This window comes from Bradyrhizobium sp. RP6 (genome assembly GCF_003837805.1).
GTDB lineage: Bacteria > Pseudomonadota > Alphaproteobacteria > Rhizobiales > Xanthobacteraceae > Bradyrhizobium.
Genome location: NZ_RQIT01000009.1, coordinates 1 through 52,474, shown reverse-complemented (window position 1 = coordinate 52,474; position 52,474 = coordinate 1). Strand labels below are relative to the sequence as shown.

At 61.7% G+C, this 52,474-nt stretch carries 61 protein-coding genes, 2 tRNA genes and 1 pseudogene; 32 read left to right on the top strand and 32 right to left on the bottom strand.

The window, feature by feature from the left end:
* Window positions 1–52: 52 nt before the first annotated feature.
* Window positions 53–298 (bottom strand): pentapeptide MXKDX repeat protein, encoded by a 246-nt coding sequence (locus EHH60_RS18430; protein ID WP_124160874.1) that lies wholly within the window; start codon window positions 296–298, stop codon window positions 53–55.
* A gap of 319 nt (window positions 299–617) precedes the next feature.
* On the opposite strand from EHH60_RS18430, the gene EHH60_RS18425 reads away from it, so the two are divergent.
* Genes EHH60_RS18425 through EHH60_RS18415 form a run of 3 tightly spaced genes read left to right on the top strand, consistent with a single transcriptional unit; the run spans window position 618 to window position 3,546 of the window.
* On the top strand, window positions 618–1,640 hold the full coding sequence (locus tag EHH60_RS18425; protein WP_124160873.1) for a TRAP transporter substrate-binding protein: 1,023 nt from the start codon (window positions 618–620) through the stop codon (window positions 1,638–1,640).
* Entirely contained in the window at window positions 1,637–2,191 is a 555-nt protein-coding gene (locus tag EHH60_RS18420) for a TRAP transporter small permease (RefSeq protein WP_124160872.1), read from the top strand. The genes EHH60_RS18425 and EHH60_RS18420 overlap by 4 nt, the downstream gene beginning before the upstream one ends.
* A complete protein-coding gene (locus tag EHH60_RS18415; protein WP_124160871.1) occupies window positions 2,188–3,546 on the top strand; it encodes a TRAP transporter large permease in 1,359 nt (452 codons plus the stop codon). The genes EHH60_RS18420 and EHH60_RS18415 overlap by 4 nt, the downstream gene beginning before the upstream one ends.
* Window positions 3,547–3,656: 110 nt before the next feature.
* Here the strand turns inward: EHH60_RS18415 and EHH60_RS18410 are convergent, their stop codons facing one another.
* Window positions 3,657–4,340, bottom strand: coding sequence for a GntR family transcriptional regulator (locus EHH60_RS18410; protein ID WP_124160870.1), 684 nt, complete (start codon window positions 4,338–4,340; stop codon window positions 3,657–3,659).
* Between the two features lie 230 nt (window positions 4,341–4,570).
* On the opposite strand from EHH60_RS18410, the gene EHH60_RS18405 reads away from it, so the two are divergent.
* The 4 genes from EHH60_RS18405 to EHH60_RS18390 all read left to right on the top strand — a co-directional run bounded on the left by EHH60_RS18405 (window position 4,571) and on the right by EHH60_RS18390 (window position 8,452).
* Window positions 4,571–5,179, top strand: a complete 609-nt coding sequence (locus EHH60_RS18405; protein WP_124161025.1) for a TRAP transporter small permease — start codon at window positions 4,571–4,573, stop codon at window positions 5,177–5,179.
* Window positions 5,179–6,444, top strand: coding sequence for a TRAP transporter large permease (locus EHH60_RS18400; protein WP_124160869.1), 1,266 nt, complete (start codon window positions 5,179–5,181; stop codon window positions 6,442–6,444). Before EHH60_RS18405 ends, EHH60_RS18400 begins: the two co-directional genes overlap by 1 nt.
* A 22-nt stretch (window positions 6,445–6,466) precedes the next feature.
* A complete protein-coding gene (locus EHH60_RS18395; protein WP_124160868.1) occupies window positions 6,467–7,450 on the top strand; it encodes a TRAP transporter substrate-binding protein in 984 nt (327 codons plus the stop codon).
* Between the two features lie 75 nt (window positions 7,451–7,525).
* The gene (locus EHH60_RS18390; RefSeq protein ID WP_124160867.1) at window positions 7,526–8,452 is read left to right on the top strand and encodes a dihydrodipicolinate synthase family protein; all 927 of its coding nucleotides are present in this window, start codon (window positions 7,526–7,528) and stop codon (window positions 8,450–8,452) included.
* Between the two features lie 104 nt (window positions 8,453–8,556).
* Here EHH60_RS18390 and EHH60_RS18385 read toward each other — a convergent pair whose 3' ends face one another.
* The 4 genes from EHH60_RS18385 to EHH60_RS18370 are packed head-to-tail and all read right to left on the bottom strand — an operon-like array spanning window position 8,557 to window position 14,233.
* Window positions 8,557–9,468: a hydroxymethylglutaryl-CoA lyase gene (locus EHH60_RS18385; RefSeq protein WP_124160866.1), complete on the bottom strand. Its 912-nt coding sequence runs from the start codon at window positions 9,466–9,468 to the stop codon at window positions 8,557–8,559.
* Window position 9,469: 1 nt separating this feature from the next.
* Complete coding sequence (locus EHH60_RS18380) at window positions 9,470–11,473, bottom strand: acetyl/propionyl/methylcrotonyl-CoA carboxylase subunit alpha (protein ID WP_199751549.1); 2,004 nt, start codon at window positions 11,471–11,473, stop codon at window positions 9,470–9,472.
* Between the two features lie 4 nt (window positions 11,474–11,477).
* The gene (locus EHH60_RS18375) at window positions 11,478–13,082 is read right to left on the bottom strand and encodes a carboxyl transferase domain-containing protein (protein ID WP_124160864.1); all 1,605 of its coding nucleotides are present in this window, start codon (window positions 13,080–13,082) and stop codon (window positions 11,478–11,480) included.
* Between the two features lie 23 nt (window positions 13,083–13,105).
* On the bottom strand, window positions 13,106–14,233 hold the full coding sequence (locus EHH60_RS18370) for an isovaleryl-CoA dehydrogenase (protein ID WP_124161024.1): 1,128 nt from the start codon (window positions 14,231–14,233) through the stop codon (window positions 13,106–13,108).
* Window positions 14,234–14,388: 155 nt separating this feature from the next.
* On the opposite strand from EHH60_RS18370, the gene EHH60_RS18365 reads away from it, so the two are divergent.
* Window positions 14,389–15,417 carry an AraC family transcriptional regulator gene (locus EHH60_RS18365; RefSeq protein ID WP_124160863.1) on the top strand — a complete coding sequence of 343 codons (1,029 nt, stop codon included), beginning with the start codon at window positions 14,389–14,391 and terminating at the stop codon, window positions 15,415–15,417.
* A 93-nt stretch (window positions 15,418–15,510) separates the two neighbouring features.
* On the opposite strand, the gene EHH60_RS18360 is transcribed toward EHH60_RS18365, so the two are convergent.
* The 3 genes from EHH60_RS18360 to EHH60_RS18350 all read right to left on the bottom strand — a co-directional run bounded on the left by EHH60_RS18360 (window position 15,511) and on the right by EHH60_RS18350 (window position 17,133).
* Window positions 15,511–15,807, bottom strand: coding sequence for a DUF3551 domain-containing protein (locus tag EHH60_RS18360; protein ID WP_124160862.1), 297 nt, complete (start codon window positions 15,805–15,807; stop codon window positions 15,511–15,513).
* Window positions 15,808–16,026: 219 nt separating this feature from the next.
* Window positions 16,027–16,521: an Lrp/AsnC family transcriptional regulator gene (locus EHH60_RS18355; protein WP_124161023.1), complete on the bottom strand. Its 495-nt coding sequence runs from the start codon at window positions 16,519–16,521 to the stop codon at window positions 16,027–16,029.
* Between the two features lie 306 nt (window positions 16,522–16,827).
* Entirely contained in the window at window positions 16,828–17,133 is a 306-nt protein-coding gene (locus EHH60_RS18350) for an ETC complex I subunit (RefSeq protein WP_124160861.1), read from the bottom strand.
* Between the two features lie 248 nt (window positions 17,134–17,381).
* Between EHH60_RS18350 and EHH60_RS18345 the strand changes: the two genes are divergently transcribed.
* Together EHH60_RS18345 and EHH60_RS18340 are read left to right on the top strand one after the other, a co-directional pair.
* Window positions 17,382–18,548 carry an OpgC domain-containing protein gene (locus EHH60_RS18345; protein ID WP_124160860.1) on the top strand — a complete coding sequence of 389 codons (1,167 nt, stop codon included), beginning with the start codon at window positions 17,382–17,384 and terminating at the stop codon, window positions 18,546–18,548.
* 164 nt (window positions 18,549–18,712) lie between these two features.
* Window positions 18,713–19,138, top strand: a complete 426-nt coding sequence (locus EHH60_RS18340) for a translational machinery protein (protein WP_124160859.1) — start codon at window positions 18,713–18,715, stop codon at window positions 19,136–19,138.
* A gap of 73 nt (window positions 19,139–19,211) precedes the next feature.
* Here the strand turns inward: EHH60_RS18340 and EHH60_RS18335 are convergent, their stop codons facing one another.
* Window positions 19,212–19,406, bottom strand: a complete 195-nt coding sequence (locus EHH60_RS18335; protein WP_124160858.1) for a hypothetical protein — start codon at window positions 19,404–19,406, stop codon at window positions 19,212–19,214.
* 825 nt (window positions 19,407–20,231) lie between these two features.
* On the opposite strand from EHH60_RS18335, the gene EHH60_RS18330 reads away from it, so the two are divergent.
* Window positions 20,232–20,393 (top strand): RNA-binding protein, encoded by a 162-nt coding sequence (locus EHH60_RS18330; RefSeq protein ID WP_245454518.1) that lies wholly within the window; start codon window positions 20,232–20,234, stop codon window positions 20,391–20,393.
* A gap of 55 nt (window positions 20,394–20,448) precedes the next feature.
* Here the strand turns inward: EHH60_RS18330 and EHH60_RS18325 are convergent.
* The 4 genes from EHH60_RS18325 to EHH60_RS18310 all read right to left on the bottom strand — a co-directional run bounded on the left by EHH60_RS18325 (window position 20,449) and on the right by EHH60_RS18310 (window position 22,856).
* Window positions 20,449–20,525, bottom strand: a tRNA-Pro gene (locus EHH60_RS18325).
* Between the two features lie 105 nt (window positions 20,526–20,630).
* A complete protein-coding gene (locus tag EHH60_RS18320; RefSeq protein ID WP_124160857.1) occupies window positions 20,631–21,116 on the bottom strand; it encodes a DUF192 domain-containing protein in 486 nt (161 codons plus the stop codon).
* Window positions 21,117–21,230: 114 nt separating this feature from the next.
* The gene (locus EHH60_RS18315; protein WP_199751547.1) at window positions 21,231–21,893 is read right to left on the bottom strand and encodes a cold-shock protein; all 663 of its coding nucleotides are present in this window, start codon (window positions 21,891–21,893) and stop codon (window positions 21,231–21,233) included.
* Between the two features lie 201 nt (window positions 21,894–22,094).
* Entirely contained in the window at window positions 22,095–22,856 is a 762-nt protein-coding gene (locus EHH60_RS18310; protein WP_199751546.1) for an SIR2 family NAD-dependent protein deacylase, read from the bottom strand.
* A gap of 253 nt (window positions 22,857–23,109) precedes the next feature.
* Between EHH60_RS18310 and EHH60_RS37575 the strand changes: the two genes are divergently transcribed.
* A complete protein-coding gene (locus EHH60_RS37575) occupies window positions 23,110–23,274 on the top strand; it encodes a hypothetical protein (RefSeq protein ID WP_162832225.1) in 165 nt (54 codons plus the stop codon).
* Window positions 23,275–23,352: 78 nt separating this feature from the next.
* Here EHH60_RS37575 and EHH60_RS18305 read toward each other — a convergent pair whose 3' ends face one another.
* Window positions 23,353–23,640 carry a hypothetical protein gene (locus EHH60_RS18305; RefSeq protein WP_124160854.1) on the bottom strand — a complete coding sequence of 96 codons (288 nt, stop codon included), beginning with the start codon at window positions 23,638–23,640 and terminating at the stop codon, window positions 23,353–23,355.
* Window positions 23,641–23,857: 217 nt separating this feature from the next.
* On the opposite strand from EHH60_RS18305, the gene EHH60_RS18300 reads away from it, so the two are divergent.
* Entirely contained in the window at window positions 23,858–24,175 is a 318-nt protein-coding gene (locus tag EHH60_RS18300) for a hypothetical protein (protein WP_245454517.1), read from the top strand.
* Window positions 24,176–24,260: 85 nt separating this feature from the next.
* A complete protein-coding gene (locus EHH60_RS38570) occupies window positions 24,261–24,386 on the top strand; it encodes a hypothetical protein (protein WP_124160853.1) in 126 nt (41 codons plus the stop codon).
* Here the strand turns inward: EHH60_RS38570 and EHH60_RS18290 are convergent.
* The 3 genes from EHH60_RS18290 to EHH60_RS18280 all read right to left on the bottom strand — a co-directional run bounded on the left by EHH60_RS18290 (window position 24,383) and on the right by EHH60_RS18280 (window position 26,143).
* Window positions 24,383–24,580, bottom strand: coding sequence for a hypothetical protein (locus tag EHH60_RS18290; protein ID WP_124160852.1), 198 nt, complete (start codon window positions 24,578–24,580; stop codon window positions 24,383–24,385). The two genes, EHH60_RS38570 and EHH60_RS18290, sit on opposite strands and share 4 nt — an antisense overlap.
* Window positions 24,581–25,320: 740 nt before the next feature.
* Window positions 25,321–25,584: a hypothetical protein gene (locus tag EHH60_RS18285; protein ID WP_124160851.1), complete on the bottom strand. Its 264-nt coding sequence runs from the start codon at window positions 25,582–25,584 to the stop codon at window positions 25,321–25,323.
* 262 nt (window positions 25,585–25,846) lie between these two features.
* Entirely contained in the window at window positions 25,847–26,143 is a 297-nt protein-coding gene (locus EHH60_RS18280; RefSeq protein WP_018323108.1) for an HU family DNA-binding protein, read from the bottom strand.
* Window positions 26,144–26,547: 404 nt separating this feature from the next.
* On the opposite strand from EHH60_RS18280, the gene EHH60_RS18275 reads away from it, so the two are divergent.
* Both EHH60_RS18275 and EHH60_RS18270 read left to right on the top strand, forming a co-directional pair.
* Entirely contained in the window at window positions 26,548–26,850 is a 303-nt protein-coding gene (locus EHH60_RS18275) for a hypothetical protein (RefSeq protein WP_124160850.1), read from the top strand.
* A 277-nt stretch (window positions 26,851–27,127) separates the two neighbouring features.
* Entirely contained in the window at window positions 27,128–27,400 is a 273-nt protein-coding gene (locus EHH60_RS18270) for a hypothetical protein (protein WP_124160849.1), read from the top strand.
* Window positions 27,401–27,644: 244 nt separating this feature from the next.
* On the opposite strand, the gene EHH60_RS37145 is transcribed toward EHH60_RS18270, so the two are convergent.
* On the bottom strand, window positions 27,645–27,809 hold the full coding sequence (locus EHH60_RS37145; protein ID WP_158626745.1) for a hypothetical protein: 165 nt from the start codon (window positions 27,807–27,809) through the stop codon (window positions 27,645–27,647).
* A gap of 579 nt (window positions 27,810–28,388) precedes the next feature.
* Here EHH60_RS37145 and EHH60_RS37140 point away from each other — a divergent pair.
* Window positions 28,389–28,535 carry a hypothetical protein gene (locus tag EHH60_RS37140; RefSeq protein ID WP_158626744.1) on the top strand — a complete coding sequence of 49 codons (147 nt, stop codon included), beginning with the start codon at window positions 28,389–28,391 and terminating at the stop codon, window positions 28,533–28,535.
* Window positions 28,536–28,590: 55 nt separating this feature from the next.
* Here EHH60_RS37140 and EHH60_RS18265 read toward each other — a convergent pair whose 3' ends face one another.
* Window positions 28,591–28,818 (bottom strand): hypothetical protein, encoded by a 228-nt coding sequence (locus tag EHH60_RS18265; RefSeq protein ID WP_124160848.1) that lies wholly within the window; start codon window positions 28,816–28,818, stop codon window positions 28,591–28,593.
* Window positions 28,812–29,045, bottom strand: a complete 234-nt coding sequence (locus EHH60_RS18260) for a hypothetical protein (RefSeq protein ID WP_124160847.1) — start codon at window positions 29,043–29,045, stop codon at window positions 28,812–28,814. The genes EHH60_RS18265 and EHH60_RS18260 overlap by 7 nt, the downstream gene beginning before the upstream one ends.
* An 89-nt stretch (window positions 29,046–29,134) precedes the next feature.
* Between EHH60_RS18260 and EHH60_RS18255 the strand changes: the two genes are divergently transcribed.
* The 4 genes and pseudogenes from EHH60_RS18255 (at window position 29,135) to EHH60_RS38085 (ending at window position 30,416) form a co-directional block, all read left to right on the top strand.
* On the top strand, window positions 29,135–29,326 hold the full coding sequence (locus EHH60_RS18255; RefSeq protein WP_124160846.1) for a DUF3072 domain-containing protein: 192 nt from the start codon (window positions 29,135–29,137) through the stop codon (window positions 29,324–29,326).
* A gap of 57 nt (window positions 29,327–29,383) precedes the next feature.
* On the top strand, window positions 29,384–29,536 hold the full coding sequence (locus tag EHH60_RS37135; protein WP_158626743.1) for a hypothetical protein: 153 nt from the start codon (window positions 29,384–29,386) through the stop codon (window positions 29,534–29,536).
* Between the two features lie 283 nt (window positions 29,537–29,819).
* Complete coding sequence (locus tag EHH60_RS18250; protein WP_124160845.1) at window positions 29,820–30,128, top strand: type II toxin-antitoxin system RelB/DinJ family antitoxin; 309 nt, start codon at window positions 29,820–29,822, stop codon at window positions 30,126–30,128.
* Window positions 30,125–30,416 (top strand): annotated as a pseudogene (locus EHH60_RS38085) (type II toxin-antitoxin system RelE/ParE family toxin). The gene EHH60_RS18250 and the pseudogene EHH60_RS38085 overlap by 4 nt, the downstream one beginning before the upstream one ends.
* Before the next feature lie 150 nt (window positions 30,417–30,566).
* Here EHH60_RS38085 and EHH60_RS18240 read toward each other — a convergent pair.
* Window positions 30,567–31,187, bottom strand: a complete 621-nt coding sequence (locus tag EHH60_RS18240) for an ImmA/IrrE family metallo-endopeptidase (protein WP_124160844.1) — start codon at window positions 31,185–31,187, stop codon at window positions 30,567–30,569.
* A gap of 185 nt (window positions 31,188–31,372) precedes the next feature.
* On the bottom strand, window positions 31,373–32,023 hold the full coding sequence (locus tag EHH60_RS18235) for a transposase (RefSeq protein ID WP_124160843.1): 651 nt from the start codon (window positions 32,021–32,023) through the stop codon (window positions 31,373–31,375).
* A 192-nt stretch (window positions 32,024–32,215) separates the two neighbouring features.
* Here EHH60_RS18235 and EHH60_RS18230 point away from each other — a divergent pair, with 192 nt between their 5' ends.
* From EHH60_RS18230 to EHH60_RS18215, 4 genes are all read left to right on the top strand, one after another.
* Window positions 32,216–33,127 carry a DUF4238 domain-containing protein gene (locus tag EHH60_RS18230; protein ID WP_158626742.1) on the top strand — a complete coding sequence of 304 codons (912 nt, stop codon included), beginning with the start codon at window positions 32,216–32,218 and terminating at the stop codon, window positions 33,125–33,127.
* A gap of 1,241 nt (window positions 33,128–34,368) precedes the next feature.
* The gene (locus EHH60_RS18225; protein WP_124160841.1) at window positions 34,369–35,028 is read left to right on the top strand and encodes an oxidoreductase; all 660 of its coding nucleotides are present in this window, start codon (window positions 34,369–34,371) and stop codon (window positions 35,026–35,028) included.
* A 137-nt stretch (window positions 35,029–35,165) separates the two neighbouring features.
* A complete protein-coding gene (locus tag EHH60_RS18220) occupies window positions 35,166–35,618 on the top strand; it encodes a VOC family protein (protein ID WP_025036157.1) in 453 nt (150 codons plus the stop codon).
* 287 nt (window positions 35,619–35,905) lie between these two features.
* A complete protein-coding gene (locus EHH60_RS18215) occupies window positions 35,906–36,544 on the top strand; it encodes a glutathione S-transferase family protein (RefSeq protein ID WP_124160840.1) in 639 nt (212 codons plus the stop codon).
* Between the two features lie 123 nt (window positions 36,545–36,667).
* On the opposite strand, the gene EHH60_RS18210 is transcribed toward EHH60_RS18215, so the two are convergent.
* The 3 genes from EHH60_RS18210 to EHH60_RS18200 are packed head-to-tail and all read right to left on the bottom strand — an operon-like array spanning window position 36,668 to window position 37,406.
* A complete protein-coding gene (locus EHH60_RS18210) occupies window positions 36,668–36,835 on the bottom strand; it encodes a hypothetical protein (protein ID WP_124160839.1) in 168 nt (55 codons plus the stop codon).
* Between the two features lie 5 nt (window positions 36,836–36,840).
* Complete coding sequence (locus tag EHH60_RS18205; RefSeq protein ID WP_124160838.1) at window positions 36,841–37,101, bottom strand: hypothetical protein; 261 nt, start codon at window positions 37,099–37,101, stop codon at window positions 36,841–36,843.
* 50 nt (window positions 37,102–37,151) lie between these two features.
* Entirely contained in the window at window positions 37,152–37,406 is a 255-nt protein-coding gene (locus EHH60_RS18200; protein WP_124160837.1) for a PilZ domain-containing protein, read from the bottom strand.
* 222 nt (window positions 37,407–37,628) lie between these two features.
* Here EHH60_RS18200 and EHH60_RS18195 point away from each other — a divergent pair.
* Window positions 37,629–37,703 (top strand) — tRNA-Glu (locus tag EHH60_RS18195).
* Between the two features lie 9 nt (window positions 37,704–37,712).
* On the opposite strand, the gene EHH60_RS18190 is transcribed toward EHH60_RS18195, so the two are convergent.
* Window positions 37,713–38,804, bottom strand: a complete 1,092-nt coding sequence (locus EHH60_RS18190; protein ID WP_124160836.1) for a tyrosine-type recombinase/integrase — start codon at window positions 38,802–38,804, stop codon at window positions 37,713–37,715.
* A gap of 1,504 nt (window positions 38,805–40,308) precedes the next feature.
* On the opposite strand from EHH60_RS18190, the gene EHH60_RS18180 reads away from it, so the two are divergent.
* The 3 genes from EHH60_RS18180 (at window position 40,309) to EHH60_RS18170 (ending at window position 44,828) form a co-directional block, all read left to right on the top strand.
* Window positions 40,309–41,451 (top strand): AAA family ATPase, encoded by a 1,143-nt coding sequence (locus EHH60_RS18180; protein ID WP_245454516.1) that lies wholly within the window; start codon window positions 40,309–40,311, stop codon window positions 41,449–41,451.
* Window positions 41,399–44,002, top strand: a complete 2,604-nt coding sequence (locus tag EHH60_RS18175) for a S8 family peptidase (protein ID WP_124160834.1) — start codon at window positions 41,399–41,401, stop codon at window positions 44,000–44,002. Before EHH60_RS18180 ends, EHH60_RS18175 begins: the two co-directional genes overlap by 53 nt.
* Window positions 44,003–44,144: 142 nt before the next feature.
* Window positions 44,145–44,828: a recombinase family protein gene (locus EHH60_RS18170; RefSeq protein WP_124160833.1), complete on the top strand. Its 684-nt coding sequence runs from the start codon at window positions 44,145–44,147 to the stop codon at window positions 44,826–44,828.
* Window positions 44,829–45,127: 299 nt separating this feature from the next.
* Here the strand turns inward: EHH60_RS18170 and EHH60_RS18165 are convergent, their stop codons facing one another.
* Entirely contained in the window at window positions 45,128–45,856 is a 729-nt protein-coding gene (locus tag EHH60_RS18165) for an outer membrane protein (protein WP_124160832.1), read from the bottom strand.
* A 190-nt stretch (window positions 45,857–46,046) separates the two neighbouring features.
* On the opposite strand from EHH60_RS18165, the gene EHH60_RS18160 reads away from it, so the two are divergent.
* Window positions 46,047–46,277 carry a hypothetical protein gene (locus EHH60_RS18160; RefSeq protein WP_124160831.1) on the top strand — a complete coding sequence of 77 codons (231 nt, stop codon included), beginning with the start codon at window positions 46,047–46,049 and terminating at the stop codon, window positions 46,275–46,277.
* Window positions 46,278–46,468: 191 nt separating this feature from the next.
* Here the strand turns inward: EHH60_RS18160 and EHH60_RS18155 are convergent, their stop codons facing one another.
* From EHH60_RS18155 to EHH60_RS37130, 4 genes are all read right to left on the bottom strand, one after another.
* Window positions 46,469–47,155 (bottom strand): sensor histidine kinase, encoded by a 687-nt coding sequence (locus tag EHH60_RS18155; protein WP_124160830.1) that lies wholly within the window; start codon window positions 47,153–47,155, stop codon window positions 46,469–46,471.
* 874 nt (window positions 47,156–48,029) lie between these two features.
* Complete coding sequence (locus tag EHH60_RS18150; RefSeq protein ID WP_124160829.1) at window positions 48,030–48,803, bottom strand: bestrophin-like domain; 774 nt, start codon at window positions 48,801–48,803, stop codon at window positions 48,030–48,032.
* Window positions 48,804–49,506: 703 nt separating this feature from the next.
* The gene (locus EHH60_RS18140; RefSeq protein WP_124160827.1) at window positions 49,507–50,181 is read right to left on the bottom strand and encodes a helix-turn-helix domain-containing protein; all 675 of its coding nucleotides are present in this window, start codon (window positions 50,179–50,181) and stop codon (window positions 49,507–49,509) included.
* 332 nt (window positions 50,182–50,513) lie between these two features.
* Complete coding sequence (locus EHH60_RS37130; protein ID WP_158626741.1) at window positions 50,514–50,678, bottom strand: hypothetical protein; 165 nt, start codon at window positions 50,676–50,678, stop codon at window positions 50,514–50,516.
* Between the two features lie 355 nt (window positions 50,679–51,033).
* Between EHH60_RS37130 and EHH60_RS18135 the strand changes: the two genes are divergently transcribed.
* Complete coding sequence (locus tag EHH60_RS18135) at window positions 51,034–51,537, top strand: Spy/CpxP family protein refolding chaperone (RefSeq protein ID WP_124160826.1); 504 nt, start codon at window positions 51,034–51,036, stop codon at window positions 51,535–51,537.
* A 135-nt stretch (window positions 51,538–51,672) separates the two neighbouring features.
* Window positions 51,673–52,474 (top strand): DUF3300 domain-containing protein (locus EHH60_RS18130; RefSeq protein WP_148090215.1); only part of this gene is annotated, 802 nt, incomplete at its 3' end.

The window sequence follows — 52,474 nt, the reverse complement described above, 5'->3', positions numbered from 1 at the left end:
TTCGAGAGTGCGCTGCCCGCCCAAGGCAGGCGCTGCGCGATGACGCCGGTGATCAATTCTTCTTCATCATCCCGTCGTCTTTCTTCATGCCGTCCTTCGACATGTGATCCTTCTTCATCATTCCGTCCTTGGACATAGTGTCCTTCTTCATCATGCCGTCCTTGGACATCGTGTCTTTCTTCATCATGCCGTCATCCTTGCCCATCTTGTCCTGAGCGAAGGCGGCCGGGGCAAACGCGAGGCCAAGCGAGAGAGCGGCAGCCGAGACGCCGAGCACGATGCGGGTGCGAATGGTCATGGTTCAACTTCCCTTCGAGATGGTGTTTGTCAGCGACGGACGCCGCTATTCAATCTCGACGGATCGCCAGTCGGCGTTGTTACGCCCCCGCCGGTAAATTTTGACGAGCCTGGTGCTATCCGGCGTTCGGCGTGGTCCCGCTCGCAACAGGGATTGGGAGTGTGCAGCGCAGCACGGCCGGCACTTGCCCGGACATTCGGTCTCGAACTATCAGATGAGAGAATATCGGGTGAAAGACCGGCTAGGATGGGCCCACGTGCCGGTCTCAAGGACTAAGTCCAAATCGCACAAACAAGAATCGTCCAAGGAAACCATAACCATGCTCACGCGCCGCCATCTGCTCGCGACCGCCGTCGCCGCGCCCGCCATCCTCCGCTTCGGCACCGGTACGGCGCAGGCAGCCACCACGCTGAAGATCTCGCACCAGTTCCCGGGCGGCACCATCGACAAGGGCGATTTCCGCGACCGGCTCTGCCGCATGTTCGCCGCCGAAGTCAGTAAGCGCAGCAATGGCGACATCGCCGCCGAGATCTATCCAAACTCCTCGCTGATCAAGACCAACGCGCAGTTCTCCGCGATGCGCAAGGGCGCGCTCGACATCAGCCTCTATCCGATGCCCTATGCCGGCGGCGAGGTGCCGGAAACCAATATCGGCCTGATGCCGGGCCTCGTGACCACCTACGACCAGGGCCTGCGCTGGAAGAAGGAGCCGGTCGGCAAGGCGCTGACCGATTTCCTCGCCGACAAGGGCATCATCCTGCTCACCTGGGTCTGGCAGGCCGGCGGCGTTGCCAGCCGCTCCAAGCCGATCGTCGCGCCTGAAGATGCCAAGGGCATGAAGGTGCGCGGCGGCTCGCGCGAAATGGACATGGTGCTTCAGACCGCCGGGGCCTCGGTGCTGTCGGTCCCCTCCAACGAAATCTACGCGGCGATGCAGACCGGCGCCTGCGATGCCGGCATCACCTCCTCGACGAGCCTGATCTCGTTCCGCCTGGAAGAGGTCGCGAAGTCGCTGACCTCGGGCGCGGGCGCCTCCTACTGGTTCATGCTCGAGCCGCTGATGATGTCGAAGGCGATCTTCGACAAGCTGCCGAAGAACCATCAGGATATCCTGCTCGCGGTCGGCACCGAGCTCGAAGCCTTCGGACGCAAGGGCGCACAGGATGACGACGTCGAGGTCGCCAAGGTCTACGAGAAGGCCGGCGCCAAGGTCTCGGTGCTCGATGCCGCCACGGTCGGCAAGTGGCGCGACATCGCCCGTGACACCGCTTGGAAGGACTACAGCGCCAAGACCGCGACCGCCGCAAACCTGCTCAAGCTCGCCATCGACGTCGCAGCATGAGCCACGGTCCGCTTCCGGATCGTGACGACCATGCAATCGCTGCCGCAGGCACAGGCCCTGCGGCGGCGATCGATCGCGGTCTTGCCATCCTCAACAGCATCATCGTCGTGTTCGCCGCGATCGCACTGGTCGCGGCCTGCGCCATCCTGAGTTACAGCGTGCTCAGCCGCGCGCTGTACAAGGCTGCCAATTACTGGCAGGACGAGGCCGCCGTGTTCCTGCTGGTCGGCGCGACCTTCATGACGGCCGCCTATGTTCAGCAGAACCGCGGTCACATCGGCATCGAAGCCTTCGTGGGCCTGCTGTCACCGCTGGCGAACCGGATCAGGCTCTGGCTGGTCGACGCAGCTACCTTCCTGTTCTGCGCCTTCTTCACCTGGAAATCCTGGACACTGGCCCATGAGGCCTATGTCGACGGCCAGGTCTCCAATTCGATGTGGTCGCCGCCGCTCGCCATCCCCTACTCGCTGATGGCGCTCGGGATGAGCCTGCTCTGCCTCCAGATCCTCGTGCAGCTTGCGCTGCCCTTTACCGGAGCCAAGCGGCCATGAGCGTTTTCGGCATTGGCCTCGCCTACGGCATTGCGACGCTGCTGGTGATGTTCTCAGGGATGCCGATCGCGTTCGCGCTCGGCGCGGTCGCGGTCGTGTTCATGGGCATCTACATGCCCTCGGCCTCGCTCGATACGGTCACGCAGAACGTCTACGAGGAAATGGCCTCGATCACGCTGTTGTCGATCCCCCTCTTCATCCTGAAGGGTGCGGCGATCGGCAAGTCGCGCGCCGGCCAGGATCTCTATTCGGCGCTGCACGCCTGGCTGCATCGGGTGCCCGGCGGCCTCGGCGTCGCCAACGTGTTCGCCTGCGCGCTGTTTGCGGCAATGGCGGGCTCCTCGCCCGCGACCTGCTCGGCGATCGGCTCGGCCGGCATCCCCGAGATGCGCAAGCGCGGCTATTCCGGCGGCTTTGCCGCAGGGATCATTGCCGCCGGCGGCACGCTCGGCATCCTGCTGCCGCCGTCGATCACCATGATCCTGTTCGCGGTCGCCGCCGAAAAGTCGTTGGGGCGGCTGTTCCTGGCCGGCATCGGGCCTGGCCTGCTGCTGGTCACGCTGTTCGGCGCCTACGCCGTGATCCGCTTCCGGCAGGAATATGCCGCGGCCGAGGCGGTCTACAAGAATGGTGGCCCCGAGGCCGCGATCCTGACCCGCGACGAGTACACGCTGGCCGAGCGCTTCAGCGTGCTGCCGCGGGTGATCCCGTTCGTGCTGCTGCTCACCGGCGTCATGATCGCCCTCTATGGCGGCTACGCCACGCCGTCGGAGACGGCGGGCCTCGGCGGCCTCCTCGCGCTGGCGCTGATCGCCGTGATCTACAGCGTGTGGCGGCCGAGCGACCTTGCCCCCATCATGAAATCGACGATCCGGGAATCGACCATGCTGATGATGATCATCGGCATGTCGCTGCTCTATTCCTATGTGATGAGCTATCTGCACATCTCGCAATCGGTCGCCGAATCCATCGTCGCGATGCACCTGCCGCGCTGGGAGCTGCTGTTCGCGATCCTCGTCATGGTGGTCGTGCTCGGGTTCTTCCTGCCGCCGGTGTCGATCATTCTCATGACCGCGCCGATCATCCTGCCGCCCCTGCGCGCCGCGAATTTCGACATCATCTGGTTCGGCGTGGTCATGACCATCGTGATGGAGATGGGGCTGATCCATCCGCCCGTCGGCCTCAACATCTTCGTCATCCGCAACGTCGCGCCGGATATTCCCTTGCGCGAGGTGATCTGGGGCACCCTGCCCTTCGTGCTGCTGATGATGCTCGCGGTGCTGCTCCTGTGCTTCGTGCCGGGGATCTCGACCTGGCTGCCGGATCTCGTGATGGGGCCGGACGGGAGCAGGTAGAAGCTATCACCGGTGCTGTAGGGTGGATTAGCCGAAGGCGTAATCCACCTCTTCTGCCGCTGCGGAGACAAACAGCGGTGGGTTACGCTTTCGGCTAACCCACCTACGAGCTACGAATTGTCCTTCCGACGCCCCTTCGGCGCGTTCGCCACGACCTGCAGCAGATCCTTGCGCACGGCTTCGATGTGCCGCTCCAGGAAGCGGCAGGCCTCCTCCACCTTCTGCGCGCGGCAGAGTGCGATCAGATGGGCGTGTTCCTTCTCCGCAATGCCCATCGCCTTGGTGTTAGAGAGCTGCAGACGCGTATAGCGGTCGCTGGTCTGGAGCAGCGACAGCACGATCGCGCGGGTGCGCGGCTGCGGCGCGTGCACGTAGAGCGCCATATGGAAGTCGGCGTTAAGCTGGCCCCATTCACTGACGTTCCTCGCCTTGATCGCCTTCTCGAAGCTCCGGTGGATGTCGTCGAGCCCGTCGAAATCGTCTGGCGTGAAGCGAGGCGCCGACTGCGCCAGCAATCGCGGCTCCAGGATGCGGCGCAGGTCGAAGACGTCGTTGATCTCGTCCAGTGACAGCTCGGAGACGATGGCGCCTTTCTGCGGCACGATCCGCACCAGGCCTTCGGCCTCGAGCTGAAACAGCGCCTCGCGCACCGGGATGCGGCTGACGCCGTAAGCATCTCCGAGCGCATCCTGGCGCAGTTGCGATCCGGCCGGATAGGTGCCGTCGAGGATCGCCTGGCGGAGCTGGTCGACGATCGCAGCCGAAAGGGTGCGATGCTTCAGAGGCTGTTTCATCTGACCTTCTGTTGTCCTTCCCGACTCGTTCGGCCGACGCGGTCCCTGTCTTGCATGTCGAGGTGCCCGGCAAAAGCCGGGCGCTCCAAAGCAAAGTGCCCAGCAAAGGCGCGCCCTGCCGCAGAAATGACCGCAAACTTCGTTTGACTCCCAAAATGTATAAATTATACATTTGGTAATCGCACGACAATTCTTCGGGAGTTGGGGCCTCTTTCATGATCGAGCAGACCATGCCGGCCACGCGCGCGCTCAGCCTCCGACGCATGATCGTCCGGATGTCGAGCGCCCTGCTCGCCTGCGAGCGGCTCGCGCTGATGGGGCTGATGTACCTGCTTACCGGCCTGATCCTGGTGAACGTCGTCACCCGCTACTCGCACTTCCCGATCTACTGGATCGATGAATCCGCCGTTTATTGCGTGGTCTGGCTGACCTTCATCGGGGCGTCCGCGATGACGCGGCTGCGGCTCGACTTCGCGGTGACCATGCTGACGGAGCGACTTTCCGCTCAGCACCAGAAATGTGCAAAAGTGATCTCGACCGGCCTCGTCGTCATGTTCGGTGTCGCCCTGATCGTCACCTGTGTGCTCTGGATGGACCCGGTTGGTCTCGCCCGCGCCGGCTTCGACGGGCGCAAGCTCGCCGCCGAGACATTCAATTTCCTCTACACCGAGCGCACCCAGACGCTGAACTGGCCAACCTGGGTGCTCTATCTGACGCTGCCGATCTTCGCGGTGTCGATGACCATTCACGGTCTCGCCAATCTGCTCGAAGATCTCGAGCTGGTTCCGCGCACCGCACCGAAAGGCTTTCAGCTCTCCGAGCTGGACGGGGTCAACTGATGATCACATCGGCAGCCTTCATGGCGTTCATGCTGGTCGGCGTGCCGATCGGCCTCTGCCTGTGCCTCGCCGGCCTCGTCTACATCGCGGCATCCGGCAATCCGGTGCTGTTCCAGTCCTATCCGCTCCAGCTGTTCGGCGGCGTCGACAGCTACGGCCTGATCGCCATCCCGCTCTTCATCTTGATTGGCGAGATCATGAATGGCGGCGGCATCACGCGGCGCATCGTCGACATGGCGATGGCCTTCGTCGGCTCGCTCAAGGGTGGGCTCGCCTACGTCAACATCCTCGCCAATATGTTCATCTCCTCCATCCTGGGATCCGCGACCGCGCAGGTCGCGATCATGGCCCAGATCATGGTCCCGGAGATGGAGAAGAAGGGCTACGACAAGACCTTCGCCGCAGGCCTCACCGCCTATGGCGGCATGCTTGGCCCGATCATCCCTCCTTCCGTGATGTTCGTGGTCTACAGCGTGCTCGCTCAGGTGTCGGTCAGCGACATGCTGATCGCCGGCATCGTGCCGGGCGTCATTCTCACCGTGATGTTCTGCCTCGTCATCGCGCTGATGGGATACGTCTACAACTATCCCCGCGCGGAGTACCAGACGCCGCGCCAGCGCATCATGACGATCCTGCGGACCTCGCCGACGCTGCTGATCCCGATCGTCATCGTCGGCACCATTCTCGGCGGGCTCGCCAACGCCACGGAATCGGCGGCGGTCGGCGCGGTCGCTGCGGCATTGGTCGGAAAATACTGGACCAGGGAGTTCAAGTTCTCCCAGCTGCCGCAGATGATGCTGCGCAGCGCGATCTACTCGGCGATCGTGCTGTTCCTGGTCGCAGCCGCCGCCGTGTTCTCCTGGGTCCTGATCTTCGGAAAGGTGCCGCAGGAGACCGCCGCCTGGATCCAGACCGTCGCCAAGGATCCCGTCAGCTTCATGCTGATCTGCAACGCGATCCTGCTGGTGATCGGCACGGTGATCGACGGCATTCCCGGCCTGATCATGACCGTGCCGATCCTGCTGCCGGTGGCAACCGAAATCTATCACATCGACCCCCGGCAGTTCGGCGTCGTGGTGGTGATCAACCTCGTGCTTGGCCTTTTGTCGCCGCCGGTCGGACTCTGCTTCTTCGTCGCGGCCGCCGTCACCGGCGCCAAGCCCGGCAAGATGTTCATGGTGACGCTGCCCTTCTTCGTCATCTCCTGCGTCCTCCTGGTGCTGCTCTCGCTCTATCCCTCGCTCTCGCTGATCCTGGTCAAATAGGCCATCCAATAGGAGCCCGATCATGTCGCTTACACGCCGCCGCTTTCTCGCCGCCAGCGCCGCCGCCTCGGTGTTCGCACCGGCGCTGGCGCTCGCCCAGGCCAAGGAATTCCGCCTCGGCCTGATCACGCCTAATGGCCATTCCTGGAACAAGGCCGCGCTCAAATTCGGCGAGGATCTCAAATCCGCGACCAACGGCCGCCTGACATTGACCGTGTTCCATTCCGGCCAGCTCGGCAACGAGACCGCGATGATGCAGCAATTGCAGTCCGGCGCGCTCGACATGGGCTTCATCCAGGCCGCCGAGCTCGGCTCACGCGTGCCGCACATCGCCGCGATCAACGCGCCCTACATCGTCCGCTCGACGCCTTCGGTCGCGAAATTCGTGCGTCATCCAGCGGCGGTGAAACTGTTCGACGTGCTGCCGCAGGAAACCGGAACGATCGGGCTCGGCTGGGGCATCACCGGGATGCGCGCCGTGTTCTCGTCCAAGGATCTGCACTCGCTCGCCGACATCAAGGGCATGAAGCTGCGCATCAACCCGACCCCGGTCTATCGCGATTTCTATTCCTCGCTGGGCGCGGCACCGACGCCGATCCCGACGCCGCAGGTGTTCGACGCCATGGCCAACGGCCAGGTCGACGGGCTCGAAGCCGACCTCGAATTCTCATGGAACCAGCGCTTCGACAAGGTGTCCAAGGTCATCCTGCAGATGAACGCCGTCTTCATGCCGATGGCGGCGGTCGTCTCCGGCCGGGTCTGGCAATCTCTCTCCGCAGCCGATCGCGAGCTGATCACCAAGACGATCAAGACGACGCTGGACGCGCAGATCGACGAGCTCGCCGGCAACGAGCCCGCGCTGATCGAGAACTTCAAGAACGCCCCGATCCCGATCCGCCAGGTCGACGCCAAGGACACCGAGGCCGTCATCGCGGAGTTCGACAAGGTCTGGCTGCCGAAAGCCCCCGTCCTCGCCGAGTTGCGCAAGGTCGGCGCGACCCTCTGATCCCACCCATCGCCGTCACGTCAACGCCCGGCGGATCGAACGATCCGCCGGCACAATTCCAATCGGAGCCAAACAATGACCCCACGCATCTCCTGGGAAGGCGTCTTCCCGGCCGTCACCACGCAATTCAACGACGACCTGTCGCTCAATATCGACGCGACCGCCAAGGTCATGGACGGGTTGATCCGAGACGGCGTTTCCGGCCTGATCGTCTGCGGCTCGGTCGGCGAGAACACCTCGCTCGAGCGCAAGGAAAAGGTCGCGATCATGGAGGCCGCGAAGTCGGTCGCGGCCGGCCGCGTGCCCGTGCTGTGCGGCATCGCCGAATTCACCACAGCCTTTGCGGTCGAGACCGCCAAGGAAGCCGCGCGCATCGGCATCGACGGCGTGATGGTGATGCCGGCGCTGGTCTATTCCTCCAAGCCGCACGAGACCGCCGCGCATTTCCGCGCCGTCGCCAGCGCCACGGATCTTCCCGTGATGCTCTACAACAATCCGCCGATCTACAAGAACGACGTCACGCCGGACATTCTGGCCTCGCTCGCCGATGTCGAGACCGTCGTCTGCTTCAAGGATTCCTCGGGCGACACCCGGCGCTTCATCGACACCAGGAATATGGTCGGTGACCGCTTCGTGCTGTTCGCCGGCCTCGACGACGTCATCGTCGAGAGCGTTGCCATGGGCGCGGTCGGCTGGGTCTCCGGCATGTCGAACGCCTTCCCGCGCGAGGGCGAGACGCTGTTTCGCCTCGCCAAGGCGGGGCGCTTCGCCGAAGCTATGCCGCTCTACGAATGGTTCATGCCGCTGCTGCACCTCGATGCCCGCCCGGACCTCGTTCAGTGCATCAAGCTGTGCGAGCACATCATGGGCCGCGGCACCGCCCTGACCCGCCCGCCGCGCCTTGCGCTGCTGCCGCAGGAAAAGGCCGAGGTCGAAGCCATGATGGCCAAGGCGCTGAAGAACCGGCCGCGCCTGCCTGATGTCGGCCTGAAGGCGGCTTGAAGACTCTCTCAGTCGTCATTGCGAGGAGCCTTCGACGAAGCAAATCCAGACCGTCTCAACGGAGGGACTCTGGATTGCTTCGCTTCGCTCGCAATGACGGAAAATTAGGAAACGACTCGCTTCTTCTTCGCGTTCAGCGCGGACGCCACGCGGCTGACGGGCGGCTTGCCAAGCACGCCGCTCATCGCGTTGGTGGCCGCGAGCAGCTTCTCCATATCCACGTCCGTCTTCACGCCCATGCCTTCGAGCATGTAGACGACATCCTCGGTCGCGACGTTCCCAGTCGCGCCCGGCGCGTAAGGACAGCCGCCGAGGCCGCCCGCGGCGGCGTCAATGACGCGGACGCCCTGCTCCATCCCCGCATAGAGGTTGGCCAGCGCCTGGCCATAGGTGTCATGGAAATGCATCGCGAGTCTGGCGGGCGGGACGTTCGCACTGACCGCGCGCAACATCTCCTTCGCCTTGTCGGGCGTGCCGACGCCGATGGTGTCGCCGAGCGATATCTCGTAGCAGCCGAGCTCGAACAGCGTGCGCGCAAGATCAGCCACCGCCTTCGGCTTGATCTCGCCGTCGAAGGGGCAACCGAGCACGCAGGAGATATAGCCGCGCACGGGCACACCGTCGGCCTTCGCGCGCGCCAGCACCGGCTTGAACCGCTCGATGGACTCCGCGACCGTGCAGTTGATGTTCGCCCGCGAAAAACCTTCGGAAGCCGCCGCAAACACCGAGACCACTTTGGCGCCCGCGGCACGCGCGGCGTCGTAGCCTTTCTCGTTCGGCACCAGCACGTGGAATTCGGCGCCCTTCACATGAGCGACGCCCCGCAAAACGGCATCCGAACTCGCCATCTGCGGGATCGCCTTCGGCGACACGAAGGCGCCGACCTCGACCGTCTTGAGGCCGGCCGCGACCAGCGCCTCGACGAAGGCGATGCGGGCCTCGACGCTGACGGGCGTCTTCTCGTTCTGGAGACCGTCGCGCGGCCCCATTTCGATGATGCGGACGGAATCGCTCATGTCACTCTCCGGAAGGCTCGACCACGGCGAGCTCGACGCCCTCCTGGACGATGTCGCCGACCCTGCACTTGATCGACTGCAGCACGCCGGCAAAGGGCGCGCGCAGCGTCTGCTCCATCTTCATCACTTCCAGGGTCAGGATCGGCGCGCCCTTCTCGAGCCTCGCCCCTTCCTCGGCGAGCACGGCGACGACGGTGCCCGGCAGGGGCGCCGCGATCTTGTCCTCGCCGGCCTGCTCCTCGCTTTCGCCGCCGAACGGATCGACCCAGTGCAGGTCGAAGCGGCCATTGCGCGTGCGCAAGTAGAGCTCATGGCCATCGATCACGGCCGCGACTGCCGATTTGACGCCGTCGAGCGTCAAGTCGAAGCCGCCTTCCTTCGCCGCGGTCGTGAACGCCAGCTCGCGGTCGCCGATCACCAGCGTCGCGGGGCCACTCCCGTAGTTCAGCGTGATCTTCTGCTCCGGCCCGTGCCCGACGCGGAAGACAAAGCTGCGCTGGCGGCGGCCGACCGGTTGCCAGCCGAACGTCTGCCAGGGCGAACCCGCCTGCACATGGGCGGCCTTTTGCTCGTCACCGAGGATCGCGGCCACCGCGGCACAAAGCTCGAGCTCCCCGGGTGCCGGTGCAGCCTGTGTGAGGACCGCCAGCTCGCGCTCGATGAAGCCGGTGTCGATCGCATTCGTGCGCACCTTGGGATGCGTCATCAGCGCCGACAGGAATGGGATGTTCGTCACGATGCCGCGGACGTCGGACTCTTCCAGTCCCCGATTGAGCCGCTCGATCGCGACGTCCCGCGTCGGCGCCCAGGCGATCATCTTGGCCAGCATGGCGTCGTAGTACGGCGACACGCTGTCGCCCTCGCGATATCCGGCGTCGATGCGTAAGCCTCCGGCTTCTGCCGGCAACCGCCAGGTGGAGATCCGGCCCACCGACGGCATGAAGTTCTTGGTGGGATTCTCCGCATAGACGCGCGCCTCGACGGCATGGCCGTTGAGCCGGATCTCGTCCTGCTTCAGCGGCAACGCCTCGCCGAAGGCGACGCGCAGCTGCCACTCGACGAGGTCGATGCCCGATATCAGCTCGGTCACGGGATGCTCGACCTGGAGACGCGTGTTCATCTCGATGAAGAACACGTCCTTGCCGTCGGAGACGAATTCGATCGTGCCGGCCCCGACATAGTTCACCGCTCCGGCGGCCTTTCGCGCGGCGGCGCAGACCGTCTCGCGCTGCGCGGCATTGAGGGTCGGCGACGGCGCCTCCTCGATCACCTTCTGGTGCCGGCGCTGCAGCGTGCATTCGCGCTCGAACAGCGAGAGCAGATTGCCGTGGCTGTCGCCGATCACCTGCACCTCGATGTGCCGGGGATTGTCGACATATTTTTCGATCAGCATGCGATCATCGCCGAACGCCGCCAGAGCTTCGCGCTTGGCGCTGACGATGGCGGGCCCAAGCTCGGCCGCCGAACGCACGATGCGCATGCCGCGGCCACCGCCGCCGGCTGACGCTTTCACCAGGATGGGGAATCCGATCTTGTCCGCCGCCTTCGCAAGCGTCGTCTCGTCCTGGGCCTCGCCGTGATAGCCGGGCACCAGCGGCACGCCGGCCTTCTCCATCAACTCTTTCGAGCCGGATTTCGAGCCCATCGCCGTCATCATCCCGGCAGTCGGGCCGACGAACACCAGCCCGGCGTCGAAGCAGGCCCGCGCAAACTCGGCATTTTCCGACAGGAAGCCGTAGCCGGGATGCACGGCCTCCGCCCCCGTCTTCCGTGCGGCCTCGATCAGCCGCTCGACATTGAGATAGCTGTCGCGGGCCCGCGCCGGCCCGAGCAGCACGGCTTCATCGGCGAGCGCGACATGCATCGCGTCGCGGTCGGCCTCGGAATAGACGGCGACCGTGCGCAAGCCCATGGCGCGGGCGGTGCGGATGACACGGCAGGCGATCTCGCCGCGGTTGGCGATCAGGAGGGTGCGAAAACGGCGGTAGAGCTTTGAGCGGTCCATCGCATCACATCCTGAACAGGCCGAATCTCGTCGGCTCGATCGGCGCATTCGACGCCGCCGAGAGCCCGAGCCCGAGCACAAGCCGCGTGTCGGCGGGGTCGATCACCCCGTCGTCCCAGAGCCGCGCGGTCGCGTAATAGGGGTGCCCCTGGCTCTCATATTGCGCGCGAATGGGCTCGCGGAACTTGTCTTCCTCTTCCCTGGACCAGCTGTCGCCCTTGGCCTCGATATTGTCGCGGCGCACCTGGCTCAGCACCATCGAGGCCTGCTCGCCGCCCATCACCGAGATGCGCGCGTTCGGCCACATCCAGAGGAAACGCGGCGAGTAGGCGCGGCCGCACATGCCGTAATTGCCGGCGCCGTAGGAGCCGCCGATCACGACGGTGAATTTCGGCACCGAGGCCGTCGCAACTGCCGTCACCAGCTTGGCGCCGTCCCGCGCGATGCCGCCGGCCTCGTACTTCTTGCCGACCATGAAGCCGGTGATGTTCTGCAGGAACACCAAGGGAATGCCGCGCTGGCAGCACAGCTCGATGAAATGCGCGCCCTTCAGCGAGCTTTCACTGAAGAGAATGCCGTTGTTGGCGATGATGCCGACCGGATAGCCCCAGATATGGGCGAAGCCGCAGACCAGCGTCGTGCCGTAGAGCTTCTTGAACTCGTCGAATTCGGAGCCATCGACGACGCGGGCGATGATGTCGCGCACGTCGAACGGTTTCCTGCCATCGACCGGCACCACGCCGTAAATCTCCTCCGCCGCGAACAGCGGATCGCGCGGCTTGTGCATGTTGAGGTTCGGCCGCGCCGATGGCTTCAGCGTGCCGATGATGCGCCGGGCGATCCCGATCGCATGAGCATCATTCTGCGCGTAATGATCGGTCACGCCGGATTGCCGCGAATGCACGTCGGCGCCGCCGAGTTCCTCGGCGCTCACGACCTCGCCGGTCGCAGCCTTCACCAGCGGCGGGCCGCCGAGGAAGATCGTGCCCTGGTTGCGCACGATGATGCTCTCGTCCGACATCGCGGGGACATAGGCGCCGCCAGCGGTGCAAGAGCCCATCACGATCGCGATCTGCGGAATGCCTTGGGAGGACATCTGCGCCTGATTGTAGAAGATCCGGCCGAAGTGCCGCTCGTCCGGAAAGATCTCGTCCTGCAGCGGCAGGAAGGCGCCTCCGGAATCGACCATGTAGACACAAGGCAGATTGTTCTGCCGCGCGACGTCCTGCGCCCGCAGATGCTTCTTCACAGTCATCGGATAATAGGTGCCGCCCTTGATGGTGGCGTCATTGGCGACGATCACGCATTCGCGCCCTGAAATGCGCCCGACCCCCGTGATGACGCTCGCCGAGTGCACGTCGCCGCCATAGAGGCCATAGGCTGCCAGCGGCGACAGCTCCAGGAACGAGGTGCCGGGATCGACCAGCAGATCGACGCGCTGGCGCGCCAGCATCTTGCCGCGCGCGGTGTGGCGGTTGCGCGATACCTCGCCGCCGCCGCCGGCGACCTGGCTGAGCTTTTCGCGCAAGTCCGCGACGAGGCCGCGCATGGCCTCGGAATTGCGCGCAAAGTCGGATGAAGACGGATCGATGCTGGAATGGAGCGGCATGATGATTCCAATGAGGTGAACGTTTAAGCCGTCTCGGCCATCAGCTCGCGGCCGATCAGCATGCGTCGAACCTCCGAGGTGCCGGCCCCGATCTCGTAGAGCTTTGCATCACGCCACAGGCGCCCGACCGGGAATTCGGACGTGTAGCCGACCCCGCCCAGCGCCTGGATCGCCTCGCCCGCCATCCACGTCGCCTTCTCCGCGGAATAAAGGATCGCCGCGGCGGCGTCCTTGCGTAAGCTGCGCGCATGATCGGCGCGATCACAGGCGCGCCCCACCGCATAGACATAGGCACGCGTGGCCTGCCAGGTCGAATACATGTCGGCGAGCTTGCCCTGCATCAGCTGGAAATCGCCGATCGGCTGCCCGAACTGCTTGCGCTCGTGCATGTAGGGCACGACGGCGTCCATGCAGGCCGCCATGATCCCGAGCGGACCGCCCGAGAGCACCGCGCGCTCATAATCGAGGCCGGACATCAGCACCTTGACGCCCTCGCCCACCTTGCCGAGCACGTTCTCCTCCGGCACCTCGCACTCGTCGAAGAACAAGGGATAGGTGTTGGAGCCGCGCATGCCCAGCTTGTCGAGATGCTGGCCGTGGGTGAAGCCCTTGAAACCCTTCTCGATCAGGAAGGCCGTCATGCCGCGCGGGCCGGCGTCCGGATCGGTCTTGGCGTAGACGACCAGCACATCGGCATCGCCGCCATTGGTGATCCACATCTTGGAGCCGTTGAGCACGTAACGGTCGCCGCGCTTGTCGGCGCGCAGCTTCATCGAGACGACGTCGGATCCGGCGCCGGGCTCGGACATCGCGAGCGCGCCGACATGCTCGCCGGAAATCAGCTTTGGCAGATAGCGCTGCCGCTGCGCGTCGTTGCCGTTGCGGCGGATCTGGTTGACGCAGAGGTTGGAATGGGCGCCATAGGACAGCCCCACGGCCGCGGAGCCGCGCGAAATCTCTTCCATCGCGACGATGTGGGCGAGATAGCCCATGTTGGAGCCGCCATATTGCTCCGGCGCGGTCATGCCGAGCAGGCCGAGATCGCCGAAGCGCTTCCACAGGTCCGCCGGGAACAGATTGGCCTCCTCGATATCGGCCGCACGCGGGGTGATCTCTGCCTCGACGAAGGCGCGAAGCGTGTCGCGCAGCATGCCGATGTCTTCGCCCAGATCGAAATCGATACTCGGGATGTTCACGGCGATTCCTCCCTATTTTGGGCTCCGAACCTAGCCCGGTCCCGGCCTTCTTGCAGTCGAAAAGGTTGCATTTTCCGCCAAACTTCGCGAGGATTTCCTGAGGAGATCCGATGCCTTTTCAAGCCGCCACGGCCCTTCCGCGCCGCGCCGTCACGCCCGCCGCCTTCGTCCGCGGCGTGGTGGCCGCTTATGAGCGGTACGGCCGGGATCCCGCCGAGGCCTTGAGCCGCGGCCAGGTCGCGCCGGAGCTTCTGAACGCTCCGGATGGGCGGGTCACTGCCGCCCAATTCGAGGCGCTGGCGGGCCATGCCATGCGCGAGCTCGACGACGAGGCGCTCGGCTGGTTCTCGCGGCGACTGCCCTGGGGCACCTATGGCATGCTGTGCCGCGCCTCGATCACCGCGCCGACGCTGGAGGTCGCGCTCAAGCGCTGGTGCCGGCACCACCGTCTGGTCACCGAGGATGTGCTGCTCGATCTCGAGGTTGGCGAAGAGACCGCCGTCGTGTCGATCAATGAGCGACGCGACCTCGGGCCCTGCCGCGAGTTCTGCCTGGTCACCTTGTTCCGCTACGTGCTCGGCTTCTCGTGTTGGGCCGTCGATTCCCGGATCGCGCTCCGTGCAGCTGAATTCCCCTACCCGCAGCCCGAACATGTTTCGGTCTATCCGACCATCTTCTGCCGGGCCGTCCGATTCGATGCGGACCGCGCCGGCATCGTCTTCGACAAGCACTATCTCTCGCTGCCGCTCACGCGCAGCGCGGCCGATCTCGACAACATGCTCGAGGGCGCGTTGCGGCTGACCGTGCTGCCGTACCGGCGCGACCGGCTGCTGGTCGAGCGCGTGCGCCGCGTGCTCCGCAATGCGCGCGGCCGCCTTCTCGGCGCCGAGGACGTCGCGAGCGAGTTGGCGCTGTCCACCCGCACCATGCACCGCCGCCTGCGCGAGGAGGCCACCTCGCTACGCGATCTCAAGGAAGAGGCAAAATTCGAGCTCGCCAAGCAGGAGCTGATGCGCGGCCGCACCCCGATCAAGCGCATCGCGGAGATCGCCGGCTTCCGCAACGAGAAGAGCTTTTCGCGCGCCTTCCGCAGCTGGACAGGGGCCTCCCCGCGCGAGTTTCGCGGCCGGTACCGGTGAGCGAGCGCGTCCGCTGCGTGGTCATCATGAATTGCGGCCCCCGAGATGGATCTCGGAGGCCGTAACATCTCTGAACCGGTCTCGATTGCAGCGTCAGTTCGAGTTGGTCTGGCCACCCGGCCGGAGCTTGCGCGAGTGAGTCTGCTTCGGCTGCTGGGCGAACGCGTCATTCGAGGTCTTCGCACCGCCGCTCTGCGAGCAGGTGCCGCCGATGCCGCCGGCGGCCTGGCGGCAGGCCTCCATCGTCGGATAGCCGCAGCCGTGAGCGGCCTGCGCGCCGTTGGTGATGCAGAAGTCATCGGCCTTGGCAGCCGGTGCGGTCATCATGAGAAACGCGGATGCAAACAGCGTCGCAGCGGATGCGACGAACGTCTTCGAATTCGATGTCATGGTGTCTTTTCCTGCTTCAGGGTCTCACAAAAGAGGCCTCGGCATGCCAACACGCGGAGGGTTCGCACTTCGCATTTAGGCGGCGCCGCGGAACCGGCAATCACGGCTCAGTGCATTGCAGGGCTTCGCAAATCACATGTCATAGTTAGGTGAATGACTCATGTATTGAATTCGGACTGCGTGAAATTCTTATTTGGCTGCACGGGAGCAGTTCCGATCCTATCCTGCCGGCGCCGCCACGGAGACCTCCTGCAACGGCAGCGGGACATCCTTGGCGACACCGAGCACGGGGAAGCTGCGGACGTTCTTCACATCAGGCATCGCCGCGAAATGCAGGAGCTGCTGGCGCATGCTCTCGACGCTCGGCGCCACGCATTTCAGCAAATAGTCGGTGTCGCCCGAAATCCGCCAGCACTGCTGGATGCGCGGAATCGCTGATATCGAGCTCTCGAACGCCTCCAGCACCGGCTGGGCCTGGCTGCCGAGCTGGATCGAGACGAACGACACCACTTCAAAGCCGAGCCGCCGCTCGTCGATGACGGCGCGCACCGCCCGGATCACGCCGCGGCTGAACAGCGATTTCAGCCGCCGCAGGCAGTTGGGCGCGGACACGCCGACGCGCAGCGCCAGCTCGTTGTTGCGCACCCGCCCGTCCTGCTGCAGCTCGGACAGTATCTTCAGATCAACGCCGTCGAGCTGGTCACGCCCCGCCATACCCCACCTCGCCATGAGCCCATCATGCGAGGCAGCGAAGCATGTGGCGGAATTGGTGCCAACCACCTTAACCGTCCCCCAGGCTGGAAAAGCGTGGCGCGAAGCTTGCCTGCGGCCCATCCTTCGAGACGCCCGCCTCCGGCGGGCCCTCAGGATGAGGTAACGCTTCGCGGCACGATATCAGACCTCATGGTGAGGAGCCCGCCAAGGCGGGCGTCTCGAGCCATGCAGGCCGAGCTCATGCGGCGAAAACGTGGATGCCCGGGACAAGTCCGGGCACGACGTGCCGATAGAGCTTGCCGAGACTCAATGCGTCCAGGGCTCGCCGCGGCGGAACGAGAAATTATCCGCATAGGCGACCGGCCGGCGAATCGATTCCTGCGGCTCGATGACCTGGTAGGCGATGCCCTTGCGCTCGCAATAGGCGACCGCCTCTTCCTTGCTGTGGAAATGCAGCGTGATCTGCTGCTTCATGTCGCCGGAGGAGGTCCAGCCCATCAGCGGCTCGACCGAGCGCGGCTGCTCCGGCTCGTAGTCGAGCTGCCATTCCTTGGTCTTGGACCGGCCGGATTGCATCGCGTTCTTGGCAGGCTTGAAAATGCGTGCGGTCATGGCTGGTCCGGGCCTCTTCGTCTTTTCGTTCGATTTCGATGCGTCACGGTGGCAGTTGGTGGAAACCTCGGGGATAGTATAGAGAAACCGATCGGGACTTGATCGGTGATTCCGGCCCCCGGCCCCCTCGCCAACGGTATAGTCATTATGCTGCACCGTGACAATTCCGTACCCGCCTTCCGCGCCGGGATCCCGCCCGGCGGCACTGCCGCATCAGCCTATCCGATCTCTTCGAGAGCTCCCGTCGCATGGCCTTCCTGAACATCAGTGCAACGCTTCCCGACAAGGGCCGCGATCTCCGGCTCGACCTGTTTCGCGGTGTCGCGAACTGGGCGATCTTTCTCGACCATATCCCCGACAACGTCGTGAACTGGATCACGACCCGCAATTACGGCTTTTCCGACGCGGCCGACCTGTTCGTCTTCATCTCCGGCTATACCGCCTCCTTCGTCTATGCGCGGATGATGCTGGAGCGCGGTTTCATCGTCGGCGCCACGCGGCTGACCAAGCGGGTCTGGCAGCTGTATGTCGCCCACATCATCCTGTTCGTGATCTACATCGCCTCGATCAGCTATCTGGCGCTGCGCTTCGGCGATTCCGAGATGATCAACGAGTTCAACGTCGCCGGCCTCGTCGACAACGCGACCGAGACGCTGCGCCAGGGCCTGTTCCTGCGCTTCAAGCCGCTCAATCTCGACGTGCTGCCGCTGTACATCGTGCTGATGGGCCTGTTTCCGCCGGTGCTGTGGTTCATGTTGCGCAAGCCCGATTTGACGATGGCGCTGTCGATCGTGCTGTGGCTCGCCGCGCGCCATTACGGCCTGAACCTGACGGCCTATCCGGCCGGCCAGTGGTACTTCAATCCGTATTGCTGGCAGGTGCTGTTCGTGTTCGGCGCCTGGTGCGCGATGGGCGGGGCTCGGCGCTCGATGACGCTGATCAATTCGCCGATCACCCTGTGGGTATGCCTCGGATATCTCCTGTTCGCGCTGGTTATGACCATGGCCGGCCGCTTCCCCACCTTCGGCGGCATGTTCCCGGAATGGCTGTTCTCGGCCTTCAACCCCAATGACAAGACCAACCTTGCGCCGTACCGCTTCCTCCATTTCGTGGTGATCGTGATCCTGGTGATCCGCTTCGTGCCGAAGGAGTGGCCTGGGCTGGAGTGGAGGGTGTTCGATCCCCTGATCGTCTGCGGCCAGCAGTCGCTCGCCGTGTTCTGCGTCGGCGTGTTCCTGTCCTTCGTCGGCCATTTCGAACTGTCGATGAGCTCGGGCTCGCTGCTTGCGCAGATCTTCGTCAGTGTCGCCGGCATCGCGATCATGACGACGGTCGCCTACTACATCTCGTGGTCGAAGAAGCAGGACAAGCCGCTGAAGCCGCCACCGCCCAAGCCGGCGGCAGCGGCGGCCTGAGCCGGAGACGCCCTTCGGAGCGCGACGTCCGCTTGCCGCATTCCGAGCCGAAGATCGCATTGACATGAGTCAACAGAGGCGGCGGCGCCGGCCCGCATAGTGTTGCCACGACCTGAGCCGCCGCTCCGTCGTCGGCAACCTCCTCTGGCACAAGGCCCAAACACATGCCCTCTCATTTCCACGCCGTGGTATGGATCGACCATTCACAGGCTCGGATCTTCCATCTCGGCCTGAGCGGCTCGGACGAAGTCACGCTGCATCCGCAACTGCCGACTCGTCATCTTCATCACAAGGCCAATGTGATCGGCAGCGGCCATGCTGCCCCCGACAAGGCATTTTACACCGAGGTGACCAAAGCCATCGCCGATGCCGGCGAGATCCTCATCATCGGTCCGGCGAGCGCGAAGACGGAGCTTGCCGGCCACATTCACGCGAGCGCCCCTGATCTGGCCACGCGGATTGTCGCGGTGGAGGCGGCCGATCATCCCTCGGACGCCGAGATCGTCGCCTACGCGAAGCGCCACTTCAAGATGCCGCTGCCGCGCGTGCAAACGCCGGGATCAGCAATAGGCGAGCGGCACTCGGGTTAGGACCGTACGACCTCGACGATAACGCAAGGCGCGATGATGGTGCGATGATGGTTCATCACGATCTCACCGCGCTTCAGGCCGCCTCTTCGCCGTCGAACTCGGTGAATTTCTTGTAGATCCAGTTCCGACCGTCGTAGCGGCGCCAGACCTTGCCGACCACGAACTGCCCATTGATGGAGCGGCGCGGCATGATCACTGTCCAGAGGTGCCAGATGTGCGTCCAGCTCGACTGCGGAACAACGGTCTTGAGGTTGCGATCAAAAGACATGTGGCAGAACTCGCTGGCGCAGAACTCAACTGGTAGGCACGCCGCGACGAACCGTGACCTGTGGTCGCTCGGAATTGAAGGCAGCGCATCGCGAGCCGGGACCGACCTGATCACAGCCACCCAAGCGGGCGCAACAACCGCTCGCCTTTAACCTAACCGATCAACCTTACTTGGGATGGAGCGGCACGATCGTTTGAAAGCCGCGGCCGGGTTTTCCGGAAGGCTCATGATTGAGAACGAATGCCGTGTTAGGCGCTCGGTGGTTTTTTCCAGAACTGACCAGCCCGGCCGAAAAGCGCAACGCCGCGCAAGCGGAATATCATCGCTTGGCGGCGTCCGTTAGGCATTGGGCGCTGAAATCCCCAACACACATATGTCTGTGGCAACAGCCAAAGGTTCGATGAATCTTTGGCAATTCTGCGCCACGCGGCCCTCATCAACGCCTTCAAAAATCGCGCAGAAGTCGTGTGGCGCAGGCTATGAGCGCCAAGGCTTCAAAGGGCTGGGACAGACCTCGCGCAAACGGCTCACCCGCAATATGCCGCCTGCCCTGCTTCGGCCACCAAGCCGACTGGGACGTGGCGCTGGGGCTGGAAGCCCGGAAGACGTTTTAGGGGCTCGGCCGGGCAACCAAACGCAGCGCCGCGCGTTGCAGGTTTTTCCCAGCGATCGCGAGGCGTCCGTGAATGTCAACGATCAGCGCGCGCCCCCGCCATGGACGCCAGTCATCTCGTCTCACGTCCGTGTGAGCAGCAGCGCGGCCGGTGAATTTCCGTGAGCGAGCGGAGACCAATGAGGAGCAGGCCGCATGGCCGAGGGGGAGCAGTGAGCCAGATCGATACGACCGAGAAACTATCCGACGTCCCAGAGACCGGAAGCTCTCTGCTGCCGCTCTGCGGACTTGGCGTGGCCGGGATTGCAATGCTGGGCTGGATCTGCGCCCTCGCCTGGGGCGCCTGGCGGCTTGTTGACTGGCTGCTGTTCTGAGCGGAGGTGGGGTCGCAGCTCTGCGATCCCACGACCCTGGGGGCCTTCTCGGGACTGGTCGGGGCAGCTGGATTCGAACCAACGACCTGCAGTACCCAAAACTGCCGCGCTACCAGGCTGCGCTATACCCCGACTGTCCGGCGAGCCCCGTCGATACACGCTTCCCGAGGCGTCAGCAAGCTGCCAACAAAGCTCCAAAGCCAGCAGCGCGGCCGGCAATCGCCGGACTTTCCCGCCCTATTTGCTGCCGAACAGGGGATGGCCGACGCGGTCGCCGGGGCGGATGCCGTACTTCTGTGCCGTTCCTGCCACCACCTCCAACACGGCCCTGGCCGGCCCCCGGGACGAGATGATCTTGGTCGACAGCGGCTCGGTGTTCTCGGCGATGCGCAGGATGCGGCCGTCGGCGCGGATGAAGATCATGTCGAGCGAAACATAGGTGTTCTTCATCCACATCGACACTTCCTGCTCGGGATTGAAGTCGAACAGCATGCCTTTGCCGTCAGGCAGTTCCTTGCGATACATCAGGCCGGTCTGCTTCTCCTCCTCGGTCGTTGCCATTTCCACCGAGAACACCTGCACACCATTCTTGGTGACGATCTCGAGCGGCTGGAAGCTGGCGGCGCCGGCGGGCGCGCTGGCGACGACACAGCCAATGATGAGGAGGATGGCGGCAAGCCAGCCCTTTGCAACGGACCAGACGGCCTTTCGATCAAAATTCATGGGGCTCTCGAGGCGTGGGGACTGGGTCAGTCCTACGCGGCGGCCAGCGGAAAAGGAAGAGGCGCGCCGGCCAGCCGGCACGCCTCTGCTCACGATTGCGAGAATTGGTGCTCTTTAGTGCGACTGCAATCCCGGCGATCCGGTCTCGGGATGGATCTCCGCCGCCATCATGCCCTTGGAGCCCGGCCCGAAGCGAACCAGGACATACTGGCCCGGCCTGAGTTCAGTCATGCCGAACCGGCGCAGTGTCTCCATGTGCACGAAAATGTCGGGCGTGCCCTCGCCGCAGGTCAGGAATCCGAAGCCGCGCAGCCGGTTGAACCATTTGACCTGGGCCCGCTCCAGCCCGCTGGTCGGAGTGACCGTGACATGGGTGCGCGGCGGCAACATCTGCGCCGGATGGATCGCGGTCGACTCGTCCATCGAAACCACGCGGAAGGCCTGGTAACCCTTGGCGCGCTGAATGCACTCGACGACGATGCGGGCGCCCTCATAAGCGGTCTGGAAGCCGTCGCGCCTGAGCACGGTCACGTGCAGGAGCACGTCGGGCCAGCCATTGTCAGGAACGATGAAGCCATAGCCCTTGGAGGCGTCGAACCATTTGATGACGCCATGGACCTCGACGAGATTGGCGCTGGTCTCACCGAGTCCGCTGAAGGGACTGAGTGCGCTATCGCGACCGACACCGCCATGTTCGCCCGGCGTCATCCGCCCGGGCGATACTCCCTGCCCGGGAACTCCGAGCTTCTTGGACTCAAATCCGTCCGACGACCCCATAACCCCGGACCCCACACTGCCATTGCGGCCCGCCACATTGGCGGCGCTCGAATCACGCGTCTTATGAGAAACTTCTCAACTCGACGCGACGCGAATCTTTCGACTCAAAAGATAACACTCCCGGTTGCGAGGCATAGACAAAAAAGAGATTCGCCGGAACCTATGAACAGCTTGCATTGCGGCGAATCAAATCGATTCGTCTCAATTGCCGACGAAGGGACCGAGCGTTTCGCCGATATCCTGATGGATGACGAGGTCGGCAATATCGTCCTGCTCGGTCGGCTCGCGGTTGATGATGACCAGACGTGCACCGGCGCGCTTGGCCATGATCGGAAAGCCCGCGGCCGGCCAGACCAGCAGCGAGGAACCGATCGCGATGAAGAGGTCGCAGGATTGCGACAGCGCGGTTGCGCGCTGCATTTCGTCATCCGGCATCATCTCACCGAAGGAGATCGTGGCGGTCTTCACCGGCTCGTCGCACGCCGTGCAGTTTGGCGCCGCGCCATCGCCGTCGAAACGGCGCCTCACCCAGTCCAGCGGATAGACCTGCCCACATCCGATGCATCGCGCGAAAGTAGTATTTCCATGAAGTTCAACCACGTGTTCGGCGGCAAAGCCCGAGGCCTGGTGCAGATTGTCGATGTTCGGGGTGATGACGGCGGGAACCTTGCCGGCGCGGTAGAGCGCGGCCAGCGCGCGATGGCCGCGACCGGGCTTGGCGGCAGCAAACACCTCCTCCATCGCGAAGCGGCGGCGCCAGGCCTCGTTGCGCGCCTCCCGGCTCGCGACGAATTCGTCGAACGGAATCGGACTGTTACGCGTCCAAATTCCGCCCGGCGAGCGGAAGTCGGGAATGCCGCATTCGGTCGAGATGCCAGCTCCGGTGAACGGCACGATGACCTTGGCCTCGGCGATCATGTCGCCGAGCAGTTCGACCCCGCTCTGAAGATCCGATGCGATCAATTGCGCCTCCCGACTCCTTCTGCCTGACAGCAGCATGCACAAGCGACAACATCATTGACGCACTTATCAAGTGCGAACGCAGTTCGCTCGGAAATTTCTTCCGGCCTTTCGCTTATCACATTCCTGCAATGCCTCCTCCCCATTGACGCCCCATTCAGGAGCGCCAATGGATGTGTTGACGCGACTCAACGTGATTGCGGCGGCAGCGCTTGAGTTCAGATGCGCACGTACTCAGGTGTAGAGGGGATTTGAGATGACCGAAGACGAAGAACGCAAAGCGCGTGAGCGCGATGAGATCGCCGCCCGTGTCGCCGCCTTCCGTGCTACGCAAGAGAAGTTCAAGCGCGAGCGCGAAGAATATTTCGTGTCGACGCTGGAGAACGCTCGCAAGGTCGAGCGGCCATCGCTCTGGCCCTAGGATGTCGCGCAGGCAAACGCGGCGACAGGCGAATGAAAAAAGCCCGGAGCGACGCTCCGGGCTTTTCGCTATTGGCGACTACCAATGGCGCCAGTGGTGATGGCGGTAGTAGGGCCCGCCGCCGTAATAGGCGTAAGGACCCGGTCCGTAATAATAGCTCGGGCCGCCATAATAGCCGTAGCCGGGTCCGTAATAATCATACGGCCGCGAGGCTGCGACCGCACCCGCGGTGATGGCGCCGGCGGCAAGGCCGAACGCAAGGCCCGGGCCGATGCCGCGACCGCGCGCCTCGGCCGGCGCGGGCGCCGCGATGGCGGTCACGCCGACGGCCGCGACGGTGGCCAGAACTGCCAATGTCTTCTTCATGCTCTTCTCCTTCGCGTCTTGAAAGATAACCGCTTGGCGTCATGGAAGATAACCGCGGCCGCCTGCGATGGTTGCGCGATCCGCGGAACTCCGGCGCGATCAAAAAGTGTCGATGCAGCGGGAACGAAATCGCCGGGAGCCGATTGATCTCCCAAGTGCGGGAGCCTCGCCATCCGGGTTGAGGCAACAGCACGAAGACCCCGTCAGCATCTCCGCGATGCTGGCGGGGTTTTTCAGTTTAGCGGGAGCCAATGGCAGCAGACCACAATTGCTGCCAACGGGGCGGACGATCGAGGAGGAAGATTTGCCATTATCCGCTTTGCTGGCCCGCATCCGCAAATTGGTTCCCAGATCCGACGATCAGCATTACGACGAAATCGTCCGCAGCTTCGGTGTCGGCACGCTGCGCCCGCCGCCGACGCCGATGACCGACGGCGAACTGGCCCGGGCGATCGCCGAGTTCCTGAAGGAGCGGCCGTCGAGCGAATCCGTCGCGGCCCTCGGCCGCCGGCTCGACCCCACCTCAGGGGTTTGAGTTTCTTTTCGGGAGCAGGGAACGAGGATTGCGCGCGGACGTTGAGTTCTTCCTCACGCTGAGCGGAAGGAGAAAGAGGCCCGACATGCCCGCGTGGCTCGAAGTCCTGCTCAACCTGTCCGGCTATGCCGGCTTCGTGGCGCTCGCCTCGCGCGGCGCCGCCTGCCCGCAGGCGCCGGCCGACGATCGCATCTGCGGCGACGAACGCTAATTGGCGTGCGAGGCTTGGCCCGCCGTGCGGACCAGCCGGTCGGCCTTGACCGCCACGCGCGTGTCCTCGGCCTGCGGCCGCAGCGAGAAGCTGATCACCACGAAAGCGAGACAGAACAGCGTACCGACGACGGCGACGCGCCGGCGGGTCTGCCGATCGCCTTGATAAAAGGAGGGCTCTGAAAAAGGTGTCATGACAAAATCGCTTCTTGGCAAAGTCGCTTCTTGCTTCTTGCCAGACACCTACCCCACCCCGCCGCAAGCGCAACGCGATTGGGCTTTTAACCTAACCGAATAGCGTTATCGGCATCCGCGCAAGCTATCGTTAGGGGCCTCAGGGAAGGCGCCTCTGCCGCTGGCGAAGGGCCGACCGAGTTTGTTCCGGCTTCGACTCTATTTCGTTCTCGAAGAAACGAATCGGAATCGCAGAATTCCGCACGGCGAAGTTCTTAACAAACACTTTTGCGACGCGATCAACCAGCCCGCTTCACTGGTTCTGGAGAGACCGGGCGGGACTGTACCAAGCATCATGCCTCCTCGTTGTGATACGCACGGTCGCCATTGCCGCCCGCCGGGCGCAACCCGTTCTGCATCCGACTCCATTTCGTTCTCGAAGAACGAATCGGAATCCCGAAAATCAGTGCGGAGCGATCGCTAACGATCGGTGAAAGAGCGCGCCCTTACACATTCGGCCGCGGGAGGCTTTGCCGGCAAACTCATCGGCGACCGATCGAACGCGAGGGGGCAGAACGCGATCGCGCTCGCAGGTTGCCGCGTGTCGCCGATACTGATCAAGCCGCCCGCTTGGCCTTCTCTCTCGAGAAGCATTCGAGGATCTGTATGCGGAGCTCTTCTGCGGCAGGTCCCTCGAGCTTTCTGAGCTCGTTCCAGAGCCTGATCACTTCGCGCTGTTTTTCGACAGTCATGAGTCACCTCTAAAAGTCTTCCAAGGCGGCCCGCACTAGAACAAAATGAGAACAAAAAGTCCAGCCCTCGGGAAAAATTTCCAGGCTGTCGCATTGAACCTTTTCGGAGCGGCAAAGACTCACGAAAGCTGGGGATTTCAGCGCCCAGTCACACGGCAGCGCCGCCTGACGAACATATTCCGTCACCGCGGCGCTGTTGCTTTTTAGATTTTCAACTTTAAGTTTGGGACACGGTTGGCGGCCAGGCGCTGAAATCCCAACGCCGTCAGCCAAGAGAGCCCCGCGCGAAAGCGCGGGGTTTTTCTTTCGAAGCTGGTGACTTGGCGAGGCGCGCGGATTGCACGCTATCGAAACGATGCCTCGCTCCTGCGCATCGACCGGCCGAAATTCAGCGGGCCGGCGACGGCGCGCCCAGCCGCGCGGGCCTCGGAAGCCAGCATCGCGAGCTTCGTCGTCGAGGCGCCGATGATCTGCGAGTTCTGCGGGAACGAAATCGCCTTACGAAAGGACCCGCCGCAACGACATCTCCGGCGCCTCAGACGGCATCCTTGGCGACCTTCAGCGGCGAGGCCTTGACCGATTTGCTTGCGGGCTTTGCCGCAAACTGCATCGGCTCCTTGGTGAAGGGATTGACGCCCATGCGGGCTTCGGTCGCCGGCTTGTTCACGACCGACATCTTCACGAAGCCGGGAATGACGAACTCGCCGGACTCGTTGAGCTCCTTGTAGCCGACCGTCGCCATGTACTCGATCACCGACTTCACATCGTTCTTCGAAAGCTGCGTGCCCTCGGCAATTGCATCGATCAATTGGGTCTTCGTCATCTTCGCCATGTCTGAATTCCTTTGAATAGGGGGCGCGAGCAATTCCCGGAGAGGACGCGGCCGGACCGCGGGGGCGCGCTGCTGGTTCATGCCAGAAGTCATCGGGCTTAGAACCCATCGAGGCCGAAAACGCAAGCATGGGTTCTCAGGCGCTCCCTGACTCCTGTGAACGATACCCACCCTTCTTTTGAACCATTCGGCGGCCGACGCGTCCTATGATTGAGATTCCCAAGCCTCACCCACCAGAGCGCCCCGCCTCCTCAGGGCAGGGTTTTCGCTGTTGTGGCTCCTGTTGATCGCGACCGCCATGTCACCTCCACGTGAAACCTGTGGCTCGGCCCGCATTGTTGACGCTTCAGTAACCTAACGCGGCCAAGCTCCCATCCGGTTCGTTGCGTTGGAGTATCCCCACAGTGCTGGATTTTAACGAGCTGCGTGAACTCGCGGCTGATGTTCGTATTTTCGTCGACGTCGCCGAAGACAAGGCCGAAGCGCTCAGGGCCGTCATCGCCGCTTACGACGTGGTGCTGGCGATCTTCCCCACTGAAGAGGGCATGGGCCTCCACGTCATCAAGGGCCGCGAGATCCTAGACGGGATCGCAAAGTCGCGGACACATGCGATGTACAGCCACACGGCGATCGCGGTTCCCGACCTCGCACATGCAGAAGCGCTCAAGTTCCTGACGACACCTGTCGATCAACGGATCGCAGCCTAAAGCATGATCCGGAAAAGTGCGCAGCGGTTTTCCGAAAAGATCATGCTTGAACAACGACCTAAAGCGCGATGACGATTCATCCTCATCGCATCGCGCTTTAGTCGCCGATGCGAATGTGCCTGCCGCGACGCAGCTTGCCGCATGCAAGAACCCGCGTTTGCTCGAACGAAGCGCGGGCCGCGGCGCTCCCACGTCGCAGGATTTCTTTTCCATCCAGTTCTTAGGAACATGAATTCCGCACTCCCGTTGGCTGCAGGCAACCAACCAGGAGTTTGCGATGAAGACGATCATGATCGCCGCCGCCGCCCTCGGTCTCATGTGCGGTTCCGCCTTTGCGCAGAACCAGACTGGCCCGGCCCCGCAGTCCAACAGCATGCAGAAGCCCGGCATGAACAGCACGGACAAGGGCTCGATGAAACACGGCACGACCGGGATGAGCAATGACGGCATGAGCAAGGGCGGAATGGTGAGGCCGGACGCATCCGGTCAGGGCGGTTCGGGCCCGGGCAGCGACCAGGGCGGCACCAGAACGCGCAGCAACATGAAGTAACACAGTTACCTGCGAGGCTTGCTGTTCGGCCGCGCCGCTCCGCAACAGAGCGGCGCGTGTTCACCTCTCCCCGACGGGTGAATCAAACTCTTTGCGCACATCCCTTGAATCAGAACTCATCCCGCTCCCGACAGCTGCCTTTCAACTGAACGGAGGGATCTGTCATCGCCCGGCGCCATGCGCATCGGTTCACCTCTGCGTTCGGCCGAGCCGCGAGCAGAGAACATTTTCCGACGTTTCCGCTTCAGTGATCCAGCAGAATGGCCGCCGAGCCGATCACGATGCAGGAGAGACCGACAATGGCGGTGGCGAATTCGACCGCATTCTCCACGCGGAAGAATTTGATGATCGCGTCCCGTACGACGCTGAGGAGCGTTTCCACGATCGCGCTGAGCTGGCCCTGAAGCATGCCAGTTGGTCACGGCCGATCTCGCCGAGGTTCACCCTCGGCCATCCTCGGCAAGTCCGGCGCCGTAGATTTTCTTTTGAACTTTCGACCGGCTCGCGCGTCTTACAGTTGAAGCGTCCCTAAGCTTCACCCCCGACAGAGAACCCCGCTTCCCCCAGGCGGGGTTTTCGCTTTTGCGCGCTGCATCGGCTCGTCCGGAATTTCAAGCCTCTTTTGCCGTTGACCCGGCTGCCCTCCCGAAGCACCTTTTCGGCGGGCAGGCTTTTGAGGAGGAGTTATGCCGAAAACCCTTGTGGAATTCAGAGCGAAGAACCTTCGTTTGCTGGAACGGCTTTGTCCCGATGATCCCAGATACATCCAGGCCTGGCTGAAGCAATTCGACGAGCAGAACGGGATCACCCCCGAAGCGCGTCCGAAGTCCGGTAAAACGCGACGGACTTCTCCACCGAGGAAGGTTGCTTCGCCCGGTCGGACCAGGTCAGCGCCCTCCTCCTCGGTCTCATCACGCTGATCGGCGCAACGACGAGCGCGCACGTCTTCGCCTTTGCCTTTCCCAACGAGAGCGCAGGAGACGGTGCAATGACGGCAGGCCTGCGCGCCGGCAGCCATCGCCATCTTTCCGGCTGGCGGCCGCGTTTGGCGCACAGCTGCAATTGGGAGCGCCGTCACTTCAATTTCGAACCGTACGAATTGACGGACACGTCGCTTCTCGACCACGCGTGTTGACACCAGCGACGTGCCCCGATCCGATGCACGAGCAACGACACGGGCGCACAGCCCCTCACGGAATATCCGCGGCCTTGCGGTTGTCGCCGATTGAAACCGGCTTGTTCAGGAAATATTCGCGGTTGCCCGTCGCAGCCTCCGCGTACTGGTCGATGGCCACGATGATGGCCTGGACGTGCGCATAGCACCACCCTTCCCGCGTCGCCTTTCGGCGAACGTCCTCGAGCGCGGTCAGGAAGGGCGACAGCTCTCTCTCGTCGTCGAACCAGCGCCTGCTCACCATGTCCTCCCGCCGAGCACCCTGCCCTTGTTGTGATGCGGCTCTGCGCGCCTCAGCGCGTCACGCTGGGCACAGAGACTTTCAACCTTCGCCTCCATCCGAGACAGCAGCGCTTCGGCCGAGGCGGTGCCGACGCCCGCCCGCTGCAGCTGCAGGATCTCCTTCCTCTGCTTGCCGATTTGGATGCGCATCCGTTCGATCTCCCGCCTGACAAAGTCCAGGTCCGGCATGTCCAGCCTCGCGATTTTGAATATGGCCAAGGAGAACAAAAAAGGAACGAAGAGTCGAGTCCGACGTTGGACGGAAAAGGAGATTTGCGATGGCCGACAACACCCGGAAGGAACCGAAGGACTGGGTTTCCGGCGACGACCCGATGACGGGAGCCCAGGAATCCTACCTCAAGACCCTCGCCGAGCAGGCGCATCAGGACCTGCCCGCGGAAGAGTTGACCAAGGCCGAGGCCTCGGAGCTGATCGACAGGATGCGGCAAAAGGCCGGGCTGGAGAAGTGACCCGTAGAATTGCGGGAATCCGATGCCGTGTGTATGCAAACGAAATTGGGATCCAAAATGCCTTATTTCGTTTGTGCCCGCGACGGTGCGGGCCGGATCATTTTGAAACGGGACACCAGGGAAGCGGCCGAGAAGAAGGCCGCCGAGCTCCGCGACATGGGCTATTTCGAAGTCGAGATCGTCGCGAAGGGTGGCGAGAAGGCGGCGTGAAGGATTGGCGCGTGTATGCCGAGGATGACCGAGATGGCCAACCGCCCTTTCCTTCGCGACGCATTGGATGGCCAATTCCGCTTATCCCTTTCGATGGGCGCGTAAGATCTACGACGATACTCTTCTGCAGAGAGGCCCTTGGCAGCGGTTTCGGCGGCTCGGCTTCTCCAGAATTGCGTAATCGGGGTCGGGATCCGTACCGAATGGCGCCGTGGTCACCGGCCGCCCTTGCAGACGTCATTCAATTGAATTACATTATCACATCGCATCCGAGGAGGCGAACATGGCCGCAAATGCCCTTGTCCAGACCCGCATCGACGCCGATGTCCGTGATCGCGCCTCCGCCGTACTTGAGGAGATGGGGCTGACGGTATCGGACGCGGTACGCATCCTGCTGACCCGGACCGCCAATGAAGGCGCGCTACCGCTCGAACTCCTCACGAACAGCAAGGCTCATGATGCTTGGTTCCGCGCGAAGGTTCTGGAGGCGTTGAACGATGCCCGGCCTGATGTCTCCGACGAACAGGCTGAAGCGCATTTCGCAGAGCGGCGCGCGGCGGTCCGGCGCAGGGCGGACGAACTAGAGTCGTGAAGCTCGTCTGGTCCGCCTTCGCGCTGTCGGACCGCGACGGCATCTTCACCCACATCGTCGCTGAAAATCCTCGGGCAGCATAGCGCTCGACGAGCGGATCGCTGCCGCTGCGCATCGACTTGTCGAGTTTCCTGAGAGTGGGCGCACTGGGCGTGTGGCAGGCACACGCGAGCTCGTCATTGTGGGCACCCCTATGTCGCGGCCTACACCGCACCGGAAAGCTCGATTCGGATATTGCGCATCCTGCACGGCGCCCAGAAGTGGCCCGCTGAGCTTCCCGAAGATTGAGGGTGCAGCAAGCCGTCGGGGCTCCATGAATTACAGCGCGTGCTGCTCACCCCGCTGCTTCGGTCCATGCTTAGCGGGCAGCGTCAGTTAAGTGTCAGCGTAATGCGTAACTGCCCGCAGCCCCGCTAGGAGGACGCCGCCTGAAAGACTTCAGTCGTCGAGCTTTGTTCGAATCTCGATACCCTGAGCGCGAGCGTCGCGAAGAAACTCTTTGATGGATTCCGGCAACGGCCGAAGCTCGCCACGACGGCGGCGGCGGATGCGATCGATCTCCTCCTTACGAAGAATCGCTGCAGTCAGGCTCATTCCGAACTTTTCTGAGATTTCTTCCGCTGTTGCGTTCTCGGGGACGAGATGCTCTGGCGCCATCAATATAACTGCCAGGCGAGAAGCTTCGGTTTCCTCGTGCTTGATGTCGCCAACCGAATAGTCTCTCACCCTCTCGGTGCCACGATTGCGCGTCCCCTTATGGCCAAGTGCGTAGTGGGACAGCTCGTGGAAGACAACAAATCGGGGATGTGCATCGCCGTGCTGCATCCCCGTGAATACGCTCTCGCGCATCGAGATTTCTCGAAGATCTGAATTCCAACGCGCTTCGGCGTCCCGCATCTGGTTGTCAGGGACGCGACGGTAATTGAACTTGTCGTTTTTGCGCTTGATTTTGTTGATGATCGTCATCGCGTCGGGCGCCACCTGATTTTCAAGACCCAGACCGCGCAGAAATGCGCGGCCAATCTCTTCCATCTGCTCGTCCGTGCGATAGGTAGCCATAATTGCCCCATCCGCCGAAATTTGGCTTATTTTGAGGTATGTGGGCGGTCCAAATACAAGATCAAGGGGCCATGAACTATTTTATAGGTCAGCACTTCTCACTAATTTACGCGTCAGAGTACCTCCTTCTTGGAATTTCGGTAACGTACGCTCAACTCGCCCAACTGCCGTTTGAGTTGAGTGCACTAAATACCCCCCGACTCCACCGACGGCTTCGGCCCGCGCTTGGCGGGCTTGAGGACGCGCCCGGTCTGACGTTCGAGCCGAGCGAGAAAGCGGCTGTCTCCGAGCGGCCGGCCGATGCTCTCGGCTGAACGCAGGGCATCGAACCGATCGTCTTCCGGTTCGCTCGCCAGCAGATCGGCGAACTCTGGAAAACGATCGCGGATCGGCGCCAGCGCGGTCACGCCGTCCTCCCTGCCGCGCAAATGTGCGCGCGTGCTCGACCTGCGCCAGTCCTGTGCCCGCGGCACCAGGCGCGCCCGCACCGGATTGAGCGACACGTAGCGCAGCGCCGCCGCGAGATGTTCTTCGTCCATGGCAACAGCGCCGAACCGGCCCTGCCAGAAATGACCGGTACGTTTACGGCGCGCATGGATGATCCCGGCGTAGCTGCGGTGCACGCGCGAGAGCGCACGCCGCAGTCCGTCGGGATCGGACGGCACCAGGATCAGGTGCACGTGGTTCGGCATCAGGCACCAGGCCCACACATCGACCCCAGCGTCCCTGCAATTCGCCGCAAGCAGGTCGCGATACAGCGCATAATCGCCGTCCTCGAAGAACGTGCGCCCCCGGCCATTGCCGCGCTGGGTGACATGGTGGGGGTGATCGGGGATGACGACGCGAGCGAGACGAGCCTTGCTGCATCAGGGCCGTGAACCCCGGCATCAATTAAGTGCACTGTCACCGTAATTGCTACGTCAGGGTGGATTGCTTGGAAGGTGAAGGTTTGTGACTATACCGAGGTTCGGCGCCTCGTCCCCGCCCCTCGGCGCCTAATGAAGCCCCTCAGGGGCTTTATGTTGACCATGAGTGATCCGAGCAGACATCACTATATCCCGGCGTTTTATCTGCGGCAGTGGGCGACGAACGGCTTTCTATGCGAGATGCGGAAGATCCGGGGGAAGATCGTCGTGCACTCGAAATCTCCCGACGGCACCGGCTGGAAGAAGGATTTGTACAAGGTCGAGGGTGTCGCGCCGGAGTTTACCCAGCACTTTGAACGCGTGTTCATGCACATGGTCGACTCTGGTGCCGCCAAGGCCATGCGAAGCTTCATTGGCGGGAATATAGACGTGCCAGTAACGGATCGGGATGCCTGGATCAGGTTCTTGCTCTCGTTGCTGTTCCGGAATCCTGAGGCGGTCGCAGAAATCACAGGCCAGGTACTCACGCTTTATAGGGAGAGCGTTCAAAGGCTTCGTGAAAACTATGACGAACTTAGGCCGCCCGATTTCCCGCCCACCCTTGAGGAATTCGACACGCAGACTGACCCAAATGCTGGCGCTGTTGCCGCTTCGAACTTTCTCCAACAATTGATGAACCTTGAAGGCATCGCGAACCGGCTGGCACGGATGACATGGGGGCGGCTGCACCTATGGAGATCGCGTCATGCCCTGCTAACCTCCGACCGGCCGCAGTGCCTTCCCATGCATTTCCAGAACACTTCTGTGGCGGTCGTTCTGCCCATCTCGCCCCATATCGCCTTTACGGCCGCTGAGAACCCCTCCGCTTTGCAGGCACTGGCCCGGGGCGATCACACAGAGATGGTCTTGCAGATTAACAAGCAGGTTGTGTCTCAGGCCCGCCAATACGTATGGGCCCTCGACGACAGCGCGGTCCGCTTTATCCGAAAGCACATCAGTACTCTGCCCGACAGACAAGTTATTTCCGACCGCGCGCGACAGCTGGCACTCCAGCAGGCCCGCGGCGAGGAATGATGGTCAGTCATCGTCTTTGGGAAACGGCTCCTGGGTCTTCCGGCCGACAAATGTATCTTTCGGTGACAGTGCACTAAATCGGCAGTGTGCACCCCGCACTGCGGGACTTTAGTGCACTGTCACCGTAAGCCAAGCCCGTGGAGCTACCGTGCCAGCCATAGGACAAGTGAAACAATGACGATGGCAGCGAGGATCGCCATCCAGCCCTTCGCATCAAATTCGAAGAAAGGGCCTTTGAAGCGTAGCTGATGATCGGACATGACACAGGTCTCCATTGAGATCGTGAGACCCGAATCATTTTCTTTCTGGGGGATAATCTATTGCGCCCTGATTTGCAGCGTTGGCAAGAGTCTTCTGCAAGTTGCCGCTCAGCCCTCCACCCAAAACACGAAACGGTGGATGGCGGGTGGAAAAGCCTCGCCTGCTTTTCATGGGGGGTGCCGTGGCTCATCTCCTAATCAAGTTCGCCTCGCTACGGCGATGACCACCACGATCAGAACAGCAGCCCCGATCGCCCAGACGCCGTCAGCGCTGATGCTCGCGCCCCATAGATTGACCAGAAGTTTGTCCGACATGACGCAGCTCTCCATTTGAAAAACTTGAAGAGCGAATCGTTCAGGGGGACTTTTCTACTTAGGCACATCCCGCCAAATCTGCGCAAAAAGGCTGGCACAGATAAAGTGGTAATCGAGCGATTCCAGATAGTTAGACTGCAACATCGCACATGTATTTAAAGCGCCGTGGCTCGCTATGTGAGTTAGTGATTGATCTGACAGGCGAATTCCGATGCGTTATGCGGGAATCTTTACCGCCGTCAGTCATCCATATCGGTGCACGAGACGGTCCAGAAGGCCCCTAGCCCGAAATTTTTTGCTTTCAGTATCGGTACAGCAAAAGACACACGGCAAGGACGCGGCACTGATGCCGGCCAGACCTGGAGCGCTGATCTTGATAGCCCCAAAAGCTGATCTGGAATTTATGGTCGGACATGGCACAGCTCTCCATTGATAATTTTGAGAGCCGCTGTGATTGCGGTGACAGTGCACTAGCTCCCAAAGGTATTGTCCGGATTCGGGCGGGCCGCAGACAATGCCAGTTGAGTGCACTGTCGGCACGCCATGTCGCGGCCTGTACCGTAACGGAAACCTCGATCCGGATATTGCGCAGCCTGCACGACCTCGGGCGCCACTCCCCCTGACTTTCACAAGCGATCAGGTAATCAACGCAAAGCGGTGGCTTGAATGAAAACTGCACTTGTCTTCGGCGCGACCGGCTTCATCGGCTCGCATTTGCTGCGCGGCCTGTTGAACAGTCCCGACTATTCGCGGGTTGTGGCGGTGGCCCGCAAGCCGCTGGCGGTGAGCGATCCGAAGCTCACGGTGCTGATCGGCGATCTCGCCTCCCTGCCCGCACTCAAGCCGCAACTGGTTGCGGACGAGATATTCATCGCACTCGGGACGACGCGCAAGCACACCCCTGACGAGGCCGAGTACTACAAGATCGATCATGATTATCCGGTGTTGGCGGCCGAGATCGCGAAGGCGAACGGCGCGCAATCGGTGTTTCTGGTTACGGCCGTTGGCGCCCACGCCGGCTCCGGCGTGTTCTATCTCAGGACCAAGGGCGAGGTGGAGCGGGACATTCTCTCGGTCGACTTCGAGCACACGCATATTTTCCGCCCGTCGATGATCCTCGGCGCGCGCGACGAGGACCGCCCGGGTGAACGCCTCATCATCGCAATATGGGGCGTACTCGATCCGCTACTCGTTGGCCCGGCCGACCGCTATCGCGGACTTGCCGGAAACGACATCGCGCACGCCATCGCCAAAGCCGCGCGGCATCAAACGGAGAAGGTGCGAACCTATCATTGGAAAGAGATGGCGGCGCTGCTTCGAACGTGATGCAGTCCGAGCCGAACCGGCACCCTTCACGCACATTTGCCTCGGCCCCCTGCCCCTCCTCTCCTTTTCCTGCTATTTCCTACCTCGCCGTCCCGGCCCAAGACAAAACCCTCCGTCCGTTCCAGGGAGCAACAACCATGCGATACCTCCACACCATGCTGCGCGTGCGCAATCTCGATGTCGCGCTGAAATTCTATGTTGATGCTTTCGGGCTGAAGGAGGTGCGCCGGATCGAGAACGACAAGGGGCGCTTCACGCTGGTGTTCCTGTGCTCGGCGGACGATCTCGAGGCGCTGAAGAAGCAGCCGCCGACGCGCGGCGCGCCGCTGGTCGAGCTCACCTGGAATTGGGACGAAGAAAAGTACGGCGAGGACCGCTTCTTCGGCCATCTCGCCTATGAGGTCGACGACATCTACGCCACCTGCGAGAAGCTGATGAAGGCCGGCGTCACCATCAACCGGCCGCCGCGCGACGGCAACATGGCCTTCGTCCGCTCGCCGGACCTGCACTCGATCGAGCTGTTGCAGAAGGGCGATCCGAAGCCGCCGCAGGAGCCGTGGGCGTCGATGCCGAACACCGGTCATTGGTAGGTCTGCGCGCGGGAACAAGCGAGCACGGCCCGCGTTCATCTTCCAGTGAGGCAATTGGAGGAGGATGCGATGGCGAGAGGGCTGTTGCTGTGGATGCTTGGCGTGCCGATCCCGGTGATCATTCTGTTGTGGTTGTTCTTCGGCCGCTGACCGTCAGGTTGAACTTTGCAACGAAAGCTCCGCCGCGTGCGGAGCTTTTTGCATGAGGGCGCGCCGCAATCGCGCATCGCTCGACGCGGCGAATTCCGCTATCACCCGCAGCATGCGACAATGCGGGGAGACGCTTCATGCCTGATACCAAGCTGACGATCTGGGGCCGCGCCAATTCGGTCAACGTGCAGAAGGTGCTGTGGTGCTGCACCGAGCTCGGCCTGGCTTACGAGCGCATCGATGCCGGCATGAGTTACGGCAGGACGCGCGAGGCCGACTATCTCGCGATGAACCCCAATGCGCGGATCCCGACGCTGGTCGAGGGCGACTTCGTGCTGTGGGAGTCCAATTCGATCATGCGCTATCTCTGCCTTGCGCATGGACGCGGCACGCCGATCTACCCGGAGGCGCCGAAGCAGCGCGCCTCGGTCGAACGCTGGCTCGACTGGACGCTGTCGACGGTGCAGCCGGTCGACCGCCCGGTGTTCTGGGGCATCGTGCGCACGGCGCCCGCCGAGCGCGACATGATCCAGGTGCAGCGCGATGCCGATGCCGCCGCCGAGGTCTGGGCCATCGCCGACCGCCTGCTCTCATCGCGCCGCTTCATCGAGGGTGATGCGTTCACGCTGGCCGACATCGCGACCGGGTCCTATGCGCGGCGCTGGCTCGGGGTCGAAGGCATCAGCCGGCCCGCGCAGCCGCACCTCACCCGCTGGCTCGCCGAGCTCGGCAGACGGACCGGATTTGCGCAATTCGTCGCACCGCCGATGTCCTGACCGCCGGTAGGGTGCAAGCTGCGTGAGCGCGCGAGGAATCGCCGCGCCGGCGCAACCGTCCGCCGTGACGGCAGCACTTGACGGCTACTGTGCATGGGGTTGTTCTCGCAGTTTGTCGTGGCCCTAGCGCCAGCCGCGCTCGACCAGCAGCACGCAGACGATCAACACCAGCGTCACCACCACGGTCGCCAGCCGGGCCGTCCAGCTCAGGCCGCGGCCGACCCACCACAGCAGCGCGCAATACATCAGCACGGGAACGATGAGGTCGAGCCGCACCAGATCCGCCGGCATGGGTCTCAGCGCCTGACGGTGGTGTCGATGCCGATCGAGCCGCCGATCTTCACGCAGGTCCCGGTGCCCTCGACCATGACGAAGCGCCGGCCGTACGAGGCGCAGGAGCCCGCACTGGCCTTCCCGGCGGCGCCCTTCAGCGGCAGTGCCCTGACGGTCTCCCTGCCCGCTTGCGGACGCTCGGCGGGCGGCAGGCGAACGGCCTCCGCGGCGGCCACAGATGTTGCCGCGAACGCGATCAGGATCAGGAGGAGCGGCGTGCGCATGGCGGCGTTCTAACCCGGACAGGTGCCGCGCGCCATCGCCGCGTCCGCGATCAGATGAACTTGACGCCGGCCGACTTGCCGCGGCGCCAGACCACCTGACAGCTCCGCCCGGTGCGCGCATCGCGTGCGAACGCCATCCGGATCACGCCCGGAAGCTGACTCGCGTCCTCGTCCATCGTGATCTTCGCGCCCGAGTCCGAAATGTCCTGGACCAGGCAATGCCGCGCGGCGAAGCCGCCGTCGAGCGTGATCCAGGCGTGCTGCGACAGCAGCTTGCGGGCTGCGCGCTTTTTTGGCGGCGGCATTGGAAAATCTCCCGCTCCAGCGCTACGCAGGGAACCCTAAGAAACCGTTGAAATCGCCCCTGACAATCCCGGGGCCGGCGCTGTCCACGGCTACCAAAAGTCCGTTCCCGAACGGCTTGCCCGGGAGCGCAAAGGCCACTATACGTTCGCCCGCTGCAAGCCGCCGGGCCCTGTTCGGCCGGCCAGCGGCCGTGCCGCGGAAAGCGGCGGGGCCCTGCGTTTGCTCCCTTCGTCTATCGGTTAGGACGCCACCCTTTCACGGTGGAGAGAGCGGTTCGATTCCGCTAGGGAGCGCCACCTGGTTCGTCACGAACTTGTTTTCCTTTCACTTTTTGCGATTTCCCCCAAACTCTTTAAAGCAGTTTGGGGAGACTTGTTCGCCCGATGTTCATTCAGCTTCAGCACTGCGCGCTTGCCACCGCGTTTCCGGTCGGCTTCGCGGGTGTAGCGTTCGGCCTCCGCCAGCGTCTTATGGCCGAGGGCGGCCATGATGTCGTGCGCCGAGCAATCGGCATCAGCAAGCAGACGGCCGAGCGTCTTCCGAAGACCATGGGGTCGGCATGCTAGATCGGTAATCCCGGCGGCCTTGATGGCATCACGCATGAAGCCGGAGAAGCCGTCGACTGTGAATGGCTTTCCCCATTCAGTGACGAAGACGCAGATGTGCTTCCGCGGTGTTGCCGCAAGCGCTTTCTCCAGATCCTCGCTGATCACCATGTCGACCGGGACTCCGGTCTTGTGGCGGCGATAGCAGGCGCCGTCATCCACCTGATTCCAGGTGAGAAGGTGCGTATCGACGCGCGCGGTGCCCATATTCAACATCAAGGCGTAGGCGGTGCGCTGCTTGGTGCCGATTGGCCAGCGGCGCTCGAAGGCGGCGATCTCGGCGTCAGTCCAGGCTCGGATCTCCTTCCCTTTCGGCCGCTTAATCCCAATGGATGGATCGTGGCTCAACCAGCCCTTGGCGATGGCGTGCTTGATCAGGATGCGGAGCTTCTTCAGCGTGTCGAGCGCGGCGCCGGGGCGGTCCGCTAGCGGATCAAGGATGACGCTGTTGATCCGATCCCTAGTAAGACCAAGCACGGCGCGCTCTCCATGGTCGATTCGGATTTGTTCGAGGCGCGAGGCGTAACCGTCCTTGCTCGTCTTGCTCAGCACGGTGTATTGGCCGCTTGTCTTGTAGGACGCTATCAAAGCGCCAATCGAGCCGGGACGATCCTTTTTGAGGATTGGCCTCGACGTTTCACCCGCCATGGCCGCGGCATACGCCTCGCGGAATTCCGGGGTGGTCGGGTCGTCTGGCAGCCGGATCCGAGCGCCCTTCCCGATCCTGAACGAAAGATAAGTTTTGCCCTTGACGTGGTTTCTCTCAACGTTTGGTGGCAGCTTGCGCGGCATGGCTTAATCCCAACCCTGGTCCGCGGAGATCATTTCTTCCCCGCCGCGGTGAGGTAGAGAATCTACCGCGGCGTCGAGCTCCCGAACATCCCAGGCAAGCCGCCTCTCCATCAGAACCCTCGGACGAGGCATGCGCCCATCTTCGACCATTTTGTCAAAGGTATTCGGGGAAACGCTAATATACGCGGCGGCCGCGTCACGCCCGATCAGGCGCGGCGATAGCGTGCGCGGAAGGGCAGCTTGGCGGCCCATAGGCTACCCCCCAGCTTCGGTGCTGGTGGGCTCTCGGCGGATGCTCGGACTTTCAGAGGTCGACGGTCCGACCGCCATGGCAACCCGGCCATCCAGAATGCTTTTCCAAAGCAAGGCGGGAACGCGCAATTTGCCGCCAAGCTTAATCGTCGGCATCTGACCAGCCGTGGCGGCCCGATAGCTCGCGTTGCGACCCAGCCCTGCCATTGCTCCGGCCTGAACGACTGAGTAGGTCCGATTTTGTGCTTCGCTTACCATGGGCCGACCTGTGTTATCTCGTGCCCGAATAGCTCAAGCCATGCCGCCACGCCTGGTGAGATTTTCGAAAGCGTTACAGAAGCATCACATGACAGCCCTCCTCCCGGTCCGCCCCGAGCCATTGGAAACCGAGTTAAGCTGGAGCCGGGACGAGAATGGATATGAGGTAAAAAGCTTCGGCAGATTGGGCGCTCACATCGTCGGCAAAGGCGGTAAAATAGTAAGGATTAATCCTCTAGCCGGCGGCGAAACTTACGTCGCCTTCTCCCGAGTGAACTCCGAGGAGAAGCTGTTGCGGTTCGTAGAGTTGCATGGGTTGTTGGAGCACGAACAGACTCCCAAGCCGAGCAGATGGAACCCGACCACTCGTAAGCTCCTGCCAGAGCGGGTGGAGGGGGAAGACGTAGGGGACCTTCTTCAATATGCGGCGCGATTTCGGGAAGTTCTCCAGTGGAATACGAATCGCGAGAAGCGGCCCTCCAAAGGAGCGATGAGTTGGATAGAGCGGTTGCTGGAATCGGAGGGGCTTGGAAGAGTTTACCTGGATCTGGGACCGCCAGGACTAGGCCCCGCAGGAGGATCACTGAGGCCGGTTTTCAGGCCCGATACGCTGCTGAACGGAATGCTTTGGCAGCTCGCCTTGGCGATCTCCGCAAGCAAACACTTCCGAACATGCGGTTGGTGCGGCTCGCTCTTTGAGGTTGGTCCTGGCTCCGGACGACGCGCGCACGCCAGTTTTTGCTCGTCCGAGCATCGCAAAGCTTTTCACAGCAGAAACCGATCCAGAGGCGCATCACGAGGTGCTTGATTGCTTCGCAGCAAACACTGTCAAATTCTGACGCGAGATCCACCGAGTCGGCAAAGACGTAGTGAAAAGGCAGAAAGCGACTGCTAAAAGAGCTTGGAATCGACTGCAATTTCCGCAACTACAACCCTGTCATTGTTCCTAACACAGTCGCAGCGGCGGCGGTCGCAAAACGATATGGAGTAGGACGTGGATTTGTTCGGGCTCAATAAGGCTTCGCCCAGTCCGCAAAGTCCTAACGTGCAGGCCAAGCCGGCAAAGAAGAAGCGAATGGCGCGTAGCGACCTTTTAGTGGCTCTGGTGAAGGCGGGCGCCACCGGCGATCGTCAACTCGCCCGCACTTCTGCCGAGGCCCTTATTGCGGACGAGAAGGCGAAACAACATCATGTTTTAGCTGACCGGCTTTCGGGCGCGCTGCGCAGCAACCTGAATGGGGACCGGTCGGCATCGCCGACACCCCATGAACCGGTATCGAGAGGGCCTTCAACTCGCGATCTCTTTGTTGATCGAGTTCCACGTCGAACGTTGGCTGAGTTGTTGTTGCCGACTGTGACGCGGGAAGCCTGCGAAGCGCTCATTGAGGAACAACGTCGCGCTGACGTGCTGCGCGCACACGGCTTAGAGCCGCGTCATCGCGTACTCCTGGCCGGCCCACCCGGCAATGGGAAGACGTCCCTCGCCGAAGCAATCGCCGAAGCGTTGAGTGTGCCCCTCCTAACGGTCCGCTACGAGGCGATAATCGGAAGCTTCCTAGGAGAGACGGCAAGCCGACTGAGGCGCGTCTTCGACTTCGCTCGAACGACCCCAAGCGTTCTTTTTTTTGACGAGTTTGACGTCATCGGAAAAGAACGCGGCGATATTCACGAAACTGGCGAAATCAAGCGCGTGGTCAGCTCGCTGCTTTTGCAAATGGACGATCTGCCGAGCTGGACCGTTATCGCAGCCGCAACAAATCACTCTGAATTGCTAGATCGTGCCGCTTGGCGTCGTTTTCAACTTCGTCTGGAGCTGCCAGCACCTGGCGAGCGGCAGATTTCAAACTTTATCGGAATGTATTTCAAGGACCGCACGCTTCCCGGCGATCTCGGTCGATCGCCTGATCAAATGGCGCGGGCTCTTCGGGGGGCAAGCCTCGCCGAGGTGGAAGACTTCTGTACAAACATTCTTCGCCGCTTTGTCTTGTCGCTTGGTGGGGGCCGTCCAAGCGAGATCGTTGAGCACGAGCTACGGGTTTGGCGATCGCGAGTGAGTGCGCCCGGCACAAAGAAGAGTAAAGACCGTGGCGGAAAGACCCCTCCTACAAATACCCGAAGCGACTCGAAACGAGCGTGAAAAGAGACCGCCTGCCCCAGTCGATCCGAATGCGAAGATTGCAAAACCGGGGCGCGAACGACAATCGCAACGGCTCGGACCGCAGTTCGATCGGCTGAGGAGCGTTGCGGCGCAGCCGTCCGACCGAGCAAGCCTAGAACTGCGCGCGGATCCAGACGGCATCGCGCCAGAGCGAGCACTTGTTTTCGAAGTGGCGGGCTCGCTGGCTGATTTCTACAGCCAGGTGGGTCGCATCCGAGGGCTTGAATTCCTTTTAGAGGATGACGCCAACATTGAGCCGAATGATGACTTCTATACCCTGCAAACAAGGAACGGCGAGCAGGTCCGCGGCGATCGACCAATCGGGGGCCGGCTCTACATGGCGATGCCGGACATGCAGGCACTCCGGGAAATCTTGAGCTTATGGGATCGGTACCGGCAAGGCCAATCGATGCCCTTCGGCTTCGCGCCTTGGCGCGACCTGTTCGGTATGCTGAGCGACTTGCGCGCCTGGGGGCCAAATGACCGCGTGCTTCCCGAAACTCTTGAATACTGGCGTGAACGGGTCACTAGCCGGCCTGATGAACCAGTGCGTTTCGAGGTCGAAATGTGGTTCCACGAACATGCGGAGCGGCGCGCTAGGGCTATTGCTGATGTCAGAAACAAGGTCATCGAACTCGGCGGAAACGTCGTCAACGAGGCTCTAATCGAACCCATTCGCTACCACGGAATGCTGATCGATCTGCCTCCGGGCCGTGTGCTTGAGTTGATCGAGCACCCCGATGTGACGCTCGCGAGGCTGGACGACGTCATGTACCTGCGGCCTCAATCCGTGGCCGCCATTGCTGAACCACAAGAAGATGGCGAGACAGCGCCGGCACCTGCCGCTGCGGATTCCGCTGGCGATCCAATCGCTGCGCTTCTAGACGGCGTTCCTCTCGCGAACCACCACCGTCTCACTGGCAGGCTCATCCTTGACGATCCAGACGACTATGCGGCGCGCACTCCCGTGGCAAAGCGTTCTCATGGCACCAGTATGGCATCGTTGATCGTCCACGGCGATTTTCAAGCGCTAGAGTCCCCGCTCAGGCGGCCGCTCTACGTCCGCCCTGTTATGGTGTACGACGCAGCAAACGACGCTGAGACGACTCCCCCAGATCGGCTTCCGCTTGACATAGTTTATTTGGCCGTCCGTCGGTTATTCGAAGGTACCGCCTCCGAACCGGCATCCGCACCAACAGTGGTCGTGATCAATCTCTCGCTTGGCGACTTGAATCGACCGTTCTCAGGTAGGATCAGCCCTTGGGCGCGACTCATGGATTGGCTGGCTTTCCGTTACAGAGTTCTCTTTTTGATCAGCGCGGGAAATGTTCGCAGCTGGTTACCGATCCGGGATTTTGCGACGACTGCTGATTGGGCCGCTGCGACGCCTGAAGCACGAGAAGCGGCGATCATCAATGCTCTTAACTCTGAGAAAGGTGCAAGGACCCTTCTTTCTCCGGCCGAGGGCATCAACGCGATCGCTGTCGGCGCATGGCATGCAGACGAATTCACTGCGGCGCCTGAAGCATTTCATCTCAAAGACCCCTTCCCCGATGGCGGCCTACCGAACGTCAGTTCAGGAGTTGGCTTGGGTTTTCGCCAAACGGTGAAACCGGACCTTCTATTTGATGGCGGTCGCGAGTTGGTCCGCGCCTCGGAAGACGAAGGCCATGTTTGGTTGGCCGTGGACGGTGGGGGTGCCTACGCCGGACAAATGTCAGCAGCGCCCGATCCGGGTGCAACTGGTCGTCTTAATTATCAGCGTCGCACTGTTGGGACCAGCAACGCGACCGCGCTCCTGACGCGCTCTGCAATTCGCATCTTCGACTCACTGATCGAGGCCGGACATCAAGTTCCTCGAAGTCACGCAGCCGTATTGCTAAAAGCGCTCCTCGTTCATGGAGCCTCATGGGGAGGCGCAGGAGATAAGCTCGACGGAGCTTTCGGTCCGGCCGGAAGGGATTGGCAGCGGCACCGGGACAACATTTCCCGCTTTCTCGGCTACGGACGGCCCGACATCGACCGCGTGCTCGACTGTGCTCCTGAACGAGCGACCCTCTTTGCGTTTGGCGACATTGAGCTAGATGCTCAGGACGAGTTTGATATCCCCTTGCCTCCCTCTATTGAGGGATCGACTGAAATCCGGCGACTGACCGTTACCCTGGCGTGGCTCACACCAGTGAACACCAGACACCAACAGTATCGCTCTGCCACACTCGAACTTCTGCCAGCGGGCGATAAAGCCTACTCTCTCGCGGTGGCGCGCTTGGCCGCTCAACCAACCCACTTCGCGGTTAATCGCGGAACGCTTTCCCATAGCATTTTTGAAGGTGAAAGCGCTGTGGCCTTCTTAGATGGGGGTATGCTCAGACTAAGGGTCGCCTGTCGGGCTCAGGCAGGTCCCTTAGATGAGCGCGTGCCTTTTGCTGTCGCTGTCAGCATGGAGACCGCAGTGGGATCAGGAATTGCGGTGTACGATGAAGTTCGCGCCGCGGTGCAACCCGCCATTCGTGCGACGGCAACTGCGTAAGGTGCGCGAGCGACGAGCGCAAGCCGTGCTCGCGTGACAGACAAGACGCATTGTTAAGTAGATCCCTTGCTAAAAGAGGGCCGCGGGGACATCTCTTGTACGGATTTCTCAAGAAATCCGTACAAGAATGAGGGGCAAAGCTATGGGGCGAAACGCAAAACGGGTGGAAGCCGTCGCGTATCTACGCACCTCATCGGCAGCCAACGTGGGCGCCGACAAGGACAGTGATCGTCGTCAACGCGCTGCGATCGAGAGCTTCGCCAAGGCGAATGGGTACGAGCTCGTCAACGAGTTCTACGACGCGGCGGTCAGTGGTGCCGACCCGATCGCTGAACGGCCTGGCTTTGCGGCAATGCTCGACCGCATCGCCGGCAACGGAGTCAGGACGATCCTCGTCGAGAGCCCTGACCGCTTTGCTCGCGACTTGGCGGTCCAACTTGCCGGACATGATCACCTGCGCAGCCTCGGCATCACGCTGATCCCGGCGAGCTCGCCTGACTTCTTCATCGAGGACACGCCAACGGCGGTGTTAGTGCGCCAAGTGCTCGGTGCCATCGCTCAGTTCGAGAAGGCGACCACGGTGGCGAAGCTGCGCGCGGCGCGCCAGCGGAAGCGTGAGGCGGTCGGAAAGGTCGAAGGCCGGAAGAGCTGGGCGGAGCTCAATCCGGAGCTGGTGGCAGCAGCAAAGCGTCTACGCCGGCGATCACCAAAGGGGCACCAGCGCTCCTTACGTGATGTCGCCGATGAGCTTGCGAAACTGGGCTTTACCAACGAACGCGGAGTGAGATTTTCAGCATCGTCGATTGCTTCTATGGTTTCTAGCTAGGGCGTGTTCTTACGCGCCTAGCCGCGATCGAGTCCGCTCACCCCTCAACAGCGGCGGAAGAGCGGACATCGCTCGAAGTCGCAGAAGGGCCAAAAGCTGACGTGGCCACTGCTTCAGCCTGTTCCGATTCCGCTACTGGCTTCGCTGCGCATTGAGGCATTCCCGGCCCGGCGATGACTGCGCGTGTGAAGGCCGCGAAGCAAGAGCGAGACCCCCTGATGAGCTATCACCCCCAGACGACAAAAAGCCCCGGGCGAGGCCGGGGCTTTGAGCTGCTGATGTTGATTAGGTTTGCCAGATCAGTACTTCGCGACCACCGGGCCGCCGAAGCGATAGCTGACACCCGCACGAACGGTGTGGAATACCGGATCGTGTTCGTAGGAAAAGCCCGGGAACGCGACGGTAGAGGCGTTCCGGAAGCTCCCGAAGTCGGTGTAGCGATATTCAACACGGGCCGACCAGTTGGGGGTGAAGCCGTATTCCCAGCCTGCGCCCACGGTCCAGCCGGTGCGGGTAGTGGAGACGGTCTCAAACAGAGCGTTCGCGAGCACGTAGGTGTGGTCCATATCGGCCCAGGCCGCACCACCGGTCACGTAGAGCAGCGAATTGTTGAAAGCGACACCGAGGCGGCCGCGGATAGAGGCTTGAGCATCGATCCGGAAGTCCGTGCCGTTGAGGTTTCCAAGGCGATAGCCGCCGTTGACGTCGGCCGCTTCGATGTCGCCTTCAAGACCGACGACAAATTGGCCAAACTGCCAGTTGTAACCAATGTGGCCACCGCCAACGACGCCATCAGCGTTGAAGCCCTGGACGAAGCCGGTGGGGGTGCCCGTTGCAGTAACGAACTCACGGGTGCTGTTATCACCCCAGGCATAACCGACCTGCGCGCCGATGTAGAAGCCGGTCCAGTTATAAACGGCGGCGACGGGCGCGGGCGCCTTGGTGTAAGGCCGGGCGGCCAGATCGGCCGCTGACGCGCCGGCGGTGCCGAGGACGAGAGCGGCAGCGGCGATGGCAAGCTTTTTCATTATCTTCCCCAATTTGCGACCATGGAATGCGAGTAATTGATGATGCAGTATAGCCCATGAGTCGCCCTACAAGTGTCACCTGTACGCCACAGCTGCCCGCAATATGAGCAGCGGCCCCATTTCGCGCCACTCGGTCACTGCTGATCGCCTCCGCTAAGAAGCTGAACCAGTTAGAGAGCCAGAGACTGACTTGAAGATCAACCTGCCCGATACGGATCTCAAGACCGTGCAAACTATCGTCAGCCATGAGCTCAAAGACGAGCGCGGCCGGTTCGTCGGCCAATACCTATTCGGAAAGGGACAGGGTCGAACGGTCTTCTTATTTGGAAAGTACAAGGGGACTTTTAAGACTCACGCTGAATGCCAAGCATTCATCGATGGTGTGCTTGCCGTGGTTGGCGAGCCCCACGGCCATCCGTAATGCGCAGGCGCGATGTCCGCTTGGGGTCAAAGGCTGCCCTCGGCCGCTCCGGCGATGGCTTCCGCTCAGCCCTCGGAAGCGGACATAGCCGCGCTCCGGGCTGAGGTCAGCCACGGGCCAGAAGCGGACCACGTGCCCACGCAGTCAGCTTTGAAGGCGACTCGTTCTAGCGCCGCCGTCACACCTGCTGGTTACTGCATTGACAACGCGAACGTTGCTGTAAAGGTTGTTTCGCGGGGAGATGATTTGGCAACGATGGCACCTCCATGTGCCCGAGCTATCTCCTGCGAGATATACAACCCAAGGCCTAGACCTTTTTGATTAGGAAGGACGTCGCCACGATGAAACGCGGTAAACAGGTGCTGCATCGCTTCAGCTGGAATTGGGTTGCCACAGTTCGTGATGCTAATTTCAAACCCTGCGTCAGTACGCTTTGCCGCAACGGTTATCGGCTGATCGTTTGACCCGTAGGAAATTGCATTCCCCAATAGATTTGACACCATCTGAGCGATGCGCCCAGCATCCACTTTGACCGTCCCGGGGACTTCTAGGGTGGAAACGATAGTCCGTCCAGGATGGACATTCACAAATTCAGATATGACCTGCCTGATAATCGGTTCTAGATTTTCCTCCTTGAGGTTGAGCTGCACTCCTGCGCCGAGTCTAGCTCGTGCGAAATCCATAACATTGTCGATTAGCCCGGCCATTCGGGCCACGCTGCTGTTGAGATGAACAATCCACCCCTGTCCTTCTGCATCGACCTTCTTGTTGAGCAGGCGAAGGCCGCCTTGGATGGACGCGAGAGGGTTTCTTAGGTCATGACCAAGAACAGCGATAAATTGCTCCCGCAATTCTGAGTTTCTTTTCTCAAAAGCCAACTTGCCTTCACTCGCCTCAACCCTGGCGACGCAGCAGAACTATCCGGCTGAAGGCCACAGCAGCTGGCGTCCCGCCGCCGGTCCCAGGGGTTGGAGGGGACGTTTGAAACCGGCAGCGAGACTACGCAGTGGGCTCTGCGCCATCTAAGCATGTGAATCCGGCAAGTCCCGCGGTTGATTTGAATCAACGGATCGGTGAGGTCCGCATCGGACGAGGCCAGCTAACCGCGCGAAGCGGTTTTGTTCGCCATACTCAGATCGTAGCTGGATGGAGCCCAAGTAGACGGCGTACAGCTTACCGCCGTCGCACTCGCGCGAAGAGAGTAAAAGACTTCGAGGCCAAGCAATTCTGCCTCTTCTCGTTCCCAGACTTCGTCTTCCTGACTTCGGAGCCACCACTGATCACTAGAGGTTAGCTATGCGCTCATCGCGATCGAAACGACAGCAAGGATGCCGACCATCGTTGTGACCCAAGCAAGCAGATGAAGCATCCAAGGCTGGATCACCGCGCGCTTCCTCAAGGTTATTCCGATGGGGTATCGAGCGAAGCGCTGCACTGTTTGACTTAGATCAATGGCTGAAGACCACAAACGCCACGACAGCAACGTTGAAGGTACCAGCGGCGATGGTCAGTGCTGCAAAAAGACGCTCTGACATCCGGAGACACTCCAAAAACGCATCACGGTGATCTTACAACCTTGACCAAGCCCTGTAAGCACACAACTGAACTGTGGAACCTTTGGTTGAAAGGGATTGCCACCGCACAAGGTCGTAAAGGCCCCGCGGATGCTCCGAGAAGAACGGCGCGCACCCGGGATGATGCGGGGAACCTGGCCCGAGCAGTGCTTTCTGGTGAAAGGCAGCGGCATTTCGCTCATTCGCGAGGCGAAGCTTTGAGGGCCATCACGGCTTGTTTCATAGGCTCTGGAGAGATACGAACCACCCCGCCAAAACCTTGCTCAAGTTCGAGAAACATCGCTACCGCGGCTGCGACAGCAAGCGCACACATTGTTAAAGTAATTGCAGACGTAAGATTCGATGGCGCAAATAGACCAAAGCTGGCGAACAGCAAGAAGAGCCAGAACACAAGCAGCGCTACAAATGCCTTTGGAGTTCCTTGCCCCACCTGCTGGATGATCAGCCAGCGGGCGTCACCTATTTTCCCAGCAAGAGTGAGCGCCTGCCCGAGCCACCACTGATCTCGCGGATCGCTCGGCTTTATCTTGAGCATTTGTTCTTCGGTCTGCTGGAGCAGTTCATAGGTGGCCGGATTGCCGAGGTGAAAATCAGCAGGATCATCCGGAAACATGTCGGTCAGCTTGCTCTCCGCATACCGCTGTAAGGCGTCTCTTGCCGGCTGGGCCGCGGGCCCATAGCGGCGCAGGATATGGTCCAAGCGCAGGATCTGTGATGAGAGTGTCGTTACTTCGCCTCCGAGCCGCGTGAATGCCGTGTTCGCATTGGAGATGAGAAGACCGAGAACGAGCGCAGCAACCGTTGCAATCACGGCCGTGGACATGCTGACGAGGCTTTTTGTCTCGTCGCTGAGATAGTCTTTGGGCAGCCTGGTTCTCGCCTCAGCGCCGAGGAATGCTCCGGCAAGGATAACAACGAAGGCGGTACACCCGATTACGATAGTACTGGTCATGAATTCCTGTATCAGCAGAGACAAAGGGCGGGTCGTTCAGAACCGCCCTTGAGCCGCCTCAATATTGATAAGGTGGGCAAACCCACTGACCGTAAGCGTCGTAATAGCATCCGTTGTTATTGTAGTACCCATAGGCACCCGCCGCTGCGGCAGCACCGACAGCGGCCGCCCCGTAGCCCCATCCTGGCCTGTAGTACCCTCCTCCATAGCCAGGATAGCCAGCAATGGGCCGTCCCGGCCGTCCAGCGACTGGGCGGCCCGGACGACCAGGCCGACCAGCTATCGGATGAGAGGGATGGGGACGCCCGGCAACTCGATGGCCGCGATGCGCATGCATGGCCCCGCCTCGCACATGGGCAGCTCTCATGCCACCGTGAAATCCACCAGCGCGCATTGCACCGCCGTGAAATCCGCCGCCCCGGAAGCCGCCCCCGCCCCCGCGGCGAGCAGTTGCATCGTCAGGCACTAGGCTAACCGCGATGAGAATGGAAGCCGCCAATCCGGCGAGACCAAAGCGTGTCATAAGGGTCCTCCGATTGCTTGCATGTTGCGAAGCGAGACCGTGCAGCTCTGCCGAAAGACCAGACCCGAGCAGTTGAGAGAAGGATCGGACCGGCTAGAGTTGACTCACAAGGCACAACATCCAGAGGATGTTCCCTCCATATCAGCGAATAATTTCGCTAGGTCGAGGTCGGCCCGGTTACTAATTCTGCGGATCGAAGCTTTGAAGCTTCTGCCGATCTAAGATGACAATCTCGCGCTGCGTGTTGCCCAAAAATGTGAGCACGCCTTCGCAATGAAGTTTCGAGACCGCTCGAGAAACCGTCTCAAGGGTTAGGCCGAGGTAGTCAGCAATGTCGCGACGAGACATGGGCAGCGACATCGTGTCGGCCCCTGTCCGACGATCCATTTCAGCCAAGAAAGCGGCAACACGTTCTAGAGAAGTTTTCCGTCCCAACAGGAGCATGTGATTTTCGGCATGCTCGAGGTTTTTGGTGGTCATGCTGAGCAAATTTCGCGCGACGACGGCGTCAGCTCGGGCTACGGATTGGAGGCTCTCTCGTTTGATCAAACGAACGGTGGTTTCCACAACGGCTTCGGCGGTGAACCGGTGATGGTTGCCGTTCTCAAGCCCGAATATATCTGCCGTTAAATGGAAAGCTCCGATCTGCCGTCTCCCATCCGAGAGCAGCTTGTAGCTTCGGACAGCTCCTCGTTTAACCTGGTATACGTGCTCAGCAGGCTCTCTCTCGCCAAAAATTTCGGTGCCCTTGCGATAGGTAAACTCACTCAAACTAACAGCTTGCTTAGACGCCGTGGTAATTCCGAAATCAGCAATCGTGGTGGGCTGCCGCTGCTCTGTCCTGCGCACCAACATTGGTAAGACTCCCTACCATAATCGATAAATGCTTCCCGATAGGGGTATTATCCTATTGTTGAACTTTGGATCACTGTACCAACGTGCAATGCTACTTTTTCCCGGTTAATTGCGGCGTTTAGCCAGGTTATGCGCGTTGCGGCAACACTTTCGAAGGGGATGCAAAAAACGGAGGTGGTTTGAGCGAACTCTAACCGACGCGGTAATAATTTACGACTCGCATTTGAAGACTGATGTCTACGCCTCGATCCCTGCGAGGTGAGCCTTGGGCGGAGCCTCTATGGCACGGCAGGTGGCGTCTATAAGGCAGGTTCGGCGGCTTTCCGATCATGCTAGTGCCTTTGCAGCGGCCTCATCCTCTCCAACTGCTCGATTTCCCCAAACATGGCGATCATGTCCGCCAACAATATCCGCGTCATCGGATCGGTGCTTTCGTCGGCGACTCTCCGATAATGCTCTATGCGTTCCCGCAGCATGCGCAGATCATCTTCGTTCATCCATTTGAGACGCGCTTATAGGACTTTGGTTGCCGTCCAAAAGTGAACACAACGACAAAATCTCGTTGCTGCCCTGTGGTCTGGGATAGTCGTTGATCTGTGCCGACGAATCTACCTTTCCGTTGTCCGAAACCGACCGAAATTCTCGGTCAGGAGGCAAGTGCTCAGCGGTCGCTGGTCGAGAATGCTGTTTTGCAGAAAATTTGGCCGTAGCGCAGCCGGTCGACTGCAAGGCCGAAACGGCGGCGCCCTCCTATCCATCGCTCCGCAACATTGGTGAGAGAGTTGACCTATATCAAACTGCGACCTGTCCGGACGCACCTACTACACGGGGGCGCTCTCTCAGGAGTTCGAAATGGCGAAAACCAATGCCATCGCAGCGCTTGCGTTCTTGATAACGACTTCACCTTTTGTCTTGGCAGCAGAGACACCAGCCACCACGGGAACTGGCGCCCCAACCGCTGCCGATCTGAAGAGCCTGACAGACATGCGCGTGGGCATCATCAAGGCCGCGCTCCAGCTGACGGCTGATCAAGAGAAACTTTGGCCAGCCGTCGAAAGCGCAATCCGCAACAGGGCAGCAAACCGCCAGTCTCGTTTACAACGGATCGTCGAATTGCACGACGAGGCTGTCGATCCCCTCAAGGACAGCAATCCTGTTGAGCTTATGCAACGCAGGGCAGATCGACTCATCCAGCGTGGCGACGACCTTAAGAAGCTCGCAGCTGCGTGGGAGCCGCTCTACAAGACGTTAAGCGACGATCAGAAGAGAAGAATGTCCTTTGCGACTTATGTCGTCATGCGCGGAATGCGCGATGCCGTCGAGCACAGTCTCGAGCCTGAAGAGGACGACGACTGAACCCTTGCGGGATGCGGATGGAGTTCCCGTGTTCATGATGCCCGTGTTCCCTTGCTCCTTCGCGCGCTTTCTTGATCTACGTCAAACACAAGGGTGTTGCGTCGATCTCGAGTGTGGCGAAGGAGGACCCAGCGCATGCAGTTCCTAAGGAGAATGGGTGTCGCGGGAGCGATCCTAGCGTCGCTTTTCATTAGCTCGCCGGCATCGGCGCAAACGGCGGAGCCATCTCAGCCGACGAGCCCGGCTCCCGCGCAAACTCCTGAACAAGAAACGCTCAAACCGGCGGAACTGGAAGCGCTGGTTGCTCCCATCGCCTTATATCCCGACACGCTGTTGTCGAACGTCCTCATGGCATCCACCTACCCGCTTGAGGTCGTGCACGCAGAACGCTGGCTGAAGCAAAAGAAAGACCTGCAGGCTGACGCCCTTAAGTCCGCCGCTGAGAAGCAGCAATGGGATGCCAGCATCAAGGCTCTGATTGCTACGCCGTCAATCCTGCAAATGATGAACGAGCACCTCGAGTGGACGCAAAAGCTCGGCGAAGCCTTTTTGGCGCAGCAGCAAGACGTCATGGATGCAGTGCAGCGTCTGCGCATGAAGGCTTATGACCGCAAGAAGCTGGTGACGACGAACGAGCAGAAAGTCACGGTCAGAGACGATCAGAACAGGCAGTTCATCTACATTGAGCCGGCTGCTCCTGAAAGCATCTATGTTCCCTATTACGAACCCCAGGTGGTGTTCGGCGACTGGCCTTACTCCGACTACCCCGCATATCCCTACTATTGGGGCTACCCAGGCTACATCGCTGCCGGGGTAATTGCGACGGGAGTGGCGTTCGGCGCAGCATACGCCCTCGGACGATGGGCAACGGGCGGCTATTGGGGGAGCGGCGGATGGTGGGGTGGCAGTCGCGTCAACTGGGGCGGCGGTGCGATTG

Coding starts and splice junctions, on each gene's coding strand:
- EHH60_RS18200 (WP_124160837.1), bottom strand. CDS start 37,406: ATGCCGCCGCCAAAAAAGCGCGCAGCCCGCAAGCTGCTGTCGCAGCAC.
- EHH60_RS18215 (WP_124160840.1), top strand. CDS start 35,906: ATGCCTGATACCAAGCTGACGATCTGGGGCCGCGCCAATTCGGTCAAC.
- EHH60_RS18395 (WP_124160868.1), top strand. CDS start 6,467: ATGTCGCTTACACGCCGCCGCTTTCTCGCCGCCAGCGCCGCCGCCTCG.
- EHH60_RS38570 (WP_124160853.1), top strand. CDS start 24,261: ATGCCCGCGTGGCTCGAAGTCCTGCTCAACCTGTCCGGCTATGCCGGC.
- EHH60_RS18225 (WP_124160841.1), top strand. CDS start 34,369: ATGAAAACTGCACTTGTCTTCGGCGCGACCGGCTTCATCGGCTCGCAT.
- EHH60_RS18165 (WP_124160832.1), bottom strand. CDS start 45,856: ATGAAAAAGCTTGCCATCGCCGCTGCCGCTCTCGTCCTCGGCACCGCC.
- EHH60_RS18280 (WP_018323108.1), bottom strand. CDS start 26,143: ATGGCGAAGATGACGAAGACCCAATTGATCGATGCAATTGCCGAGGGC.
- EHH60_RS18390 (WP_124160867.1), top strand. CDS start 7,526: ATGACCCCACGCATCTCCTGGGAAGGCGTCTTCCCGGCCGTCACCACG.
- EHH60_RS37140 (WP_158626744.1), top strand. CDS start 28,389: ATGACGGCAGGCCTGCGCGCCGGCAGCCATCGCCATCTTTCCGGCTGG.
- EHH60_RS18190 (WP_124160836.1), bottom strand. CDS start 38,804: ATGCCGCGCAAGCTGCCACCAAACGTTGAGAGAAACCACGTCAAGGGC.
- EHH60_RS18270 (WP_124160849.1), top strand. CDS start 27,128: ATGAAGACGATCATGATCGCCGCCGCCGCCCTCGGTCTCATGTGCGGT.
- EHH60_RS18355 (WP_124161023.1), bottom strand. CDS start 16,521: ATGGCGGGGCGTGACCAGCTCGACGGCGTTGATCTGAAGATACTGTCC.
- EHH60_RS18425 (WP_124160873.1), top strand. CDS start 618: ATGCTCACGCGCCGCCATCTGCTCGCGACCGCCGTCGCCGCGCCCGCC.
- EHH60_RS18255 (WP_124160846.1), top strand. CDS start 29,135: ATGGCCGACAACACCCGGAAGGAACCGAAGGACTGGGTTTCCGGCGAC.
- EHH60_RS18250 (WP_124160845.1), top strand. CDS start 29,820: ATGGCCGCAAATGCCCTTGTCCAGACCCGCATCGACGCCGATGTCCGT.
- EHH60_RS37145 (WP_158626745.1), bottom strand. CDS start 27,809: ATGCTTCAGGGCCAGCTCAGCGCGATCGTGGAAACGCTCCTCAGCGTC.
- EHH60_RS18240 (WP_124160844.1), bottom strand. CDS start 31,187: ATGGCTACCTATCGCACGGACGAGCAGATGGAAGAGATTGGCCGCGCA.
- EHH60_RS18220 (WP_025036157.1), top strand. CDS start 35,166: ATGCGATACCTCCACACCATGCTGCGCGTGCGCAATCTCGATGTCGCG.
- EHH60_RS18370 (WP_124161024.1), bottom strand. CDS start 14,233: ATGCTGCGCGACACGCTTCGCGCCTTCGTCGAGGCAGAGATCACCCCG.
- EHH60_RS18290 (WP_124160852.1), bottom strand. CDS start 24,580: ATGACACCTTTTTCAGAGCCCTCCTTTTATCAAGGCGATCGGCAGACC.
- EHH60_RS18210 (WP_124160839.1), bottom strand. CDS start 36,835: ATGCCGGCGGATCTGGTGCGGCTCGACCTCATCGTTCCCGTGCTGATG.
- EHH60_RS18260 (WP_124160847.1), bottom strand. CDS start 29,045: ATGCCGGACCTGGACTTTGTCAGGCGGGAGATCGAACGGATGCGCATC.
- EHH60_RS18135 (WP_124160826.1), top strand. CDS start 51,034: ATGGCGAAAACCAATGCCATCGCAGCGCTTGCGTTCTTGATAACGACT.
- EHH60_RS18415 (WP_124160871.1), top strand. CDS start 2,188: ATGAGCGTTTTCGGCATTGGCCTCGCCTACGGCATTGCGACGCTGCTG.
- EHH60_RS18150 (WP_124160829.1), bottom strand. CDS start 48,803: ATGACCAGTACTATCGTAATCGGGTGTACCGCCTTCGTTGTTATCCTT.
- EHH60_RS18375 (WP_124160864.1), bottom strand. CDS start 13,082: ATGCCGCTCCATTCCAGCATCGATCCGTCTTCATCCGACTTTGCGCGC.
- EHH60_RS18350 (WP_124160861.1), bottom strand. CDS start 17,133: ATGACCGCACGCATTTTCAAGCCTGCCAAGAACGCGATGCAATCCGGC.
- EHH60_RS18335 (WP_124160858.1), bottom strand. CDS start 19,406: ATGTCTTTTGATCGCAACCTCAAGACCGTTGTTCCGCAGTCGAGCTGG.
- EHH60_RS37575 (WP_162832225.1), top strand. CDS start 23,110: ATGACCGAAGACGAAGAACGCAAAGCGCGTGAGCGCGATGAGATCGCC.
- EHH60_RS37135 (WP_158626743.1), top strand. CDS start 29,384: ATGCCTTATTTCGTTTGTGCCCGCGACGGTGCGGGCCGGATCATTTTG.
- EHH60_RS18340 (WP_124160859.1), top strand. CDS start 18,713: ATGCCCTCTCATTTCCACGCCGTGGTATGGATCGACCATTCACAGGCT.
- EHH60_RS18380 (WP_199751549.1), bottom strand. CDS start 11,473: ATGGACCGCTCAAAGCTCTACCGCCGTTTTCGCACCCTCCTGATCGCC.
- EHH60_RS18420 (WP_124160872.1), top strand. CDS start 1,637: ATGAGCCACGGTCCGCTTCCGGATCGTGACGACCATGCAATCGCTGCC.
- EHH60_RS18170 (WP_124160833.1), top strand. CDS start 44,145: ATGGGGCGAAACGCAAAACGGGTGGAAGCCGTCGCGTATCTACGCACC.
- EHH60_RS18360 (WP_124160862.1), bottom strand. CDS start 15,807: ATGACATCGAATTCGAAGACGTTCGTCGCATCCGCTGCGACGCTGTTT.
- EHH60_RS18265 (WP_124160848.1), bottom strand. CDS start 28,818: ATGGTGAGCAGGCGCTGGTTCGACGACGAGAGAGAGCTGTCGCCCTTC.
- EHH60_RS18315 (WP_199751547.1), bottom strand. CDS start 21,893: ATGGGGTCGTCGGACGGATTTGAGTCCAAGAAGCTCGGAGTTCCCGGG.
- EHH60_RS37130 (WP_158626741.1), bottom strand. CDS start 50,678: ATGAACGAAGATGATCTGCGCATGCTGCGGGAACGCATAGAGCATTAT.
- EHH60_RS18385 (WP_124160866.1), bottom strand. CDS start 9,468: ATGAGCGATTCCGTCCGCATCATCGAAATGGGGCCGCGCGACGGTCTC.
- EHH60_RS18410 (WP_124160870.1), bottom strand. CDS start 4,340: ATGAAACAGCCTCTGAAGCATCGCACCCTTTCGGCTGCGATCGTCGAC.
- EHH60_RS18205 (WP_124160838.1), bottom strand. CDS start 37,101: ATGCGCACGCCGCTCCTCCTGATCCTGATCGCGTTCGCGGCAACATCT.
- EHH60_RS18430 (WP_124160874.1), bottom strand. CDS start 298: ATGACCATTCGCACCCGCATCGTGCTCGGCGTCTCGGCTGCCGCTCTC.
- EHH60_RS18140 (WP_124160827.1), bottom strand. CDS start 50,181: ATGTTGGTGCGCAGGACAGAGCAGCGGCAGCCCACCACGATTGCTGAT.
- EHH60_RS18305 (WP_124160854.1), bottom strand. CDS start 23,640: ATGAAGAAGACATTGGCAGTTCTGGCCACCGTCGCGGCCGTCGGCGTG.
- EHH60_RS18365 (WP_124160863.1), top strand. CDS start 14,389: ATGCCTTTTCAAGCCGCCACGGCCCTTCCGCGCCGCGCCGTCACGCCC.
- EHH60_RS18320 (WP_124160857.1), bottom strand. CDS start 21,116: ATGAATTTTGATCGAAAGGCCGTCTGGTCCGTTGCAAAGGGCTGGCTT.
- EHH60_RS18300 (WP_245454517.1), top strand. CDS start 23,858: ATGCTGGCGGGGTTTTTCAGTTTAGCGGGAGCCAATGGCAGCAGACCA.
- EHH60_RS18230 (WP_158626742.1), top strand. CDS start 32,216: ATGAGTGATCCGAGCAGACATCACTATATCCCGGCGTTTTATCTGCGG.
- EHH60_RS18405 (WP_124161025.1), top strand. CDS start 4,571: ATGCCGGCCACGCGCGCGCTCAGCCTCCGACGCATGATCGTCCGGATG.
- EHH60_RS18400 (WP_124160869.1), top strand. CDS start 5,179: ATGATCACATCGGCAGCCTTCATGGCGTTCATGCTGGTCGGCGTGCCG.
- EHH60_RS18345 (WP_124160860.1), top strand. CDS start 17,382: ATGGCCTTCCTGAACATCAGTGCAACGCTTCCCGACAAGGGCCGCGAT.